The sequence below is a fragment of the Alysiella filiformis genome, from assembly GCF_014054525.1.
Classification (GTDB): Bacteria; Pseudomonadota; Gammaproteobacteria; order Burkholderiales; family Neisseriaceae; genus Simonsiella; species Simonsiella filiformis.
In genome coordinates this window covers 2,016,428-2,073,323 of the sequence record NZ_CP059564.1, presented here as the reverse complement: position 1 = coordinate 2,073,323, position 56,896 = coordinate 2,016,428, and the positions used below count along the sequence as shown (strand labels likewise).

Below are 56,896 nucleotides of genomic sequence, written 5' to 3'. Positions count from 1 at the left end.
TAATTGCCCAACAATTTTGTTTAAAACCGCCAGTTCATCTGCGTTTAAATTCAGGCAACTGCCTAATTGTTCGGGAATGTGCTTTGCCAGTTCTTGCAGGGCGCGACCCTGTTCGGTCAGCGTGATTTTGACGCTGCGTTCATCGTTGGGGCAACGCGTGCGTTCAATTAAGCCTTTGCTTTGTAAGCGTTTAAGCAAAGGTGTGAGTGTGCCACTGTCCAAATGCAGCTTATCGCCAATTTCGCTGACGCTTTGTTTTTCGTGTTCCCACAACACCAACATCACCAAATATTGGGGATAGGTTAAATCCAAATTGTCCAGCAAGGGCGTGTATTGGCGCGTGATTTCTTTGGAAAGCGCGTAAAGGGGAAAACACAGTTGATTGTTTAATTTTAATTGTTCGTACATGGCTTACCTTGGTGTAAAAAATGGTATTGTACACAATTTTTCAGGCAGCCTGAAAACCGATGGGTTAAATAATATCGTCAAATTAAATTGTGTGCAATGTTTTAACGCGCAAAAATCATTAAGCCATTGATTTGCCAGAAAACAAAAATCAAAAAACAGAAAGTTTTTTATCATGATAGAAATCAAAAACCTGACCCACAAAATTGGCGAACAAATCATTTTGAACGATGTGTCGCTCAACATTCCGCAAGGGGGCATTACCGCATTGATTGGCGCGAACGGGGCGGGCAAATCCACATTGTTGTCGTTTATGGCGCGATTGCAGCCTTTGGTTTCAGGCAGCATTGCCTACAATGGGCGCGATTTAGCCAGCACGCCCACCGCCGAAGTCGCCAAAATGCTGTCGATACTCACGCAAGAAAACAGCATACACAGCCGCATTTCCGTGCGCGATTTGCTGATGTTTGGGCGTTACCCTCATCATCAAGGTCGCCCCAGCCAGCACGATAAGGATTTGGTGGAAAAAGCCATTGTGCAATTTCAGCTTGAACCCATTGCCCAGCGTTATTTAACCGAACTGTCGGGCGGACAACGCCAACGCGCTTTGATTGCGATGGTGTTTTGCCAATCCACAGAATATGTGCTTTTAGATGAACCACTTAATAATTTGGATATGTATTATGCGCGAAATTTAATGCAGCTTTTGCGCCACATCACTCATGACCATAATCGCACAACGGTGGTGGTGTTGCACGACATCAACCAAGCCGCCGCCTATGCCGACCACATTGTCGCCATGCAGCAGGGGCAAGTGAAATTTCAAGGCAGCCCCGAAGAAGTGTTTACGGTAGAAAACATCAAGATTTTGTTTGATATGGAAGTGGATGTGTTGGATTACAAAGGCAAAAAATTGATTGTTCATCACGTTTAAAACGCATTTCAGGCAGCCTAAAACGCGCTGTTTTGGCTGCCTAAACGCACATCATTTAATCAAAAACGGCATGCCATAAACCCGATAAGCATAGGCTTGCACGTCCACATCGTTAAATTCAACAAAGCGGCACAACAAGCGAAAATTCGCAATTTGGTGCAAAGGCGTTTTGGAAAATGCCAGCAATTTGATTTTGCCTTTTTCATTTTTGCCATAAATGCGCAAATGGCCACGCCGCACATCAATTTTGCCAAACTCATTGCGCAACAAATATTTACCCGACACGGCAATGTGGTTGCGGTTCAGTTGCACCGCGCCAAAGTCCAAGGTTTCGCCCGAATCATAAAGCTGATTGAGCATGTGCATGCTTTCACGAAACAGGTAATTTTCAATTTCTGCCACCACTTCTTCGTTGCGACTGAAACTGAATGGCAGGCGATATTCGTGCATTTCATCGCGCAAACGCACGCTGGTTTGCCTGCCCACGCGCCAATGCCACAAGCCCAAACTGCGTCTCATCACAAACACTTGCATATAGGGATTAAAAACAAAAACATAGGCTTGACCAAATAAACGTCTGCGTACGATGCCATTGCTGTAAACGTCTATGCGCGAGCGAAAATATTCCACAATAAACAAAATTTGCGCCACCGCCAGCCACGCCAGCAGCAAAAGCTCATTAACCGTTAAGCTGCGTTTTTGCGCCAACAGGTAAAGCCCCAAAGCCGCCAAAACAATCAAAGCCGACCAAAATGCCAAACGCCATTTGGATTTGGGAATTTCAAAACGCTTTTCACCTAATGATTCAAGGATTTGTGCAGAAATCATTGTGTTTGTTGTGCCAAAAATAAACGCTTATTTTAACGCAATTTGGCAATTCAGGCAGCCTGAAAAAGCCATTTGGCGTAAAATAGCGTGTTTTTCAATCATTTGGATTTTGATTATGTCTTATTCCATCAATCAGTTAAAACTCAACACCGCCTTTGCCAATTTGGAAAAAGGCAATTACCAAGCCGCCTTGCCCACCTTGCGCGAATTTGCCGAAAAGGGCGATGTGGATTGCCAATATCAACTTGGTTTCATGTACGAAACAGGTTCTGGCGTGAAACAGGATTCGGCTTTGGCAAAAAAATGGTACGGAAAAGCCGCAGAGCAGGGCGATTGCTCCTGCCAATTTTTGCTTGCCGATTTGCACGATGACGATGAAGAATACGAATTGGCAAAAAAATGGTACGAAAAAGCCGCCGAACAAGGCGACATTGACGCACAAAACAACCTTGCCCGCTTGTATGCCGAAGGCTTGGGGGTGGAACAAGATTACGTTCAGGCAGCCAAATATTGGCAAATGGCAGCCGAGCAAGACGATGATGAAGCCATCTACAATTTGGGCGTGGTGTACGATGACGGTTTGGGCGTGGCGGCAGATTACGTTCAGGCTGCCAAATATTATCGCCGCGCGGCAGAAATGGGCAATGCCGATGCCATGGTCAATTTGGGTTTTTTGTATCAAGGCGGTTTTGGCGTAGAACAAAATGAACCACACGCCAACGAACTGTTTCGTCAAGCCGCCGAGTTGGGCGATGCCACCGCGCAATTCAATTTGGGCATCAATTATGCCGAAGGCGTGGGCGTGGATGTGGATTACGATGAAGCCGAAAAATGGTGGCGGTTGGCAGCCGAGCAAGATTATGCCGAAGCCAAAGCGGCATTGGCAGAATTGCAGAAAATCAGAGCAGAAACAGGCGAATAAGGCATTTCAGGCTGAAACCTTTGCAAAACTCGGTTCGTAGGGGCAAATTGCACATCTGTCCTGTTTAGACTTGCAGAAATTTTTATTTTTATCAATAACGTGAACTCGGGATAAGTCACTGTCAATTTGCCAACAAACCTGCCCTCTCTCCCTATGGGAGAGAGTTGGAGAGAGGGTTTGTTGAGCAGCATACCCTCTCCCCAGCCCTCTCCCATAGGGAGAGGGCGCAAAGTGACTTAAATTTATCAATCACTTTTATCCCGAAATCGCGTTATCAATAAATTGAAAAAAGGGCAGATATGAAATCTGCCCCTACGAATTGAGTTTTGCAAAAGTTTCAGGCTGCCTGAAAATGGATAAAAGGGCGGATTTCGTGTCCGCCCCTTTGGTGTTGAAACCAAAAAACATCAACCGTGCAATTCGCGCACCCGTTCCACTTCTTCCGCGCTGCCCAGCACCACCGCCACGCGCTGATGTAAACCAGTTGGTTGAATTTCAAGCATATTTTTACGCGCATTGGTGATTTTGCCACCTGCTTGTTCCACCACCAAACCCAAAGGATTGGCTTCATACATCAAACGCAATTTGCCTGCTTTGCTTGGGTCGCGTTGGTCTTTCGGATACAAAAACACCCCACCGCGCATCAAAATCCGATGCACTTCCGCCACCATGCTCGCCACCCAACGCATATTGTAATTTTTGCCACGCGCGCCCGTTTCGCCAGCCAACAGCTCGCCAATGTATTGCTGAACAGGCGTTTCCCAATGGCGTTGATTGGACGCATTGATGGCAAATTCGGCTGTTTTTTCAGGGATTTGGGGATTGGTATGCGTTTGAATGAACACGCCTTTGTCGTCCAGCGTAAACACATTCACGCCATTTTTCAGCGTCAAAACCAGCACCGTTTGCACGCCATACAACACATAGCCAGCCGCGACTTGTTGCGAACCTTTTTGCAAGAAATGCTCGGTGTTCAGGCTGCCTGAATCCTTTTTCAAAATGGAAAAAATCGTGCCAATAGAAATGTTTACGTCAATATTGGACGAACCGTCCAAAGGGTCAAACAGCACCAAATATTCGCCCTGCGCGTTGCAAGCGACAAAATCGTCTTCTTCCTCGCTCGCCAAACCTGCCACATTGGGGTTTTGTTTTAATTCATCAATCAAGATTTGGTTGGCAATCACGTCCAATTTTTTTTGCGCCTCGCCCTGAACATTGCCCGTGCCAGCCTCGCCCAATACGCCCGCCAACGCGCCCAAACGCACATTCGCGCTGATTTTCAGGCAGGCAGAAACCACGCTGTTTACCGTATCGCGCAATTCAGGTGCAATTTGGTTTTGTGATTGCAGATATTGTTGAAAAGTTTGCATATTTTTCTCCATATTTTCCATTAAATTCATCAAATTTCCAAAAAAATCAGAACAGTCATGCCGACCGCAGCCAAAAACATCAAAATCATCGCCAACCACGCCACCCAATGATGTGGACTGTCTTCATCATCTAAATTGCCAAATCCAATCAAGGCATTGCCCAAATGCCCCAAAATTTCAAAAACAGTTTCCATATCAAAAATCCTTCATTGTTGTGTTTTCAGGCAGCCTGAAAAGCATTTTGTGATTATGCAAAAGCCAAAAATGCCATTATGCCAAAAGAAACCAGCAACACCACACCCAGAATAATCCAAAATGATAAACTGAGTTCAGAAACATCTGTATCATCTTGATTTTCCGTAGCATAACCGATACCAATATGAAAAATGGCTTCAATCAAGTAAATACCGATTTCCCAAAAAAATGACATTTTTTTCTCCTAAAAAATCATTTAATTTGATAATCCAACACAAATCGTGCTTTGTCATCTTGTGCCAAAATTTCAGTTAATTTTGGCATAATCTGTTTCAGCATTTCAGGCAAAACATAGGGCGGATTGATGATGAACATGCCACTACCGTGCATACCAAAACCGTCAGCGCGTGGCGCATGGACGTGTAATTGCACATCTAAATAATTGTTTGGCGAAATTTTTTTCAATTTTTCAGGCAGGGTGCGACTTTCAGCGCGGCTCAAACAGGGATACCACACGGCATAACAACCCTGTTCAAATTTTTTCAACGCGGCTTGGAGCGTGTCCACCACGCGCATATAGTCTTGTTTTTGTTCATAAGGTGGGTCAATCAACACCACCGCGCGGCGTGTGGCTGGTGGCAACAATGCCAATAAGCCTGCAAAGCCATCTTCTTGTTTTACAATGCATTTTTTGCCCAAATTCAATTCGCGCATGTTGTTGATTAAATGCTGAAAATCGCTTGGGTGCAATTCAAATAAACGCATTTTATCGGCTTCGCGCAATAAACTTTGCGCCCAAAATGGCGAACCTGCGTACAGGTCATTTTCTGCCAAAATATTATCCAAATGCGCCACAAAATTTTGTACGCTTTCAGGCAGCCTGAAAAGGTTTTCGCGCAATTTGGCAATGCCTTCACGGTATTCGCCCACTTTTTGCGCTTCGCTGCCGCGCAAATCGTACACGCCTGCGCCCGAATGGGTGTCTATATACCAATAGGGTTTGTCTTTTTGATTGAAATAATGGAGCGTTAAAAACAAAATAAAGTGTTTTAAAACATCGGCATGATTGCCTGCGTGAAAGGCGTGGCGGTAGCTTAACATGATGGGGTTTCCTGTTTTCAGGCTGCCTGAAAAGTCAAGTATTTAACGTTGTTTGAGTGTATGAACCAAATCTTGCAACAAGGCGATTTCTCGGTCTTTTTGTGCTGTTATTTGTTGAATTTGTTGTTCTTTTTCGGTTAATTTTTCGTTGAGATGGGCGATGGTCAGTTGAAGTTTTTCTATTTCATGTTCCAATTCACTTGCGCCAATATAAGTATTTTGTGAACTGTCTTTATTGATTTGGTAGTGATAAATAATACTTTGTTTATTTTCATGAATGAGATTCATGGTTTTTTCCACATCAAAATTCAACAATTCCACCAAATCCATTTCAAAAATGGCGGCAATTTCATTCAATTTGGGAATGTCCAAACGGCGAATGCCACGCTCAATTTTGGCGTAGCCATATGTGGACATGCCCAATTTTGCCGCCATTTCTTCTTGTGAAAAATCATGGAATTTGCGTAAGGCTCGGACTTTATCGTTCAGTTGCATAATGGGTACTTTTTGGGTGGGTTGCTGGGACAATTTGTTGCTGGTTTGGGTTGGGAAATGGGTTTATATTTCATGTCATTTACATTGATATATAAGTTCTTGATTTTAACATATACTTCCACAGAAAGGAATTTTGATGAAGAAGTTGGAGATGATTATGTTGAGCTGTTTGATTTTGGCAGCCTGTTCCAGTTCTGGCAATCCAGAATTAAAACAAATGTCTCACTCACAGTTGAAAACCAGCATTGTGCAGGGCGTAACCACGAAACAAGATATTCAAGATATGTTTGGTTCGCCAAATGATATTCAATTTCATAATGAAAACAATGTTTCACGCGAATATTGGGAATATCGCTATGATTCGCGCACACCTCATGCAATGAATTACATTCCTTTATTGAGAACTTTAAAACGTGGCGCAGATTTGCGCAAAATCCGTTTAATTGTTTTTTTTGATGAAAATGATAAAGTTAAACGTTATACGTTCCAAGATGCGACAGACGTACGAAAAGAGGGCTGGCTAGGACGATAATCTATTTAAATAAATTTAAACGCCATTTATCCACAAAATAAATGGCGTTTTCCCATTTTCAGGCAGCCTGAAACCAAAAAATCCATGCCAAAATAAGCCAAATCGTGTTAAAATCGCCCATTTCATCATTCCGATTAACCCTTTATCCGAAAGAAAGAAACACATGGCAACGATTGAAAAATTGGAAAACTTGGAACGCAAATTGGTCGTAACCGTTAAATGGGACGACATCAATGCCGAATTTGACAAACGCCTGAAACAAACCGCCAAAAAAGCCAAAATTGACGGTTTCCGCCCTGGACACGCCCCCATCAAAATGGTGGCACAAATGTATGGCGCAAGCATTCAAAATGAAGTGTTGAACGATTTGGCGCAAGCCGAGTTCAACAAAGAAATGATTGCACAACAAGTTCGCATTGCCGATTTGTTGCGCGTTGATGCCGTTGAAGGTCAAGAAAACAACACCGAAACGTTCCAAGCCGCCTTTATTTTTGAAGTGCTGCCTGAAATCAATTTGGCAGATTTGAGCGGCTTGAACATTGAAAAATCGGTTGCCAATGTTAATGATGCCGAAATTGACCAAACCATTGAAATTTTGCGCAAACAACGCACACGCTACAACCGCGTAGAACGCGGCGCACAAAACAATGACCGCGTGATTATTGATTTTGTGGGCAAAATTGACGGTGAATTGTTTGATGGCGGTTCATCTGAAAACTATCCTTTCGTTTTGGGTCAAGGTCAAATGCTGCCTGAATTTGAAGCGGGCATTTTGGGCATGAAAGAAGGCGAAAGCAAAGACGTTTCCGTCAATTTCCCCGAAGATTACCACGGCAAAGAAGTGGCTGGCAAAACCGCCGTGTTCACCATTACCGTACACAATGTTGCCGAAGCCGAATTGCCACAAGTTGATGAAGCCTTTGCCAAAGCATTGGGCATTGCCGATGGCGATGTGAGCAAAATGCGCGAAGAAGTGAAGAAAAACGTGAGCCGCGAAGTAAAACGCCGCACCGATGCCCAAAATGTGGAAGCGGTTATGGCAGCTTTGCGCGATGCACACAGCTTTGATTTGCCACGTTCTTTGGTAAACGAAGAGGCTGCACGTTTGGCAGAAGAAATGAAACAAAATTTCGCACAACAAGGCTTGGACGCAAAAGATTTGAACCTGCCAGTTGAAATGTTTATTGACCGCGCGGAAGAGCGTGTGAAATTGGGCTTGATTTTGCCCGCTTTGGTGGAAGCCAACAAATTGCAACCCACCGAAGAGCAAATCAAAAACATCGTGAACGAATTTGCCGAAAGCTACGAAGACCCACAAGAAGTGGTGGCTTGGTATTATGCCGACCGCGAACGTTTGCAAGGCCCAAGCAATTTGGCTTTGGAAGCGAATGTGGTGGCATTTGTGTTGGGTAAAGCCAAAGTAACCGAAAAAACCTTGAATTTTGATGAAGTAATGGGTGCAGGCATGTAACGTTTGCCCCTGTAAACGCAAACAGCAAGCACAATCAATGTGTTTGCTGTTTTGTATTTTCAGGCTGCCTGAAACGCATTTTTTGCGTATAATGATGATTTTATTTCAGGATTTAAACCATGCTGGACATTCAAAATAATACCCTTATCCCCACCGTAATTGAGCAAAGCGGTCGTGGCGAACGTGCTTTTGACATTTACTCACGTCTGCTCAAAGAGCGCATCATTTTCTTGGTGGGGCCTGTGAACGACCACACCGCCAATTTGGTGGTGGCGCAAATGCTGTTTTTGGAAAGCGAAAATCCCGACAAAGACATTTATTTTTACATCAATTCCCCAGGTGGCAGCGTAACGGCTGGCATGAGCATTTACGATACGATGAAATTCATCAAGCCCGATGTGCAAACCTTGTGTTTGGGTCAAGCGGCGAGCATGGGGGCGTTTTTGTTGTCGGCTGGCACCAAAGGCAAGCGTTTTGCCTTGCCCAATAGCCGCATTATGATTCATCAGCCTTTGATTAGTGGCGGTTTGGGCGGTCAGGCTTCGGACATTGAAATTCACGCGCGTGAGTTGATTAAGTTGAAAGAAAAATTGAATCAATTATTGGCGGAACACACAGGTCAAAAAATTGAACAAATTGAACGCGATACCGACCGTGATAATTTCATGTCGGCACAAGCGGCGGCAGAATACGGTTTGATTGATAAAGTGATTACCTCTCGTGCCGATGCGGTTTGACGTGTTGTAAACATCAAACCCATTTTCAAGCGGTTGTGGGGCGGATTGACCTATCCGCCCTTTTTTCATTTTGAAAAAAATGTTTCAGGCAGCCTGAAAATACCAGTATGCTAAAATCACGCTTATTTTTTGGAAAAAATCATCATGCTCAATTTAGCCGTAGTCGGACACACCAACACGGGTAAAACTTCGCTCATGCGTACTTTATTGCGCGACACCCAGTTTGGCGAAGTGAAAAATGCCGCCGCCACCACGCGCCACGTTGAAATGGCGCAAATTGGCGATTGGCTCAAATTGTACGATACGCCTGGTTTGGAAGACGCAGGTGGCGTATTGGATTGGCTGGAAGAACACACCGCCAACAAATTGGACGGCATTGAACGCATTGGGCAATTTTTGAATAGCCCTGCCGCGCAAAACGAATTTTCGCAAGAAGCCAAAGTGTTGCGCCAACTGCTTGCCAGCGACATGGCATTGTATGTGATAGACGCGCGTGAACCCGTGTTGCCCAAATACAAAGATGAATTGACCGTGTTGTCATGGTGTGCCAAGCCGATTATGCCTGTGTTTAATTTTACGCAAAATGGCGATTTGAGCGCGTGGCAAGCGATGTTGGCGCGGCGTTTATTGCATGTGAGCAGCAGCTTTGATACGGTGGCTTTTGATTTTGAAGGCGAAATGCGTTTGTGGGACAATCTGGCAACCATGTTGCCCCAACGTGCCGATTTGGACGATTTAATGCGAATGCGGCAACAAGAATGGCGCGATTTAGACCGACAAGCACGCGAAATCATCGCCCATTTTTTGTTGGACGTGGCGGCATTCAGGCAGCAATTTGCCGATAAAAATCAATTAGAAAACATTCAGACGCAAATGCAAACTGCCGTGCGTCAATTAGAACGCACCACGCAGCAGCAAATTTTGGCTTTGTATCGCTTTTATCAAAACGAGCTGCATGGCGAAGATTGGGCGTTGCAAGCCTTCCGCCAAGACCCTTTTGACGCAAATCTGCTGAAAGAATATGGCATACGCACCACGCGCGGTGCGGCAACAGGTGCGCTGATTGGTTTGGGTTTGGACGCGCTCACGGCAGGTTTGTCTTTGGGCATGGGGATGCTGTTGGGGGGCGTGATTGGTGGCACGGTGTCCAACTGGCGGACGTTGAGCGACAAAATGTCTGGTGTGAAAACGGTGTTCATTGACGCGGCAACCATTACGGTGCTGGCGGCTCGGGCTTTGGATTTGCTGGCGGTGTTGCAATCGCGTGGGCATGCGGCGCAAGATGAAATGCGGCTTTCAGGCAGCCGTGCGCCGTGGCAAAGCGATAAGCTGCCTGAACCTTTGCAAAAAGCGCGTGTGCGTCAAAAATGGTCGGTGTTGAACGGTACATCAAGCGATGTGGCACAGCATTTGCGCCATGAAAAAGCCCAAATTTTGGTGGAACAATATTTGCGTTAAAAATTTTTCAGGCTGCCTGAAACCTCATTTGCGAAAAATCCGCTTATCCACCCAATAAATCAACACCAAAATCGGCACGCCCATTAAGGCGGTAAACGTGAAAAAGTTGGGGTAGCCCATTTTGTCCACCATTGCGCCCGAATAGCCACCCAAAATTTTAGGCGACAGGGTCATCAACGAAGAGAGCAGGGCGTATTGCACCGCCGTAAATTGAATATTGGTTAGGCTAGACAAAAACACAATAAACACCGCCGTTGCCAAGCCACTTGCGATGTTGTCCAAGCCCACGGCAAAATACAAAAATGCCACGCTGTTGTTGCCCATCGCCATAAACATAAACAGCAAGTTGGTGGCTGATGCGGCAATCGCGCCCAACATCATCATTTTCATCACGGGGAATTTTTGCGCCAAAATGCCGCCTATCAATCCGCCCAAAATGCCCATCACAATGCCAAAGGTTTTCACTGCCAAGGCGATTTGCTCTTTGCTGTAACCCAAATCGGCGTAAAACACATTGGCAATCACGCCTGCCACAATGTCTGAAATGCGATACAAGCCGATGAGTGCCAACAACAAAATCGCTTGTTTGCCGTAACGTTTGAAAAAATCGGCAATCGGCTCAACCCATGTGTGGTAAACCAAATGGTGTGGCACGATTTTGCTGTTGATGAGCAGCCATGCCAAGGCGATTGCGCCACCCAATCCGATGAGCAATTTGCCTGTTTCGCCCCATGCGTTTTCAGGCAGCCATGTTGCGCTCACGCGGTAGCCTGCGATGAATGTTGCCACCAAAATCACAAACATCATCAATAAAATCAGTTGGTTTTTGGGGGATTGATTTTGGGGATTTTTTTCTTGGTAAGCGTTGGGTTCGCGCATCATCAGGGTGGTTGCCACGCCAATGAGCATGAATGCGCTCATTATCCAATAGGTGTTGCGCCATGCTTCGTAAAGATAGTGGCTTTGTGTTGAGCCAAGTTGTGCTGCCAGCCACAAGCTGCCGCCTCCTGCCAAAATCAAGCCCAAACGGTAGCCCACGGTGTAGGTGGATGACATGATGGTTTGCATGGCGGAATCGTTGGGGGCGATTTCAATGCGGTATGCGTCTATGACCACATCTTGCGTGGCAGAGGCAAAACCCAATAACACCGCCGCTGCCGCCATGGTGTTCAGGCTGCCTGAAATTTGGGGATTGACGCTGCCCATTAAAAATATCGCAAACACAATCAAACCCTGTGCCAAAATCAGCCACGCGCGGCGTTTACCCAAAATGCGCGTTAAATGTGGCAAAGCCAAGCTGTCAATCAAAGGCGACCACACGAATTTGAACGAATAACCCAAAGCCGCCCAACTGAATAGGGTAACGGTTTTTCGGGCAATGCCCGCTTCGTTGAGCCACAACGAGAGCGTGGAAAAAATCAGCAAATAGGGCAAACCTGCGGCAAATCCCAAAAACAGTAAGGTAATGGCACGGCGGTCGGAATAAGCCGCAATGGGGTTGGCTGGTTTGGCTTGCATAACACGAAAATTCCCAAAAATAAAGTGGCGATTATAGCAAAAAGGCAGCCTGAAATGGGGTTCAGGCTGCCTGAAAAACAAATGATTTGAAAGAAATTCAGGTGCGGTTTTCGCTTTTATTTGGTTATTTCTTTGACTTGACCTGCGCCATAAACGCCATCGTAGCCAGCGTATTTGCCTTTATTGATTTGCAACATACCGCCGATATTGTTAATCGAGCCATAAAAACCACCTTTGGTATAAACATCAGCCCCTTCTTCGCTGGCAAAAGCGTTGCCATTGATTTTGCCATTTAATTTGTAGCTGGTTTCTTTATCTGCTTGTAAATTCAGATTAACCTGTTTGTTTTTAAAATCAACCTCACCCGAAATGGCATTTTCCAAAGGTGTGTATTCACCATTTTTGCCGATAATGGCATGACCCTGATAAGCATAAGTTTCGTCTTTTCTGGAAATGCTGTATGCGAAAGGGGTTCTGCCATGCACAAATAGGTGGCTGACATTGTTTTCATCAACGTAAACACCGAAACGCATTTTATTGAATACAGGGGTGCCTTTGTCGGCATCTGCCACACCCATGCTGCCTACCCAACCTTTGGCATTTTTGGGAATGTCTTGCTCATCAAATTTTTTGAAAGCCAAATTTTGGCGTTCATCTTCTTCAAATTCCTTTTTCAACAAAGGGATAGAAGTATCATTGATTTTGATGGCATACAATTCAGGCACAGCACTTGGGTTAATGGTTGATGTTACTTTTCCTTTTGCATGGTCAATGCTTAAAATATTGGTATTGATGGGGTTCCGATAATCATCATCATCTTGTTTAGTGGGCAATTCATTACTGTTATCGATAACAAAAAGTTTGTCCAACTCGGTTTTGATGTCTTTTTGTCGGGTGGCTTCTTTATCCAATTCCTTTTTGTATTCGTCCACAGCTTGTTGTTTGGCGTTTGCCAATTCTTGCTGATGTTTGGTTTTGGCTGCTTCCAATTCCTGCTTGGCTTTGTCCAAAGCCTGTTTGGTTTGGGCTAATTCGGTGGACGTTTCAGTTTGCTTGTTTTTTGCCTCATTTAATTGATTTTGGGCTTCGTCCAGTTTGGTTTGTGCCGCTTTCAAGTCATTTTTGGCTTTTTGTAAATCTTGTGCATCGGTATTGGCACTTTGATTTTTCTGGATTTTATCCAACTCATCTTTTGCATTTTGCAAGGCTTGTTGTGCTTTTTCCAATTCGGATTGTTTTTGTTGGATTTCTTGGTCTTTTGCCAATTTGGCTTGGGCTACGGCATCATCTTGCGCTTTTTGAGCGGCATTCAGTTTGTCTTGGGCTGCCTGTAATTCTTTTTGGGCATTGCTTTGGGCATTTTTTAAATCGTTTTGGGCTGTCAATAAATCTTTTCGTGCTTTGTCCAAGTCATTTTGTGCCTGTTTCAATTCATCGGCGGTGGCGGTTTGCGATTGTCGTGCTTTTTGCAAATCATTTTGGGCGGTTTGCAATTTTTGTTCGGCTTCTTTCAAGCGATTTTCGGCTTGGGTTTGTTTGTCTTTGGCTTGATTTGCCAGTTGTTGGGCGATTTCCAGCTCGCTTTTGTTTTTTGACGCGGTATTTTCAATGGTGGGCATACCTGATGAGCTGCTGCCACACGCCACCAGCACCACGCTGCAAATGAGGGTTAAAGTGGTGTTGAATAAAGTGCGATTGTTCATAAGATAAACTCCGTTATGATGTGTTAAAAAATGATAAACGGCATTTTACCAATAACAATAATGATTATCAAATGATATTTGAAGTGCAGCTCAGGCAGCCTGAAAAGCCAATGGGGTGGATAAATACCCACCCCATTGGCTTTTCAGGCTGCCTGAAATATTTTTTAAAGCAAAACCTTATTCCGCTTGAAAAACCGCCGTGTTGGTTTGGGGATTTTCAGGCAGCGTTTCCGCTTTTTCGGCTGCCTGAATTTCCGCTTGCAAGCGTTTTTTCTCATTCAAATATTGATTGATTTGCTGCACCAAATCTTGCGTGCCAGCGTGGGTCAATGCGCTGATTTTGAACAGGCGTGGCGTTTCCATATCAAATTGGAAACGGTCATCAGGGGCAGGGTAATCCCAACCGATTGCCTCCAAAAAGGCGCGTTCACGCTCGGCGGCGGTTTCATCGTTCAACATATCCAATTTGTTCAACACCAGCCAGCGTGGTTTGTCGTACAAATCTTCATCGTATTTACGCAATTCGTGGATAATCGCCAACGCTTCGCCAGCCGTGTCCACCGTTTCATCAAACGGTGCCAAATCCACAACGTGCAACAATAAACCCGTGCGCGACAAATGTTTCAAAAAGCGATGTCCCAAACCTGCGCCTTCTGCCGCGCCTTCAATCAAACCAGGAATGTCTGCCATAACGAAACTGTTGTTTTCGTCCATGCGCACCACGCCCAAATTGGGGTGCAAAGTGGTAAATGGATAATCCGCCACTTTGGGGCGCGCGGCTGAAACAGCACGAATCAGCGTGGATTTACCCGCATTGGGCATACCCAGCAAACCCACGTCTGCCAACACTTTCAGTTCAAGCTGCAAGGTACGCGCTTCGCCATCTTCGCCATTGGTGTATTGTTTGGGGGCGCGATTGACCGATGATTTGAAATGTATGTTGCCCAAACCGCCTTTGCCACCACGCGCCACGCACACACGCTGCCCATGGTGGGTTAAGTCTGCCAAGATTTCATCGGTGTCCACATCGCGGATTAAAGTGCCAACGGGCATACGCAATTCGATGTCGTCTGCGCCTGCGCCGTAGCGGTCGGAGCCGTGTCCTTTTTCGCCATTTTTGGCTTGATAGCGTTTCACAAAGCGGTATTCCACCAGCGTGTTGATGTTTTCATCGGCAACGGCAAACACGCTGCCACCGCGTCCGCCATCGCCACCATCGGGCCCGCCGCGCGGTACGAATTTTTCGCGGCGGAAACTGGCTGCACCGTTGCCGCCTTTGCCGCCAATGACTTCAATTTTGGCTTCGTCTATGAATTTCATGTTTTAAAACTTTCTTTTATCAATAATTGATTTTTCAGGCTGCCTGAAAATTCATTTAAATGGAATGATACTGGGTTTGCCCCACATTTTCTTTTTCAGGCGCAACCATTCGCGTTGGATTTTTTCGCCCAAGCTGCGTTGGCGTTTGATTTCATTGGCTGGCGCATTGCCAAAACGCTCGTTGCCCAATGTGGTACGCAAGGTGCTGTTTGCTTGGTTGAGCTGAAATTCTTGTATGCACAAAGCGGGCGAAATTTGGTAAACGGGCAAATTGGCACGGTGCAAATGCTGGCTGAAAATCAATTCGTCCAGCGCGTCAAACGCTTTTTCAGGCAGCTTGGACACCCAATCCACCAAATCCACAGCAGCTTGGTGCGACACCACATATGCTGCCGTACCGTGGTGTGTGCTTTTTAAACGCAAAAACGCGCGATGGTCGTAATCGGCAAAATCGGTGCGCTCGGTGTGGGTGGGCATGAGAAAGGTTTCCAAACGCAACAGCCATGCTTTATTGTTGCCCAAGTTTGCCAAATAATCTTGGTTCATCAGCCATTTGTGGGCATTTTCGCCCAACACAATGTCGTCTTCAAAAATCGTGATGTGGGGCAAATTGTGTTTCACGCAATATTTCCACAGCAAAAAGTGGCTCATGAAACAGGCTTTTTCCACATCGCGTAAATGTGGCACTTGGGCTAGCTGGGGCAGGTGTTGCGCCATGCATTCTGCCAAATCCGCCACTTGCACCGCGTCAAAAAAGGCAAAATCAATTTTTTGTGATTGAAATTGTTGGTGTATGTGCGCTTGCCGCATGGTGGCGGTGGGGACGTTTATCACAAAATTATTCATGTTTTTCAATTATGGCGATTTTTCAGGCAGCCTGAAATGTTTTTTAAAGCGAAACCCTTGAACATTGGTTTATTTGGCTTACTTTTTTAAAAAGTAAGTCGCCGAAGGCAAAACCCATTTCTTGTAGGACAATAAAAGGCTGCCTGAAAATCAAAATTCGCTATCGGAAATGCTGCCGTTGGGGTTGGTAAAATCAAAGGCTGGGGCGGGTTTCAATGCCGCCAAATTCAGCGCGGCAGGATTGAGCGTGGGGTAGCCACTGAATGTTACCGCATAGCCGCCATTGTTGCTGGCGCGAAGTTGCGCTTGTGCGCCCAAGGGGAACGTGGTTTTTTGCGCGATATGCCCAAACGGAAAGCTGGTGTACACGGGCACATTGGCGGTGCGCGAAATCGTCATTGCCACGCTGTTTAAATCGTAGCTGCTGTCGTAGGTGTCGCGTATGTTGCCCATGCGGAAATCGCCCAAAATAATCGCTTGCTGCTGTTTTAAAATGCCTGCCAAATGCAAGGTTTGCAACATTCTTTCTATGCGATAGGGTTGTTCGGACACATCTTCCAAAAACAAAATGCCACCGTTGATTTTGGGCATATAGGGCGTGCCAACCAGCGATGCGATGACGCTCAAATTGCCGCCCCACAAAATGCCATCTGCATTGCGAACGCGGTTCATTTGGTAGCCACCCACAAACACGGTGCTTTGTTTTTGTGTGGTGGTTTGGATAAAACTGTCCATTGTATAAGTGTCGGGTACGGGTTTGGCAAATTCGCTGTACAACATGGGGCCTGCAAAGCTGGGCATATTGCCTTGTGCCAACAATGCCAGTTGTATGGCGGTTACATCGCTGAATCCAAACAATAAAGTTTGCTGTTCGCGCATTCTTGCGCCCAAGTTTATCCAATCAATGTGTGGCAACAAGCGTGCTGCACCATAACCACCGCGTACGCCCATCAACACTTTGGGGGTGGCAACGCGACCTGTTGCCACATCTTGCAAATCGGCAATGCGTTCGGCATCGCTGCCTGCAAAGCGTTGAAAACGGCGATAGGCTGCCGTGTGGTTGTTAATCACAAAGCCTGCCTGAAACAGTCGGCTCAAACCCGTTTCAATGCGGCTGGGGTCTTCGGCAAATCCCGATGAGGCAAACAGGCGCATGGTGTTTTGTGCGCCGTGGCTTGCGCGAGTGGGGGCGGTTTGGGGTGTGGGAACTGGGGTGGGCATGGTTTGCATTTGCGGTTTGTTGGGGGAAGTTTTGCTGGGGGCATTGCCACCGCCACAGGCTGCCAAAATGCTGCTGCCTGCTGCAATGAGTGTGCTTTGTAACACGCGGCGGCGTGTGAGTAAATGATTCATGTTTTCAAATCCTTATTCTGTTTGATGCAACAATGTGGCAATTTGCGCTTGCCAGTTTTCAGGCAGCCTGAACGCGTTTTCGCGCACCGCGTTTGCCCAAATGGGGGCAGGGAAACAGGCATCGTTGTCAAATCGCGCAATAATGTGCCAATGCAAATGCGGCACCACATTGCCCAAACTTGCCAAATTGATTTTGGCTGGCTGAAACACTTGGCGCATGGCTTGTTCCACACGGTAAACCATATTCATCAGTTCATCGCGCTGTTGTGGGGGCAAATCGGTCATTTCGGCGATGTGTTCGCGCCAAATCACGCGGCAAAAGGCAGGGGCTTTGGGTTCATCGTGCACGGCAATCACGCGCAGATGGTGGTTTTGCCATAAAATCGTTTCGTTGTGGCTTTGGCAAAGTGGGCAAGTCATGATGAGACATTTGTGGGATTAAAACGCGCATTTTACCGCAAAAGCCGCCTAAACGGTTTTCTAATTGTTTGTTTAGCAGTATAATTTTGTTTTAAATGCGTTTCAGGCAGCACAAACGGTATTTTAAACAAGGCGGATTTTTCATAATCCGCCATTTTCTATGCTGAAACAGCCCCTTGTTTTGCCTGCCTGAAAAAATTTTGGAATACCCTTAACGATGAATACAATGAAAAAATTATCCGATAAACAAATGGCCATGTTGCTTGCCATTTTGGTGGCGATTATGCCGTTTTCCATGGACGCTTATTTGCCCTCCTTGCCACACATTGCCCGCGATTTGCACAGCGACATTCATTACATTGAACGCAGTTTGAGCAGCTTTATTTTGGGCATGGCGGTGGGGCAGCTTTTGGGTGGCTCACTTTCCGATATTAAAGGCAGAAAAAACATTGCCCTAACAGGTTTGGCGGTGTACATCATCGCATCGTTTGCGCTGATTTGGGTGCAAACGGGCGAACAGTTGCTTGCCTTACGTTTGGTGCAAGCGGTGGGTTGCGGCATGGCAGGCGTAACCGTGGGCGCGATTATCCGCGACAATTACGAAGGCAAACAAGCCGCACAAATGTTTGCGCTCATTGGCGTGATTATGATGGCAGCCCCTTTGCTTGCGCCCATGGTGGGTTCGGTGTTGCAAACGGTGGGCGGTTGGCGTGCCGTATTTGTGTTTTTGTGTGCTTATGCGGTGTTGGTGCTGGTGTTGTTGCACCGATTTTTGCCCAAACACAAAACCGCCGAGCCGATTCGCCGCGATGTGTTGCGCGTGATTTTTGGGCGATACAAACACATTTTGTCCACCAAACCCGCTTTGGGTTTTTTGTTTTTTCAGGCAGCGTCCTTTTCGTCCATGCTCACTTTTTTGACTGAATCGTCTTTTGTTTACATGGATTTATATGGTTTGAATCACCATCAATATGCGTGGGCGTTTGCGTGCAATATTGTAACCATGGCAATATTTAACCGCATTACCGCATGGCATTTGAAACGCGACAGCAATTCACAAGACATTTTATTGTGGGGCATTGCCATTCAATTTGTTGCCAATTTTGCGTTGTTGTGCAGCGTGTGGGCGAGCGATTTGCCCCCCTTTGCGTGGTTGATGGTGTTGTTGATGTTGTCGGTTGGCACGCAAGGTTTGGTGGCGGCAAACACGCAGGCATTGTTTATGCAGCATTTTAAAGCCGAAGGCGGCAGCGCAAACGCCATTTTATCGGCAGCACAATCGCTGATTGGCGCAACGGTGGGCTTTTTGGTCACTTACTTGCACAACGGCAGCGTGAAAGTGATGGGCAGTGTGATGGTGGCTTGTACGGTGTGTGGCGCGATTTTATTGTGGTATTTTTCGCGTCAAGCGTGGCAGAAATCGCGTTAAATTTGTTAATAAAAGTAATTTAGCGTTATGGGTGCAGCGCAAACAAATCGGTTTAAGATATAGTTGCGTTTTCCGTTTTCAGGCAGCCTGAAAACATTTTTCTCACATTTTGTTTATCAAATAAGGAATGTTCCCATGAAATTATTGAAATCAGCCACCATTTTGGCAACCGCAGCGGCTTTGGGTTTGAGCGGTTGTGTTACCAATGCGCAAGGCGAACGCCAGTTGAGCAAAACCGCCACTTACGGCACTTTGGGTGCGGTAACGTGTGGCATCATTGGTGCCATCAGCCATGGCAAACAAGGTGCGCGTAATTCTGCCGCCGCGTGTGGCGTAGTGGCAGCAGGCGTGGGCGCATACATGGACGTGCAAGAAGCCAAATTGCGCGAACAGTTGGCAAACACAGGTGTGGAAGTGAAACGTGAAGGCGACCAAATCAAATTGACCATGCCCGAAAATGTAACCTTTGCCACAGGTCGTTACGATTTGTCTGCCCAAGCGCAAAATGCCTTGAATGGCGCAGCGCAAACATTGGCAATGTACAACGACACCACCTTAACCATCGTGGGACACACCGACAACACAGGCTCTGACGCGATTAACAACCCATTGTCGCAAAATCGTGCCAATTCCGTTGCCAACTATTTGAATGGCAAAGGCGTGGCAATGAACCGCATGTCGGTTGTGGGTCGTGGTTCAACACAGCCAATCGCCACCAACAACACGCCAGAAGGTCGCGCTCAAAACCGCCGCGTGGAAATTTTAATCAATCCAAAAGCCGCTTAATTTTTATTGCTTAATGGGATTCAGGCAGCCTGAAAAACACACACGTTTTCAGGCTGCCTGTTTTTGCGTTTGCGAAAATCAATTGCGATTTTTTTCATGTATCCTTATACTTCGTTCACAAACCATTAACACAACTTTACCAACATGAAATTCTTTACGGAGTAACAAGCATGAATCATCAGCATGAGCCAGATACGCATGACGTACTGGCAAACACGCAAAAGCCGATTACCGATTTTCGCGGTTTGATTTTAACGCTCATTTCCGCATTGGTCAGCTATGGCGTGTACAGCATTTTGCCTTATGAAGACATGGCAAATCGCGGTTTGGCGATTTTGCTGTTTGTGGCAATTTTGTGGTTTACCGAAGCCGTACACATTACCGTTACCGCCCTGATGGTGCCATTGTTGGCGGTGATGTTCAAAATTCCCGACATGGGAACCAAAGCAGCATTATCCAGCTTTGCCGACCCCATTATTTATGTGTTTTTTGGCGGTTTTGCCTTGGCAGCCGCATTGAACATTCAAAAATTGGACAGAAAAATCGCCATGTGGGTCATCTCGCTTTCGGGGGGCAATATGTTTGTGGCGGTTATGTTGCTGTTTGGCGTAACCACCGCCTTATCCATGTGGATAAGCAACACCGCCACCACCGCCATGATGTTGCCTTTGGCAATGGGCTTGATGTCGCACTTGGATAAAGAAAAAGACCGCAAAACTTATGTGTTTGTTTTATTGGGGATTGCTTATTGTGCCAGCATTGGTGGTTTGGGTACGATTGTGGGTTCGCCCCCCAATGGCATTGCGGCAAAAGCCTTGAATTTGGACTTTTCAGGCTGGATGAAATACGGTTTGCCCATGATGTTGGTGTTGTTGCCTTTGATGTTGATTTCTTTGTTTGTGGTGCTCAAACCCAATTTCAAAGAACGCGTTAATCGCACCCAAGAAGAAAACATTCCTTGGAATTTGCACCGCGTGATTACCGTGGTGATTTTCGTTACCACCGCGATTGCGTGGATAATGGGCGACAAAATCCAAAAAGCCACAGGCATCACTTCCATTGACAGCTTTATTGCGATTGCGGCAGCCGTAGCCGTGGTGGTGTTTGGCACCGTGCGTTGGAAAGATGTGGCAGAAAGCACCGATTGGGGTGTATTGATGTTGTTTGGTGGCGGCATTGCGTTGAGCAATTTAATGCAAAAATCGGGCGCGTCTGCCGCTTTGGGCAATGAAGTGGCTGCCACATTTGGTTCGGCACACCCCTTGTTGGTGATTGTGGTGGTGGCAACGTTCATCATTTTCTTGACCGAATTCACCAGCAACACCGCATCGGCGGCTTTGCTTGTGCCTGTGTTTGCCACCATTGCGGCACAACTGAATATGCCCCAAGAGGTTTTGGTGATGGTCATTGGTATTGGTGCATCGTGTGCTTTTATGCTGCCTGTGGCAACACCACCCAACGCCATTGTGTTTGGCACGGGTTTGGTCAAGCAAAAAGACATGATGTATGTGGGCTTTGTGTTGAACATTTTGTGCATTATTGCCGTGAGCGCGTGGGCTTATTGGTTTTTGATGTGAAAATGAATTGACGCGAAAAAGCTGCCTGAAAACCCATTCGCAAAGGTTTTCAGGCAGCTTTTTACTGTTCCAGAAAAATGGGTTTTGCCTTCGGCGACTTACTTTTTAAAAAAGTAAGCCAAATAAACAAATGTTCAACGGTTTCGCTTTAAAAAACGTTTCAGGCAGCCTGAAACTTTTGCAAAACCTACTTTTAAACTGATGTAGAGGCGGATTTCATATCCGCCTCTTTTCAATTTATGTAAAAATAGGACGAATGTAGGGTGCAACTTGTTGCACTATTTTCCTGATAAAATATGGACTTGGTGCAACAAGTTGCACCCTACATGGTGTCCCAAAAATAAAAATTTCTGCAATTCTAAACAGGGCAGATATGAAATCTGTCCCTACAAACCGAGTTTGGCAAAAGTTTCAGCCTGAAAATACTAACCCATTGAATAAAATAAAATTAGTCATTGTTTTTTGGTTTGTTTGGCTTACTTTTTTAAAAAGTAAGTCGCCCGCGCAGAGATTAGGAGTGCAAATCCCAACAGGAAAAGCTGCCTGAAACGCATTCGCAAAACGTTTCAGGCAGCTTTTTTCAATTTAAGCGATTACACCACGCCTTGTGCCAACATCGCGTCTGCCACTTTTTTGAAACCAGCGATGTTTGCGCCATTCACATAGTTCACAAAATCGCCTTCTTTGCCATTGGCAACGCAGTTTTCGTGAATGTTTTGCATGATGCCAAACAAACGCGCATCCACTTCTTCGCGTGTCCAAGACAAACGAATCGCGTTTTGGCTCATTTCCAAGCCAGAAGTTGCCACGCCACCTGCATTTGCCGCTTTACCTGGGGCGTACAAGATTTTCGCTTTCACAAATTCATCTACCGCGCCCAAAGTGGAAGGCATGTTCGCGCCTTCTGATACACAGAAACAGCCGTTTTTCAACAATTCTTTCGCGTCATTTTCGTCCAACTCGTTTTGCGTTGCGCTGGGGAATGCCACATCGCACGCCACGCCCCAAGGTTTTTTGCCTTCAAAGTATTGCAAACCTTGCTCTTTGGCGTACACCGACACGCGCTCGCGGCGCACTTCTTTCAATTCAATCAATGCCGCCAGTTGCGCTTCGGTCATGCCGCTATCGGGGAACAACACAAAGCCGTTGGAGTCGGAAACGGTCAGCACTTTCGCGCCCAGTTGAATGGCTTTTTCGGCGGTGTATTGTGCCACGTTGCCGCTGCCTGAAATCACCACACGTTTGCCAGCCATGCTGTCGCCGCGTGTTTTCAGCATATTGTCGGCAAAATAAACCGCGCCATAACCCGTGGCTTCGGGGCGAATCAGGCTGCCACCATACACCAAGCCTTTGCCTGTCAAAACGGAAGTAACTTCATTGCTCAATTTTTTGTATTGACCATACAAGAAACCGATTTCACGACCGCCCACACCAATGTCGCCAGCAGGAACGTCTGTGTCGGCACCGATGTGGCGATACAGTTCGCTCATAAACGCTTGGCAGAAACGCATCACTTCGCCATCGGATTTGCCTTTGGGGTCAAAGTCTGAACCGCCTTTGCCGCCGCCCATGGGCAGGGTGGTCAAAGCATTTTTAAACACTTGTTCAAACGCCAAAAATTTCAACACGCCCAAGTTTACAGTGGGGTGGAAACGCAAACCGCCTTTATAAGGACCAATCGCGCTGTTCATTTGCACGCGGTAGCCACGGTTTACTTGCACTTGACCTTTGTCGTCCACCCAAGACACGCGGAACATAATCACGCGCTCGGGTTCAACAATGCGCTCCAACAAGCCCATTTGGGTGTATTTGGGGTTTTTTGCCAAGAAAGGTTGCAGGCTGCCAAATACTTCTTCCACCGCTTGCAAAAATTCAGGCTGGTTGGGGTCGCGTTGTTTCATTTGTTGGAATAAAGCGTTCAAATCGCTCATGGTTTTGCTCCTAAAATTAAAGTGAAGTGTGAAAAGGAATTTGTAGTTTTATTACAGAAAAATCTGCTCAACTTCAATGTTTGCGTAGTTTAACAATGTTTTTGTAATTTGTGTAGTAGTTGTTGGGGTGTTGTGAAAATAAATAATGATTATTGCGTAGTATCATTACAAAAATGATATATTTTGAAAATTGAAAAAAATTTTGAGCATGAAAAATCATTAAAATAAGTAAAATTTGCATTTTTATGGCGTGATAATGGGGTGGAAATGGTGTTTTTGTTTGGGTATTTTTGCATTTTTTTGATTTAAAGCAGAAAATGAATGTATTTTTGTATTTTAATTACATTGTAGTCGGTCAATGAAAAGGCAGCCTTGAAACTAATTTCAGGCTGCCTGTTTTGACTTGGATTTTAACCCGTGTTGCGTAAACCTTGCGCCACACCGTTGATGGTTTGGTGTACCATGCGTAAAGTGTGTTGATTATCAGGCTCTTGGCGCAATTTTTGCAACAATGCCACTTGCAAACCACCCAGCGCGTTTAAATAGGGAATCCGCAATGCCAAGCTGCGTGCCAAGGGGCGATTGTCCATCAGCAATTCTTCGGCTTGCAGCAGGGTAAGCAGGGCTTGGCGGCTGCGTTGGTATTCGGCTTTGATGGTGGCGAAAATGGCTGCGCCGTGTTCGGGGTCTTGGCTCAATGCGGCGTAGTGTTCTGCCAAGGTCAAATCGGTTTTTGCCATCACTTGCTCCATATTGGACAAAATGGTGCGGAAAAAATGATTGTGTTGGGCGTGTTCTTGCAGCTTTTTCAGGCTGCCTGAATCGCGTTGGCACAATTCTTCCACCGCGCTGCCAAAGCCATACCAAGCGGGCAACATCAAGCGGTTTTGCATCCACGAAAACACCCATGGAATGGCGCGTAAATCTTGAATCCGCGCCAACGTTTTGCGACTGGCGGGGCGGCTGCCCAAGTTCAGGCTGGCGATTTGTTCAATGGGGCTGGTTTGCAGGAAATAGTCAATGAAACCTTGTCGCGTAATCAGGGCGCGATAGTGCTGGAATGAGCTTTCAGACAGCGCGTTCATCAAATCCACATCGGGGTCTTGCGTGTCGGGCAACAGCGTGGCTTCCAAAGTGGCGGCAACCAATGTTTCCAAATTACGCGCGGCATTGCTGGGGTCGGCATATTTGGAATTGATGACTTCGCCTTGTTCGGTAATGCGGATTTGTCCTGCCACGCTGCCTGCGGGTTGCGCCAAAATCGCTTGATAAGAAGGCCCCCCGCCGCGACCCACGCTGCCACCGCGTCCGTGAAACAGGCGAATGCGGACATTGTGTTTTTTGAACACTTCCACCAAACCAATTTCGGCTTGATACAAGCCCCAAGTGCTGCTGATGTAGCCGCCATCTTTGTTGCTGTCGGAATAGCCGAGCATGATTTCTTGAATGTTGTCGCGGCTGGCAATCAGGGCGCGATACCAATCCAAGCCAAACATGGTTTCCATAATCGGGCAAGCGTTTGCCAAAGCCTCAATCGTTTCAAACAATGGTACGATGTTGATGCGCGATTGAACCGCACCGTTTTGACTGGTCAGCAAACCCGTTTCTTTTAAAATCAATGCCAAAGCGAGCAAATCGCTGGGCTTTTCGCAGTTGGAGATGATGCTTTGTGAAATGGCATCTTCGCCAAATTGTTGTTTAATCAAATTTGCCTCGCGGAAAATCGCCAATTCGTAACAAGTCGCCTCGCTGTATTGGGCAAAGGGGCTGAATAGTGGGCGTGGGTTGTTCAATTCGCGCAATAAAACGGTTTGTTTTTCGTTTTCAGGCAGCCTGAAATAATCTTCCAAGCCTGCTTTGGCAAACAATTCGGCAACCACATCGCTGTGTTTGTCGGCGTGTTGGCGCAAATCAAGCGGCATCAAATGAAAGCCACACACCGACACAATGCGAATAAAATCGGCAATGCGCCCATTTGCCAACACCGCGCTGCCATTGTCGCGCAAGGAATGTTGCAACAAACGCAAATCGTGCAAAAATTCCGCCACGCTGGTGTAGGGCTTGCCCACGCCAAATTTGCATCCCAAAGGCACGCCCAATTCATGCGCCTTGCCCACCATGCGCGACAAAATGTAGGCAATGGCGCGGCGATAGGGTTCTTCTTGACGCGCCACATCGGTATCGGGCGATTTGGCTGAAAGCACCAACACCCCATCGCTCACATTCACGCGGCGCACCGACAGGGGCAATTCTTGGTACAAGGCTTCCAATTCTTTGCGGTAGTGGTGGAATGCGGCATCGGCGTGGCGTGTAAAGGCTTCGCGCAAAGTTTCAGCCGAAACAAAGGGGTTGCCATCGCGGTCGCCACCAATCCAGCCACCAATTTTCAAAATGTCGGGAATGTGGATTTCGGGGAAGGCTGCCTGAAACTGCTTTTCCAAGCGGCGATACAATTTGGGAATGGCTTGAAAAAAACTCATGGGGAAAATGTTGACGCCATTGTTGATTTCGCTTTTGACGCTGATTTTGAAATGGCGCGTTTCGCTGGTTTGCCAAAGTGTGAGCAAAACAATGTCCATTTCGCGTTGCAATTCTGCCAATTCTTCTGCGCTGTGGCATTGGGCGCGGCGCGGCAACAGGGCGCGGATTTTGCGATGTGAAATGAGCGTGGCTTGACGTTGCACTTCGGTGGGGTGGGCGGTTAATACGGCATTGACTTGCGTGGCGTTTAAGGCTGCCTGAATGCGGTCGCTGTTGATGTCATTGCGTTTGAATTTTTTGACGGTTTCAGCCACATCGCCATTGTGTGGGGCATCGCCAGCCCATTCGTGTGCCAAGCGGCGGCGTTCGTGATGCACGTCTTCGGCGATATTGAGCATTTGTGCAAACATGCCCACGGCGGTAATCAGGTTTTCGGTTTGTTCAAGGCTGAGCGTGGGCAACAATGTGGTAACCACTTGGCTGGCATCTTGGGCTTTTGCCAAAATTTTGACGGCATTAACCACAATTTCATCGGCATGATTTTCCAACACGGCATAAAGTGATTGGGTCATGAATTGCACATCGGCAGCCAAATCCACGTCTTTTTCGGTCAGTAAATTGAATTGCATGGCGATACTCCGTTTAACCATTTTTAACAAAAAATTAACACAGAGATTGTATGCCATGTTGCATAAAAATACCACCACAACAAAAAAGCCGAGTTTGATGTGGCAGGTATTTTTAATTTTATCAGTCGTTTGAATACAAAAAGGGCAGATGTGAAATCTGCCCCTACATCAGTTTGAAAATGAGTTTGCCAAGGTTTCAGGCTGCCTGATTGATGATGAATTATGCGGCAATGTGAATGGCAATTTGTGCCACATCGTTTGCGCTATTGGGCAATGCCAAAGTACGCGCGTTTTTCGCCCATTTCAGGCAGCTTGGACGTGTGAGTCCCGCCAAAATTTCAGCCAATTTATCGGCAGTTAATTGCGATTGCGGCAAGAGCAAACCCGCTTCGGCAGAAACCATAAATCGCGCATTGGCGGTTTGGTGGTCGTCCACCGCGTGGGGGTAGGGAACAAGCAATGCGCCCACGCCAGCCGCCGTGAGTTCAGCAATCGTCAATGCGCCAGCGCGGCAAATCACCAAATCGGCGTGTTCGTATGCCGATTTCATGTCGTCCACAAATTCCATGCACTTGGCAGACACACCAGCCGCTTCATAAGCGCGTTGCAAAGCAGGCAATTTGCCTTTGCCCGATTGGTGTGTGATGTTGGGACGTGCGTGTTCGGGCAATTTGGCAAGGGCTTGTGGCACCAAATCGTTCAAAATTTGTGCGCCCAAGCTGCCGCCCACCACCAAAATATTCAGGCTGCCTGAACGGTTGGCAAAACGTTGCTCTGGCGCAGGCAAACGCGCAATATCGGCACGAACAGGATTGCCCACCAAACCATTGGGGTAATCGGCAAACGCATTGGGAAACGCATACAACACACGCGCCGCCCATTTTGCCAGCACTTTATTGGACAAACCCGCCACCGCATTTTGTTCGTGAATCACAATCGGTTTATCCAACATTTTGGCAGCAATGCCCCCTGGAAAGGTAACAAATCCACCAAAGCCAATCACGGCATCAACCCGATGTTTGATGATGATGTTTTTGGCAGCCTGAATCGCCTTAATCAGCATAAAAGGCAAAGCCAATTTGCGTGCCAAACCATTGCCACGCACGCCTTTCATGGCGATTGTTTCCAGCGTAATGCCATGTTGGGGAACAAGGCGTTCTTCCATGCTGTTTTGGCTGCCCAGCCACACCACTTGGTGTCCCTGTTCTTTCAAAGATTGCGCCACCGCCAATGCAGGGAAAATGTGTCCGCCAGTGCCACCAGCCATCAGTAAAAAGGTTTTTTGATTCATGATTTTCGCGTTCGTGTAATGGGTTTAGGTTGAGCCGATTTGGGTTCAGTAGGGTTTTCAGGCTGCGTTTCGTTGTCGGCAGCGTCTGGGTCGGGTTCTTTGGGGTCGCGTGGGTCGGCAACGTCAAAGCCACGAATTTTGCGGCGGTTTTCATAATCCACGCGCAGCAGCATGGTTAGGGCGATTATCATGATGATGAGCGATGAGCCACCATATGAAATCAAGGGTAAAGTCAAACCTTTGTTGGGCAACAGGCTGATGTTTACACCGATATTGATGAAACTTTGTACGCCTATCCACACACCTATGCCAATGGCGATGAATGAGCTGTAATGCAATTCCAAATCGCGGGCTTGTTTGCCAATGGAAAAGGCGCGAAACACAATCCAGCAATAACACAAAATCAATGCGGTTAGGGTAATCAAACCCAATTCTTCGGTAATCACGGCGGCGATGAAGTCGGTGTGCGCTTCGGGCAAAAAGCCGCGTTTAAACAAACCATTGCCCAAGCCTTCGCCAAACCAACCACCGCGTTCAATGGACATGAGCGAACCCATGCTTTGATAACCTGTGCCTGTGGGGTCTTTCCAAGGTTGCCACATCACGGCAATGCGGCGCATGCGAAATTCGGACGTTACCACCACCATAGACACAATCGCTGCCGCCACGCCCACCACAAACACAAACCATTTTCCAGGTAGGTTTGCCAAAAACAGCAAAGCCAAAGCAATGGCAAACACCACGGCTGCCGAACCCAAATCGCGCGTCATCAAAATGAAACCCACGCCCAAGCCCAAAGGCAGGGCAATCCATTTCACGCGCTTGAAATCGCGCAACACGTCCAGTCGGCGTTTGAAAAAGCTTGCCATATACATAATCGTAACCAGCTTAAACGCTTCACTGGGCTGGAATTTTATCCCCCCTGGTAGGGGCAGCCACCGCCGTGCGCCGTTCACTTCTTCGCCTGCAATGCCCACAATCAACAGCACCACCAGCGTCAGTGGCAACAGGAAAAACGTCCAGCGTTGCCAACGCCACATGGGAACACGCATCAAAATCGCCGCTAAAAACAAACCAAATCCCGCAAATTGCACCTGTTTGATGAAAAAAACGTTGCGATTGTCAAAATTGGACAAGCCTGCCTGTGCCACCGATGCGGAATACACCATGATTAAACCAAATGCCAATAAACACAACAACACCCACAACAGGGTTTTGTCGTGGTTGCCTTGTGTGCTTAAATCGCGGTCTAGTAGTTTGGATTGATTGATTTTTTTAAGTAAATTCATTTTGTTGGGATTGTGAAATTCGGGCAGCCAAATTGGCGCAAAAGGGGGTATTTTAGCGGAAAATTGCCCCCAGTTTAAGCTGCTGGGGCAAATTTATTTTTGGGCTGGTGTTTTGCGTTAAAATGCGCTTATTTTATCCACAAACGGACGCAAAATCATGCAAAAACACGATTTTTTGATTTGGGCAAGAAATGCCATGCACACCGAAATGCAGGCCATTGATGAAGTGGCACAATCTTTGGGCGACAGTTTTATTCAGGCTGCCGACAGCATTTTGCGTTGTGCGGGGCGCGTGATTGTGATGGGCATGGGCAAATCGGGGCATATTGGGCATAAAATTGCGGCAACGCTGGCTTCCACAGGCACGGCAGCGTTTTTTGTCCACCCTGCGGAGGCGGCGCATGGCGATTTGGGCATGATTGTTGATGGCGATGTGGTGCTGGCTTTGTCCAATTCGGGCGAAAGCGATGAAATTTTGGCGATTATTCCTGCGCTCAAACGCAAAAACATCACGTTGATTTGCATTACTGCCAAGGCGCAATCCAATATGGCGCGGTTTGCCGATATTCACATTCAGGCTGCGGTGTCGCAAGAGGCGTGTCCTTTGGGGCTTGCGCCCACGTCCAGCACCACGGCGGTGTTGGCTTTGGGCGATGCGTTGGCGATTGCGCTGCTTAAAGCGCGTCAGTTTACCCGCGAAGATTTTGCGTTCAGCCACCCAGCAGGCAGCTTGGGGCGCAAATTGCTGCTCACGGTGGGCGACATCATGCACACGGGCGATAAATTGCCTGCTGTGCCTGAACACACGCCACTCAAAAACGCGGTGGTTGCGATGAGCGAAAAAGGTTTGGGCATGATTGCGGTGTGCGATGTTGCAGGCTGCCTGAAAGGGATTTTGACCGATGGCGATTTGCGCCGCCTGTTTGAAACGCGCGACCATTTTGCCGATTTAACCGTAAACGATGTGATGAAAACCCAGCCCACCACCATTACCGCCAACAAACTTGCCAGCGAAGCCTTGAAATTGATGCAACAAAAACGCATTAGCGGATTGCTGGTTTGCGAAAAAAATCAACTGATTGGCGCATTGAACATGAACGATTTATTGCAAGCGCGGATTGTGTAAAACGCATTCAGGCTGCCTGAAAAAAGCTAACCCAATTTTACGCAAATTAAAATGTGTGCCATTTGCCTTGTTTTGCCAATGAAAAAAAATTTTCTGATGATTAAGATATTGTTTTTGCAATAAATGAAAATAACGCAATTTCTGTGCCAAATTCTGCTACAATGACAATATTTACTTTTCAGGCAGCCTGAATCATGTTTCCCCATTATCCTGAAAGCGTGTTGCAACGCGCTCAACACACCAAATTGCTGATTATGGACGTGGACGGCGTTTTAACCACAGGGCAGTTGTTTATTGCCAGCACGGGCGAAATCATCAAACCGTTTCACACTTTGGACGGACACGGCATCAAAATGTTGCAACAAACAGGCGTGCAAACCGCCATCATCACCGCGCGAAACGACCCCGCAGTCGCCACTCGCGCGGAACAACTGGGCATCACGCATTATTTTAAGGGCGTACACGACAAAAAATTGGCTTACGAACAGTTGTGCGAAATCGCCCAAGTTGCTGAAAATGAATGCGCTTTTGTGGGCGATGATGTGATTGATTTGCCCGTGATGGTGCGTTGCGGCTTGCCCATTGCGGTGCAAAACGCGCATTTTACCGTGCAGCAACGCGCCGCCTACATCACGCAAAAATCGGGCGGCATGGGCGCGGTGCGCGAAGTAACCGATTTGATTATGATGGCGCAAAACACGTTTCAGGCAGCCTTAAACGGATATGTGTCATGAATCGTTTTCGCAATTTGTTGTTTCCTTTGGCTTTGGCATTGATTTTGGGCGGATTGTCGGCGTGGCTGGAACGTGTGAGCGAAGTGTCGGTGGAAGAAGTGAAACTCGACCCCACCAAACCGCAATACAGTTTACAAACCTTGCACGGCAAACGCTTTGATGAACAAGGCTGGCTGAAAGAGCAAATCACCGCCGATTCAGCATGGCAGTTGCCCGACCAAAAAGAGGTTTTTTTGGACAATGCCCAACTCAAAATCCACGAAAAAGGCACAGAACAATACACCGTGGCAAGCCACCAAGCGCGTTATCATTTGGACAACAAAACCGCCATTTTGCAAAACGAAGTGGTGCTGACCGCGCCCGAATCCGCCAGCCGTCCTGCCGCACAAGTGAAAACCGACCATTTGCTTGTTCACACCCAAGCCCAAACCGCACAAACCGATGCGCCTGTTGAATTTACCTACGGCAAATCGCACGGCAGCGCAAACGGCTTGTTTTACGACCACAAAAGCGGCAAACTGGATTTGCCCAGCAACGTGAAAGCCATCATTTATGATTTTAAACACAAAAATTAAACCCATTTTGGGGATTATTTTGCTTGCAGGCAGCCTGAACGCCCACGCTTTGGAAAGCGACCGCAATCAACCCATTGCCATTGAAGCCGACCAAGGCTCGCTTGACCAAAAAAACCAAGTTACCACCTTTTCAGGCAATGTGATTATCAAACAAGGCAGCCTGAACATTCGTGCCGCCAATGTGCGCGTGAGCCAAGACAAAAGCGGCAACCAAACCATGAATGCCGAAGGCAACCCCGTTAAATTCGGGCAACAGCTTGAAAACAAAGGCTATGTAGAAGGTCAAGGCACAAGGGTGGAATATGCGTCTGCCACAGGTTTGGTCAAACTGTCGGGCAACGCCAAAGTGCAACGCGGTGGCGATGTGGCGGTGGGCGATGTGATTACCTACAATATGCGTACCGAAGTGTACACCGTGTTGGGGGGCAATGTTACGGGTGCGAAAAAAGGCGGTCGTGTGAGCGTCATCATTCAGCCCACCACCGTCAATAAAAACAAAAAATAATTTCAGGCAGCCTGAAAATGAAATCATCACATTTACACGTTAAAGGTTTACAAAAAACCTTTAAAAAACGCCAAGTTGTCAAAAATTTTTCTTTGGATATTTTGAGTGGCGAAGTCATTGGTTTGCTCGGGCCCAACGGTGCGGGCAAAACCACCAGTTTTTACATGATAGTCGGCTTAATCGCCGCCGATAATGGCACGATTACGCTGGACGGCAAAGAATTGCGCCACAGCCCCATACACGAACGCGCCCAAGCAGGCATAGGTTATTTGCCACAAGAAGCGTCCATTTTTCGCAAAATGACGGTGGAAGACAACATTCGCGCCATTTTGGAAATCCGTTTGCGCGACAAAAATGAAATTGAACAACAACTGAACAAATTGTTGGACGATTTGAACATTGGGCGATTGCGCCACAGTCCTGCGCCTGCCCTGTCGGGGGGCGAACGCCGCCGCGTGGAAATTGCGCGTGTGTTGGCGATGCAGCCGCGCTTTATTTTGCTGGACGAACCATTTGCAGGCGTGGACCCGATTGCCGTGATTGACATTCAAAAAATCATTGAATTTTTGAAACAACGCGGCATAGGCGTGTTGATTACCGACCACAATGTGCGCGAAACCCTGCGTATTTGCGACCGCGCCTACATCATCAGCGATGGCACGGTGTTGGCATCGGGCAAACCCGATGAGTTGGTCAATGACGAACAAGTGCGTAAAGTGTATTTGGGCGATAATTTTACTTATTGATTGATAAAGAAAAATGTTTTTCAGGCAGCTTTTGAAAAGGGCAAACACATTTGGGCTGCCTGAAACACATTCCCTCCCCCGTTTGACGGGGGAGGGTTAGGGTGGGGGGGCTCGCCAATGTTCTAACCCCCACCCCAGCCCTCCCCCCTTCAAAGGGGGAGGGGGCAGATTTCAGCCCGTATTTCATTTTTCAGCCCGTATTTCATTTTGTTGTCCATTGAAAGGCAGCCTGAAAACAGGTTAAAGTTATGACTTCCAATCATCTTCAACTCAAACTGCGACAAACCCAGCAATTAAGCCAAAACTTGCAATATTCCCTGCGCGTGCTGCAAATGTCAGGTCAGGAAATTGAGCGAGAGGTGGAAGATTGGCTTGCCGACAACCCTCTGCTGGAACGCGCGCCCCTGCCTGAAAGTCCGCTTGAACCCAATCGTTTATCGGCAGCCATTTCGCAAACCCACCGTCATTTGGGCGGCGATGATGCCGAAAATGCGTGGGAAAATTTGGCAGCAGAAGAAAATTTGTATCACTATTTGCACGCCCAAGTTTGCGAACACCCACTTACCGAATTGGAAGCGGCTCATGTTCATGTTTTGATTGATTTTTTGGACGAGCATGGCTATTTAACCGAAAGCGTGGAAGACATCATAGACCACACCCCTTTGGAATGGCAGCTTTGTGAAGAAGACATTGAAATTGCAATAGAAAATTTGCAAAATTTTGAACCAGCAGGCATCGCCACCGCCAATTTGAATCAATCGCTGTTGCACCAATTATCGCGTTTGCCAGCAAGCCATGTGCGCCGTTGTGCCGCCATGATTGTGAAAGACCATTTGGACGAATTGCGCCCCAGTCAAAAACAAAACATCAATTTTTTAAGCAAAAAGCTGCCTGAATACCCAGCCGAAACCATTCAGGCAGCCTTGGAAATGATTGCCGATTTAAACCCTTATCCTGCTTATGGTTTTGCCAGCGATGAGCCAACGTCCTACATTCAGCCCGAAGTGAGCGTAAAGGAAACCGCACAAGGCTGGGTGGTGCAAAGCAACGACCACGTTTTTCCGCGCGTGCAAATCAACACTGAATTGGCAGACGCGCTCAACGAAGCCGAAGAAATTGACCCCATTTGGAAAGAAAAAAACGCCGAAGCCAAACAAAAAGTGGATATGCTCAATCAACGCAAATCCACCGTGATTCGCATAGCCGAATACATTGTTGAAAGACAACAGGATTTTTTTGAATTTGGCGAAATGGGCTTGGTGCCAATGTTGCTCAAAGAATGCGCCCAATATTTGGATTTGGCAGAAAGCACGATTTCTCGCGCGGTCAATCAGAAATATTTGGCGTGTCCGCGTGGCATTTTTCCCTTGCGCTACTTTTTCAGCCAAACGGCGGTTACGGGCGAAGACGATGAGGGCATCAGCCAAAATGTGATTAAGGCTTTGCTGGTGCAAATCATCAATGCTGAAAACAAGCAAAAACCGTATAGCGACAATGAGTTAATGAATTTGCTCAAACAACAAGGCATCAGCATTTCGCGCCGCACGGTGGCAAAATACCGCGATTTGCTCGGCATTGCGGCTGCGAGCGGACGACAAGAATGTTGAGTTTATTCTTTTTTAAAACAAGGGTTTCAGGTTTTCAGGCAGCCTGAACGCTTGCGATTGCTGTTTTTTTGGTATAGACTGAAATTCATGCTACTTTCTGCTGTTTAAATGTTGATTTTAAACGGTTTTTCTGTGTCGCTCATTTTTAGGAGTTGGTATCATGAATCTGCACATTACGGGTTTGCACATTGAAGTAACGAATGCCATGCGTGAATACGTTGAAAAGAAAATGTCGCGCATCAATCGCCACAGCGATGGCTTGATTAGTGTCAATATCACGCTTTCTGCCGAAAAAACGCAGCACAAAGCCGCCGCACAAGCACATTTGGCGGGCAAAGATTTGCACGTTGAAGCCATTGAAAGTGAAATGTATGCCGCCATTGATGTGTTGATGGACAAACTTGACCGCGCCATTTTGCAACACAAGGAAAAAGCCAATCGCCATTAAAATTTTACCCCTTAAATGGAAAATGGGCTGCCTGAATCGTTTTCAGGCAGCTTTTTTTGTTAAAATCGGTTAAAATAATGCTTTTTCAGGCAGCTTTATTGCACATTTATGCCACACACACAGTTACTCACTTTATTGGCAGACGCGCAACCTCATCACATTACCGAATTGGCGCGTGTCAGCCAGCGTTTGCCGCAGCAGCTCAATGCCTTGTGGCAACAGCAACCCGACCACATTCGCGGTTTGCTCCGCCAGCAAGATGGTTTGTGGCGATTGGTGCGTCCTTTGGCGTTGGTTCCCGAATCGCATCGTTGTGCCGATTTTCATTTGCGGATTTACCCTGAAACCACGTCCAGCAACGATGAATTGATGAATATGGCAAAACAAGGGCGCAGCATACACAAGCGCGTTGCCTTGGCGTATCAGCAAAGCAAAGGGCGCGGCAGACAAGGCAGGGTGTGGGAACACCGCTTGGGCGAGTGCCTGATGTTCAGCGTGGGTTGGACTTTTGCTCAATCACAACAGGAACTTGGGGCTTTGTCTTTGCTGGTGGCTTTGGCGTGTCAGCGTGTGTTGGTGCGCCATCATTGCCCTGTGAAAATCAAATGGTCTAACGATTTGATGTTGGGTTTGGATAAATTGGGCGGCATTTTGGTGGAATCGGTGCGCTTAAACGGTCAAACCCATGTGATTATGGGCATAGGCATCAATTTTGTTTTGCCCAAAAATGTGGAAAATGCCGCCTCGCTGCACACCGCCCAATGCAAAAGCACCGCCGCGCAAATTTTGGACGACATTTTGCACGAATTGAATCTCATGCTGCCTGAATTTGAAACGGCAGGTTTTGCCCCGTTTCGCGCTGAATACGAAGCCGTCCACCGCGACCACAATCAGGAAGTGGTGTTGTTGCAAAATGGCGCGGTGTTGCACGAAGGCAAAGTGGTGGGCATTGCGCCAAACGGTGCATTGCAATTACAAAATGAATCGGGCAATAGGGTAACGGTTTTCAGTGGCGAAGTCAGTTTGCGCCGCCCCGAACAAATCGCACAACAAAATGCCCAGCACATTCAGGCAGCCCAAATGGCGCAAAAAGCCTATTTGCTGTTGGACGGTGGCAACAGTCGCCTAAAATGGGCGTGGGTGCAAAATGGCAAAATTGTGCATACCAACCACGCGCCCTATCGTGATTTGGGCATTTTGGCAGATGAGTGGGCAAAATACGGACAAAACGTGTCGCGCATTGTGGGGTCGGCGGTGTGCGGTTTGGCGAAACAGGCTTTGGTGGCAAACAGGCTGCCTGAAAAGCGCATAGAATGGTTGTCATCAATGAAACGCGCTTTGGGGGTGTACAATCACTACCAAAATCCAGCTCAACACGGTGCCGACCGTTGGTTCAATGCCTTGGGCAGCCGCTTGTTTAGCCAAAATGCGTGTGTGGTGGTCAGTTGCGGTACGGCGGTTACGGTTGATGCGATGACAGCCGATGGGCATTATTTGGGTGGGACAATCATGCCAGGGTTTCACTTGATGAAAGAGTCGCTTGCCATCAAAACCGCCAATTTAAATCAACCACTTGGCAAATTGTTCCCCTTTCCCACCACCACCGCCAATGCCATAGCAGGCGGCATGATGGACGCGGTGTGTGGCTCTGTGATGTTGATGCACAGCCGTTTGCAAGCGCGATGTTCAGGCAGCCCAACCGATGTCATCATCACAGGTGGCGGCGCAGCAAAAGTTGCCAATGCGCTGCCCGAAACTTTTCTTTTAGACAATACCGTCAAAATTGTAGATAATTTGGTTATTTACGGCTTGCTCGCCTACATAGAGCAAGCACCATCAAGTATTTTGAATACAGAAAGACAATGACAACATGAAATGGCTTTTTATTACCTTGATTGGTTTGAATTTAATTGTGTTTGCAGGCATGATTGCAGGCAAAATGTGGAAAGAATACAAACCCGCACCTGCCGTTGCCACAGCGCAGCAACCCACACAAATCATCATTCACGCCAATGATTTAAGTGGCAACGGTGCAGCAGCCCTTGCCGCAAGTGGCGTGGTATTGGGCAAAGGCGCAGGTGGCAATACAAGCCCCAATGTCATCAAACAGCCCCCAGTTGTGAAACCCGAACCACCCAAGCCACAGCCACCACTTGTTAAAGATAAGGGTGGCAATGGCAACACGCACAAATTGGAAGCATTGGAAAAACCACAAGCCAGCTACAAAAATTGCTCCGCGCGTGTGAGTTTGCCCGAAGACGATTACCATCGCATTAAAGGTTTGCTGGGCAAATATCCCCATGCAGCAAGCCGTCAAGTGGTTGAAAACACAGGAGATGAAGGTGGACAAAGCACATCGCGCATGAATGTGTTGTTCATGTCGGTGAGCGACCAAGAGGCTGGGGCGATTCAAGCTGTGGTGGGGCGTTATGGTCAATTACACCGCGCACCGTGCAATAAATAAAATCCCAAAAAACAAAAACAAGCTGCCTGAAAAGTTTTCAGGCAGCTTTTGGCTTTTTCAAGGTTTAAACGCGAATTTGCCCATCGCCCAACACAATCCATTTTTGCGAAGTCAAACCGTGCAAACCCACAGGGCCACGCACATGAATTTTGTCGGTGGAAATGCCGATTTCCGCACCCAAGCCATATTCAAAACCATCGGCAAAGCGCGTGGAGACATTGACCATTACACTTGCGCTGTCCACTTGGCGCAAAAAGCGGTTTGCCAGCGTGTAGTTTTCGGTAACAATGCTGTCGGTGTGGTGGCTACCGTATTGATTGATATGGGAAATTGCCTCGTCCTCATTGTCCACCATTTTGATGGACAAAATGGGTGCAAGGTATTCGGTTGCCCAATCTTCATCGCTGGCAGCCTGAATGTGGGGCAGGATTGCGCGTGTTTTCAGGCAGCCACGCAATTCAACCGATTTTGTGGCATACAAATCAGCCAGTTGTGGCAAAATTTCCGCCGCACGGCTGGTGTGAATCAACAACGTTTCCATTGTGTTGCAAGTGCCGTAGCGCGAAGTTTTGGCATTGAAAGCAATGTTTAAAGCCTTTGTTTTATCAGCAAATTCATCAATATAAACGTGGCAGATGCCGTCCAAATGCTTAATCACAGGCACACGCGATTCTTGGCTGATGCGCGACACCAAACTTTTGCCACCGCGCGGAATAATCACATCAATCAAATCAACGGCTTGTAGCATATCGCCAACGTGCTGGCGGTCGGTGCTTGCCACAAAACACACCGCGTTTTCAGGCAGCCCAGTTTCGTGCAAAGCCTGTTGAATCAATTTTGCCAAAGCCATATTGCTGTGAAACGCCTCGCTGCCGCCGCGCAAAATGCAAGCATTGCCCGATTTCAGGCACAAAGCCGCCGCGTCCACCGTAACATTGGGGCGCGATTCGTAAATCATGCCAATCACGCCAAGCGGTACGCGCATTTTGCCAATGCGTAAACCATTGGGGCGCAAACGAAATTCGTCCATTTCCCCAATCGGGTCGGGCAGCGCGATGATTTGGTGCAAGCCCTCGCACATCGCGGCAAGGCTTTTTTCGTTGAGCTGCAAACGGTCAAGCATGGCATTGTCCAAACCTTTGGCTTGGGCATTTTGCATATCTTGTTGATTGGCTTGTAAAATGGCATTTTGGTTTGCCAGAATCAAATCCGCCAAACGCTGTAATGCCGCATTTTTATCGTGGCTGCTGGCTTGTGCCAGTTGGTAAAATGCAACACGCGCACATTGTGCTTTATTTTCAATATATTGTTGTGAATCGGACATGATGGTTTTCCTTTAAAACGGCTTTTCAGGCAGCCTGAAAACCCATTTTGACGCAAGAAATGCAAAAATTGACAAAATAATACAAAGCCTTAAACATGGCGCATGAATTATAGCAGAAATCAAGGATATGTAACTCTATTACATGGTTTTTTTCTGATTGTTAAGAAATGTTTGTTTTTTTGAATTTGTTGGCAAAATCAGCTAGAATGGCAAACCATCAGATTTTTACAAAGATTAGGGATACATGATAATGAAAAATCAATGGATTTATCTGCCTGTTTTTATAGGGACATTTTTTATTGGTGCGTGTACGCCCAATCCCGAAAAAAACGATTCCAGCAATGTGCCATTCCCGCAATCCACCATTGGCGCATCGGTAAGCAGTATTGAAACCAACCCCTTTTTCCAAGGCATGTACAAATCCATGGAAAACGTGGGCAAAGAGCAAAGCAACCTCACGCTGCTGCTGGACAGTGCCGCCAACCAACAAGACAAACAAAACACCCAATTAGACGGCATGATTGAACGCGGTGCAAAAGCCTTGGTTGTGAATTTGGCAGACGTGGGCTTTGGCGCAGAAATGGTCAAAAAATATTGCGACAAGAAAATCCCTGTGGTTTACATCAACCGCAGCCCAAATGAAAAAAGTTTGGCAGCTTGCGACACGGCTTATTTTGTGGACGGTGATGCCGCCCAAGCTGGCGTGTTGCAAGGCTTGCAAGTATTAAAAGCATGGCAAGCCAACCCACAGTGGGACAAAAACAAAGACGGCAAAATCCAATATGCCATGATTGAAGGCATTCCCAATCACGCAGGTGCCATGGCGCGTACCAAATGGTCGGTCGGCACCATGGAAAATTACCCCAGCTTGGGTGTGCCTGTGCAAAAAGTTTTGCAAGATTACGGTATGTTCCAAGCGCAAGCCACCAAAGAATTGATGACCAAATGGGTGGCGCAGCCTGAATTTGCCAATGTGGAAGTGATTTTGGCAAACAACGATACCATGGCTTTGGGCGCGGTGGAGATTTTGCAACAAAACAATCAAAAAATCCCCGTGTTTGGCATTGATGGTTCAAAAGCGGCTTTGGAGGCATTCAATTCAGGCAGCATGGCAGGCACGGTGTTCAACGATTTTGATGCACAATCGCGCACCGCAGTACGCATGGCAGCCAATTTGGCGGCAGGTAAACCCGTTTTAGAAGGTGTACCCTATGAAATGGAATACAAAGTTGTGAAAGTGCCCTATCAAGACATTCACAGCGACAACATCAAAGATTTTATGGCAATTCAATAATCAGCAAATTTTTGATTTGATTAAGGTTAAAGTAAATGAAGACAAAAAATTCTGCTACGGGCTTAAAAAAATATCGCGGTTTGCTGATATTGATTGGTCTGTTTTTGCTTTTAACGGTGGGCATGTTGATTGCCAACTTTATTTCAACACGCTATTTCACGCAACAATCGCAAGTAACCAGCTTGGCAACCCAACAGGGCGTATTCATTCAACAAATGTCCAAAAACTTGATGGACGTGGATTTGTATATCCAACAACAAATTCACGAAGAAGAGCATGAACACGCCAACCAATCGGCTGCACAACAGCATGAAGCAGGCGTGATTGAATTGAGTGAGTTACCCCAAGATGGTTTAAACCGCATCAGCGAAATCAAAACCTTGAAAGACAATTTTGAGCAGTCGTTGCAAGCCTTTGAAAAAGGTGGTGAATTTCAAGGTGTGCAAGTGCCTGCCTTATCGGGCAAAGCCAAACAACACGCCGAGCGCATTCGCGAAATTTGGAATCCTTACTTGGGTTTGATTGACAATTTTATTGAAGACACGCAAAGCAATAAAATTTCAGCAAAAACCAGTACTTATTTAGTGGATTATACCCGTTTGTACAACCAAACGCTGCTGAATGAAAGCCAAGCCATGACCAATATTTTGAACGCACACGTTGTGTACCGTTCGGATATTGTGCAAATGATTACGTTGGCGGCATTGATTGGCGCGTTTTTGCTGTTTGGTTTGATTGTGTTTGGTTCGTTTGGTCAATTACTTAAAGGCGATGCCTTGCTGGAACGCGCCAACCAAGAGATGGGCGAAATCATGTCGTCGGTGCGCGAAGGTTTGTTCTTGATTGACAAAGAATTTGTCATCGGTAACGAATATTCCGCCAACTTGGAAGAGTTGATTGGCAGCAAAAATTTGGGTGGCAAGAGCTTTTTGGACGTAGCCGAAAGCCTGCTGCCTGAAAGCGAAATTGAAACGCTGCAAGTGTTTGTGGAACAGCTTTACAGCGAATGGGTAATGGAAGATTTGATTGAAGACTTGAATCCATTGCACCGTATTGTGGTTACGCAAAGCAACGGTCAGCCGCGTTATTTGGATTTCCGCTTTTTCCGCGTAACCCAAAATGAAAAAATTGAACGCGTCTTGGTGAACGTGGTGGACAGCACGCAAGCGGTGTTGCTGCAAGCGAGCTTGGAAGCGCAACAAGAGCAAGAAAAACGCGAAATGGAAATGCTCAATACCATTTTGAATACCGATGCGGGCATTTTGGCGGGCTTTATTCAAGTTACCAAACAGCGTTTAACCGAAATCAACGAAAGCCTGAAATCGGAAGAAACGGGGCAAATGGAATTGCGCGCAAAAGTGAATTTCATCGGTCGTGCGATTCACGGTATCAAGGGCGAATCGTCTTCTTTGCGTTTGCGCCGTATGGTGGACATTTGCGAAAATGTGGAAGACAATTTGGGCGTTTTACGCAATCAATCCAGCCTGAATGGTCAGGACTTTTTGGGTTTGGTGGTGTTGCTGGAAGATTTGTATCGCCTAACCGATATTTTGGACAATTATAGCCAACGCATGAATGGTGGCTCGGGCGAAAGCGTGAAAAATGCCGTGCAGCAGCCTGAAAAAGGCAGTTCAGGCAGCCAAAATCCGATGCAAGCGCGTTTGGCGCATTTGCAAAAATTTGTGCAAGACATTGCCAAGCGCGAACACAAACAAGCCAATTTAACCGTGCAAGGTTTTGAAAAAGCCCAGTTTGACAACGCCAAATGGCAGCCGATTCAAGACATTTTGGTGCAAATTTTACGCAATTCGGTGGTGCATGGTATTGAGCCACAAAATGTGCGTCAAGCGCGACAAAAATCTGCCATTGGTGAATTGAAATTGTCGTTTAGCGAAGACAAAAACTTCTATCATTTGACTGCCGAAGACGATGGCAATGGCATCAATTTTGACGCAATTCGCGCCAAGGCTGTGGAGCAGGGACAATACAGCCCAGCACAAGTTGCCCAGTTGAGCCGCAATCAATTATTGGCTTTGATGATGAGCGATGGTTTTTCCACGCTTGACCACGCTTCGGAAGACGCTGGCAAGGGCGTGGGCATGGGCATCATCAAAGAGTCGGTCAAACAAATGGGTGGAAAAATGAATGTGGCAAGCGCGTTTGAGCAATACACGCGGTTTACATTCTCTTTCCCCAAGAAATAAGTTAAAATAATCGGTGCGGTCGCAGATTGTGTGTGCTGCACCGATTAAAATACCAGAGGAAAGAAAGCAAAATGTATAAGTTAATGATTGTTGATGATTCAAACGTCATCAGAAATCGCATTGAACGCGGTATGAGACAGTTACAAATGGAAGTTGTGGCAAGCGCGGCAAATGGTGAAGAAGCCATCGTTCAGTTTCAGCAGCATCGCCCCCAGTTTATTACCATGGATTTGACCATGCCTTATATGGACGGCTTGGAGTGTATTCAAAAGTTGAAAACCTTGGATTCTAATGTGAATATTTTGGTGGTGTCGGCATTGTCTGACCGCAAAACGGGTTTACGCGCTTTACAATATGGGGCGCGTGGTTTTATTTGTAAGCCATTTACCGATGAGCAACTGACTTCTGCTTTGGGCAAAATGGTGGAAAATTATCGCAAAATTCAATAAAAAATACCAAAAAGGCTGCCTGAAATGGTTTTCAGGCAGCCTTTTTTGTGTGCCACGTTATCGTGTTTCCAAACGCAACAATTTGATGCACAAGCCAAAACCAATCAAGCCTTCCACCAAATGCAACACGCTGGATATGCCGTGCCATTTGCCAAAGCTGCCGCCCAGCCATGTTACCAAAATGTGGGTGTCGCCTGCTTTTAATGCGGCAATAATGGGCGCGAACACAAATTCATTGATTGCCAATAATGCAATCAGCAGGGCTATCCATTTGCGGGTGTGTCCACCCGATGAGTGGTTGTCCCAACTGTGGTAGCCGCCTGTGCTGCGGCACACCAAAAACGCCAATGCCCATGCCAGCAAACCCAAACCATTGGAAACGTGAAACAGCATTCCCGCAATTTTGCCAGCCGATTGATTTTCCAAAACATTAAATAAAATGGGGGCAACCACATAGCCAAAGCCAATTTGCATACCCAGCCACAGGCTGATGAGTAGGGCGGTCAGGCGTTTCATAAATTTTCCTTGTTCAAATGAAAAAAACAGGCGTTATTTTAACCAAAATTGGGGGGGCAGGCAGCTTTTTTGTGTTTCAGGCAGCCTGAAATCGCCATTTATCGCGCCCCAAATCCCGTTAAAATAATCCGAATGGTTTTGAATGCGATGAGCAAATCCAGCGAAAACGAAAAATGTTTGATGTAGTAAAAATCGTGTTCAATTTTGATTTGGGTTTCATCGGTGTTGCTGGCATAGCCGTGGGTAACTTGCGCCCAGCCTGAAAGCCCTGGCTTGACGATGTGGCGGTAATTGTAAAACGGTATGCTTTGTTCAAATTTTTCCACAAACACTTTTTGTTCGGGGCGTGGACCAATTAAGCTCATGTCGCCTTTTAAGATATTGAAAAATTGGGGTAATTCGTCCAATCGCGTTTTGCGGATAAATTGTCCCACGCGCGTGATGCGTTGGTCGCCAATTTGCGCCAATTGCGCTCCGTTTGCTTCGGAATTGGCATACATGCTGCGAAATTTGTAAATGCGAAATTCGCGTCCGCCTTGCCCCACGCGATTTTGTGTGAACAGCACTTTGCCGCGACTGTCGGCAAACACCACGATGGCGGTTAAAAACATGATGGGCAGAGCAAAGGGCAACATCAACAACACGACCACAATGTCCAAAAAACGCTTGATTATCATGTAGGCGGCAGGCGGCAACAACGAACCCAAATCGTTTTCATACATGTGGCGGATTTTGACGCGCCCTGTAAGTGATTCTTCTATTTGGCGAATGTTGTAAACGGGTATGCCGCGCAAGGTGCAATCTGCCAAAAATTTTTGCCAAGTGGGGGTTAAATCGCTGCTGTGCAAATCGGCAACCACCGCTTGAATGTTTTGGTGGGGCAACATGGCGGTGGGCAGACGCACCCATTCGGCGTGGGGCAGTTGGTCGGCTTGGCTGGCGCGACCGAGCGGAATGTATGCCATGCGCGGTGTGTGGCGGTTGCGGCGGACAAAATCGCCCACAAAAAATACCGTTGCCAACAAACCATGCGCCAGCACAAAGCTGTTGGAAAAAGTGATAAAAACCAGTGCATTAACGGCAAATACGCTGCTGTATCCAATGCCCACCGCAGGCAAAATGTGCAGCCAGCTTTGTTTACCAGGGAAATAGAGCAATTTATTGATGGACACAGCGGTGAGCGCGTAGGCGGTTAGGCTGATTAACGCGCTGTTAATCACTTTGGGATTGAAGGGGTGTATGTCTTTCACGCACAAATACAAAAAAACGATGATGAGCGTGAGCAAAATGCCATTTAATAAACGAAAAAGCAGGGAAGGGGTCGGTTTCATGTTTCAGGCAGCCTGAAAAACGGTAAAAGCAAGCGATTAAGATTGTGAATACAGGTTCTTATTTTCTAATCAATGAATAAAGCCATTTGAGCCAAGCGTGTGGCAGCAGGCGCGGCACACTTCGCAAAACGAAACAGTATAGCGCAGATAAACCATTTTGAATACGCAAATGCCGTTTCAGGCAGCACAACTGCCATTCGCTGCACACATATTGCCAGCCGCGCCGCCTTTGCAACATGGCATTGCCCGTTCGTGCCAAAATCAGCGTTTCGGGCAAATTGGCTGCCTGAAAACCGTGCGCCAACATACGCAACCACAAATTGTAATCTTCCATAAAAACATGATGTTGATAAGCACCCACCGCCAACACCGCCGATTTGCGATAAGCCATGCTCATGTGGTTAAACGGATTGCGTTTTTTCGCAAATTCAACAATTTGCGCGTGATTTTGCGGCACCATGCGCGTGGCGTGCGGCTGTTCAGGCAGCACATCAAATTCCGCGATTTGCGTACCAAAAAAAGCCACTTTGGGGTGCTGTTGCCAAAAAGCGCATTGTTGTTCAAAACGTTGGGGCAGGGCGATGTCATCGCTGTCCATGCGGAAAATGTGTTCGTGAGAACAATGATTTATGCCAAAATTCAAAGCCTTACCCAAACCCACATTTTCGGGCAGCCGCACGATTTTGATGTTTAAGGCAGCCTGAAAATCGCTGACCACCGCCACCAATTCAGGCGGAATTTCGCCATCAAACACCACCACCATTTCATCGGCAAGCCGCGTTTGCGCTTGCAGGCTGTTCAAACATTCACGCAAAAATTCAGGCTTTTCAGCATGATAAAGCGACATCAATACAGAAAATTTCATAAATCAGGCTCATATTCCAAAAAACGCGCCATGTTTTCAGGCGACACTTTTCGCGCAAACCACGCCCCTTCACGTTGTGCCGCCCACAATTCGTCCAGCGACAAAAAATCAGGGTGATTGGCGTGGTTTTGAAAACGCACAAAACGGTGATTGTCATTGATGAGATTGAATTTTTCAGGCAAATTTTGCACGATGTATTGAAAAAAATGCTCATCTGGCACCAATTTTTTTTCAAAATATGCCGCCACATCGCCCAAACTTTCGCCAAACAAAGTTTGCAAAGCCATGCGGTCGGCAGAAAACCATTGGCTACCCGAAAAACAATTTTGCGAACTGGGCAACAGTTTGTCTGCCCATTTCATCAATTTTGTCAATGCTTTACCGATTAAATGGCGTTGCCAAAGCGTATCGGCATGGGGCGCATTAAAGCGCGTGCGATAACGCAAATTGGGCGTATTTTTGCATTGTAAAAACAAAGTGTTGTCGCCCCATTTTTGGAATTGTTCAGTTAAAAAATCGGGCGATACCAAAGGCACACAATGACCGCTCATCAAATGAAAATAACGGTTTTCAGGCTGCGACAAGGCTGCCTGAAACAAATTCAGCGTTGCCAAAATCATGCTGAATCCACCCCAATTTACCGCTATCCGATTGTTCAATATGTGGATATTTTTGTAGCCGCGCAAAATGTCCAAAGGTTTACTGGGCGATTTGCCATCTAAATGAATGTAATAATGATTTTTTGGGTGGCGCATTGCCAAAGTGATGACATGGCGCGGCGCATCGTGGCACAAAATAAGATAAGCATGACTCATGATTTTAAACTTTTTTAAGCAATTTTTTCATCAATACCCCGCCAAAATAGCCAAATTGCCAGCCATAATCGCGCCCAAAATTGTGTCGCATTTGGGCGCGATAAGTTTGTACGTCTTGCAAATAAGCCCAATCGCGCGTTTTCAAAAAGCGTTTGATGCTTTCGGCAACAATTAAACGCCAATTTTTGTATTGTAAAACAGTTAGTTCCGTTTTAAATTCGGGGTAGCGTGTTTCGGCAGCCATCGCCTTTTCCACGCCATAAAAAATGTCGCGCAAATGACGGTGCGACAGGCTCGCCACAATGCTGTTGTCGCGCTGGCGGTAGCCAATCAGGTTTTCAGGCAGCCTGAAAATATGCTGTGCCGCCAAATACAAATAAGGGACGGTCATCATGTCTTCAAACAATTTACTGTATTCAAATATTTGATTTTCAAATAACTTTTTGTGATAACAACGCGACCAAACATACCAGCGATTTTCTTCAAACGCGCGTAAACGGTGGGCTGCGAGGGGCAAATTTTCGGTTTGTGGAAAATAATCGGCATACAAGCCCTTGTTTTCCCAATGATGATTGCGGAATTTGACCGCGTCAAATTCAATGATGTCGGGCGCGTGTTGGCCTATGGCGGCGATGATTTTGTCCAATGCCTGATTGATGAAAATGTCATCGCTGTCCAAAAACAGCCAATAATCGCCTGTGGCTTGTGCCATGCCAGCGTTGCGGGCGGCGGATAAGCCTGCGTTTTCTTGTGTGATGATGTGGTGGCGAATGGTGCTGTACCATTTTTCTGCGATGAATTGTTCAATTTTTTCAAGTGTTTGGTCGGTTGAACCATCATTGACAATCAGCACTTGCAAACGCGCGTGGTCGGTGGCTGAAATGTTGTCCAAGATGGATTGCAGGGCTGGCTGAACATGGTCTTGCACGTTATAGCAGGGGACGATAAGGCTGATTGTGGGTTTCATGGGCATTCAATCGTTTGGGTGGTGATGTTCATTTTTTCCATTAAATCATAAAGATATTGGAAATTGGGATTGTGAAAAAGCGGTAACTTGGGGCGATGTGCCACAATTTGAACGCGCGGAAAATTGACCACATTCAGCGCGGCGGTGCTGGCAATGTGGTGGATTTGGTATTGGGTTTGTGGGTGATTTTGGATTTGTTGCAGCAAATAATCTTCAAAAATCAAAGGTGTATCAATATATTGGGCGGGGATTGGATAATCTTCGCGTGGGTGGGGAAAATAATGTGCTGCTTGGCTGATTTTCAGTATTTGCTTAAATACATCAATATTTTGCTGTGGATTGTCAAACAAAGGTTGCCCCAGCACGATTTTTTGGACATTTTGTCCATTTTGGCTGCCTGAAACGGGTTTTTCGGCAACATTGTCCCATAAATTCAATGTTTTGGTTTTTGGGCTGATGTTGTTTTGATTGGGATAAAGCGTGTGGTGTTGTGCCGACAGTTGGCGCAAATCTTCGGTTTGGTAGCGTATGCCTTGTAATTGTCGGATTATTTTGGCTTTTTTGCCGTAATTTTGATTGCGATACAAAATGCTATTGGGGTATAAATTGGCGGTGCCATCGTCAAAGGTTTCCAATTGGACAAAATTCAGGTGGCTTAATGGAAATTGGACATTGGGGTTGTCTATGCTGGCGGCAAAAATGGTATGGTATTGTTTTTGCAAATTTTTGCTTAATGAAAATAAGGAGATTTCACGCGCCCAAGCATTGCGTGGCACGCGCACAAATTGGGCAAAATCGCACAATTTGGCGGTTTGGTGGTAATAGTGGCGGAATTTGGCATTGTCGGATTCGGCATAGCAAATCATCAATAAATCAGCAGGATAGTGTGAATTTTGCCGAATGAGTGCTTGGGCAATCAGGGCTTGTAGGGGGGTGAGGCAAATAAACAGGTTTTTCATTTTTCAGGCTGCCTGAAAAGTTAAGAAGAAAATGGATTGAGCAAGTTTAAATCATGGATATTTTGAAAATCTTGCGTATTTCTTGTAACCAAAATAAGCTGATGTGCCATTGCGGTTGCGGCAATCAAGGCATCGTGTTCAGGTTTGGGATTGGGAACGTGTAAATCCGCGCAAATGCTGGCAATCTGCCAATCAATCATCAAAACGCGCCCCGAAAAACTCGGCTTGACCACATTTTCAAACCATTTTGTCAAATGCTGACCTTGCACGGGGTCGCGTAGGGTTTTGAGTCGCCCCCAACGTTCCAACTCAATCATCACAATAATGCTGGTATGAAGTTGGTGGGGCTGTGTGCTTTTCAACCATTCCACAACACCATGATTTGCTTTTTGATTTTGCGAAATTCAGAAATCACATTGGTATCCAATAAATACATCAATCCATGCCCTCGTTCATGCGTAAGCTGCTTTGGCGTATGAAATTTTCTTCTTCAATATCAGCCACTTCATCAGGATAATCCATTGCCATCAGCATTTCATAGCTGGATTGTGCTGGCACGATGTTTGCCACAATTTGCCCTTTGTGGGTAAATTGCACGGTTCTGCCCTGTTGAATTTGCAAAATTTGTTGGACGATATGGGGTGGCAATAAACTCAATTCCACTAACATAAATGATTTTCCTTTAAGGTTTTCAGGCTGCCTGAATCGGTTTGGGGTCGCGAACGAAGTGGTACAAAATCGGCAAAATCGCCAAATTGCCGATTATCGTGGCGTAGGGAATGTGTGTCAAACCGCCCCGCGCCAATGCCCACAATGCCAGCACATAAACAAGGGCAGAAAACACGGAAATGGGCGCGATGATTTTATTTTTTCCATGATAAAACAGGTAATTAACCAAAATGTAATACGGCAGCACGCAAGCAAATCCCAATAAAAATAAGCTCAAATAAGGTTGCACGCCCACATATTCTTGCCCCAAAAACCACAAAAACCACGTTTCAGGCAGCATTTTCGCCAAAAATGCGGGAATCGGCACGAAAATCAGGCTGAAACACGCCAATTTGCGCGTTTTGGCGGCATTCAGGCTGCCTGATTTGAGTGCAGCGTAAAAATGCGGCACGGTGGCTTTGTTCAATGCCATCAAGATGATGCTCAATGTGCTTGCTAATTGCAGGGCGGCTGCATAAATGCCTAATTCATAAGTAGAAAAATTTTGATAAATGATGATGCGGTCAAGTTGCCCTTTGGCAAAACCGCTTGTGTGGTGCAAAATGAGCGGCAAACCAAAGGCGTAAACATAGGCTTGCGACAAGCGAAAACGTTGGCGCGTCAAGCGAATGGGGCTGTCGTGGCGCGTGAAATAAAAGGCGATGAGGGCAATGGTTAAATTGGCGGCTAAAATCGCCAAAAATCGCCATAAAATCGGTGTATGGTCGCTTATTTCCAGCAAAATCACGGTCAATAAGCTGCTGAATATGCCGCTTGCGATTTGAATGATGGCGTAGTGCCACGCGCGTTGTTGGCATTGTCGCCACGCCAGTTGGCTTGCCAAAATGCTTTGGCTGGCGGTGGCGAGCAACACAATCGCCAGCAGCCATGATTGCATAATCCAAGAAAAAATCAATAAAATCAATGTGAAAAATGCGGTGTGGGCATAGCCTGCCATCAGCAAATTGCCCAAATTGCGTTTGCCGTAAAAATGATAATAGCGCGTTAAAGCCCCATCTTGGCTGAAACCCAGCACAATGGCTGCCAGCGCAAACAGGGTTTGGTAGTAGGACAATTCGCCAAAACCCGCCGCGCCCAATTTGCGCGTGAGATAGGGCATGAGCAAAAATGGCATGATTTTGGCAAACAATTCGCCACATAAATAAATCATGCTGTCTTTCAAAATTTTCATGTTCAGGCTGCCTGAAATGCGTCAAAATACGCATTTTAGGGCTTTTCAGGCTGTCTGAATACGGTTTTGGAGTAAAGAAAGATGAATCAAATTCGTGTGAAAATGTGTGGCATTACCCGTGCGGAAGATGCCGTGTGTGCCGCACAGTTGGGTGTGGACGCAATCGGTTTGGTGTTTTTTTCAGGCAGCAAACGCTGCGTGAATATTGAACAAGCCATTGAAATTGTAAAACATTTACCACCATTTGTGAGTGTGGTGGCATTGTTTGTGAACGAAAGCGCGGCAAAAATACGCGAAATTTTGGCGCAAGTGCCGATTGATGTGCTGCAATTTCATGGCGATGAAACGCCCGAATTTTGCCAACAATTTCAACGCCCTTATTTGAAAGCCGTGCGCGTGAAAAGCGTGGACGACATTCAGGCAGCGTGGCGCGATTATGCTGCGGCAAAAGCGGTGCTGTTTGACGCCTTTGTGGAAGGCGTGTATGGCGGTACAGGGCATTGTTTTGATTGGACAATGCTGCCTGAAAATCCACAAGGGCATTGGATTTTATCGGGCGGACTCAACCCCGATAATGTCGCCCAAGCCTTGCAAATCACAGGCGCAACCACCGTTGATGTGTCAAGCGGTGTGGAAAGCGCGGCTGGCATCAAATCGCATGAAAAAATGGCGCAATTTATGCGCCAAATTCGCGGTTTTCAGGCTGTCTCACATTTTTGATTTGCCCCGAATCTATCCCCTCCCCCTATGAAGGGGGAGGGCTGGGGTGGGGGTTAGAAACCCAATGAGCTACCCCCACCCTAACCCTCCCCCGCCAGCAGGGGAGGGAACAGGTTTCAGGCAATCCAACGATTTCTGTCGTGTACAGTGAGACAGCCTGAAAGATTATTGCACACAATCCCACGAAGTTGCCGTGTTTGCCGCCACATCGCGCGTTAAAGTTTTGCCAATCAAATCATCAAAATACTTGGGCGGCAAACCAAATCCAGGGCGAACGCTGCGAATGCACGTTTCATCAATCACATCGCCCGCTTTCAGGTCTTTAACAAAATACAGCGAACGGCGAAATTGCGCATTGCCTTGTTCGCTGGATTTGAGCGCGTAATTCACTTGCCCCAAAGCCTGCCAAGCCGTTTTGGTATCACGACAAAGATTTTGCAAATCAATGGGTTCCAGCGAAAAACTGTCGTCCGCGCCACCGCCATTTCTGTCTAGCGTAAAATGTTTTTCAATCACACACGCGCCCAATGCCACGCTGACGATGGCGGTGGTGTTGTCCAAAGTGTGGTCGGACAAACCCACCAAGGTGCCAAAACGTTGCGCCATATCGGGCAAGGTGCGCAAGTTGTAATCTTGGGCAGGGGCAGGGTAGCCACTCACGCAATGCAAAACCACCAATTCTTTGCAACCATTTGATTTTGCTGTGTCAATCGCTTCGGCAATTTCGTCTGCGTCTGCCATGCCTGTGGAAATAATCATCGGCTTGCCCGTTTGCGCCACATATTGAATCAATGGCAAATCAATCACTTCAAACGAGGCAATTTTGTAAGCAGGCGCATTCAAACTTTCCAGCAAATCCACCGCCGAAAAATCAAAAGGCGAGCTGAAAATCGTGATGTCTTGTTCTTTTGCAAATTCAAACAATGGCTTATGCCAATCCCAAGGCATATGCGCTTTTTGGTACAAATCGTGCAAAGATTGCCCATGCCACAATCCACCCTGAATCATGAAATCGGGGGCGCGGCTGTTGAGCGTAATGGTGTCGGCGGTGTAGGTTTGGATTTTGACCGCGTCTGCACCGCATTGTTTGGCTTGTGCGATGATTTTAAAGGCATTATCCAAGCTGCCGTTGTGGTTGGCAGACATTTCTGCGATGATGTAAGGCGCATGGTCGTTGCCAATGGCGCGGTGGTTGATGTGTATGGTTTGCATATTTCTGTTTTTCAATTAAAAAGCGGATTTTAGCAGTTTCAGGCTGCCTGAAATCATTTTTGTTTCAATAAATCAATGAGATTTTGCATATTTTGCAATTCGCGTGCTTGTTGTTGCAGCAGTTGTTCTTGGTATTGTATTTTTAATTGCAATTTTTCTATTTCATTAACGATATCTTGTGGGGCGTGATAAAAATTGCTGTGTTGGTTATTGTTATTATTTCCTTTAATAATCAAGCAATTTCCATTTTGGTCATTTGGTAATAAATCATGTGGACTAACATCAAAAATCGCAGCCAATTCATTTAAACGTTCCGTGTTAATGCTGCTTTTACCGCGTTCCATTTTGGAATAACCATTCACAGAAATATTCAGTTTTTCAGCCACATCTTTTTGCGACCAGTTTTTTTCCAAACGCAAATTTTTGATAATTTCATGTGATTTCAGCATATTAAACTTTCAGTGGATAAGATTAAACATCTGGTTTGTTCCAGTAAATTAAATAGATAAATATAATTTATTTATCCAAGAGTCAGCTTGGGAATTTATTTTAACTCAAAAATGCCTTTTCAGTTTAATTTTAACCATTGGAGCAATGAATATGAGCAATCATGACCCACGCAAAGCATATGAAAAATATTTGGGCGACACCGTCAATTATGAAACGCAAGAATTTGACACGAATAAAGCCAAACAAAAGGCTTTGAATGAAAAAGACAAATTGAATATTTTGTTGATTGGCGCAACTGGTGTGGGTAAAAGCACTTTGCTGAATGCGGTTTTTGGCGATGATGTTGCCAAAGCAGGCGTAGGCGAACCCATGACGCAAGAATTGAAAAAATACCACATTCCCAGCAAAGGCTTAACATTGTGGGACACCAAAGGCATTGAAGCAAAAGATTATCAAGGCACTTTGGGGCAACTGAAAACCGACATTCAGGCTGCCATTGATGAAGCCTTAAATTCCGACAATCCTGAACTTAATTTGCCCCATGTTGCGTGGTTGTGCATTAAAGAAACCAGTTCGCGTGTGGAAGAGCGCGATATTGAATTATTGGAATTGATGCGCGATAACCGCATTCCAACAGTTGTGGTGTTTACCAATACGCAACATGAAAATACGGAAGCATTTTTTCAGGCAGCCACAAACGTGATTGACGAAAAAATGGGGGCATTTGTACAGAACCGTTATGTTCGTGTGAATTCGTGTGTTTATTCGGTTATGGGTATATCTGTGCCAACTTCGGGCTTGAAAGATTTATTGGATAAAACTTTTCAATGTTTACCAGAAGTTAAAAGCAATTCACAACATCATGTCAATAATTACCGCGAGGCATTATTGAAAGCACAAATGATTGACTATGAAAAAAAGTTATGCGCCATGATTGATGGCGCAACCCAAAAAGTCAATTATGCAACGGCAGCAGCAGGTGCGGCAGGCGCAATTCCCATTCCATTTTCAGATATGTTTGCGATTACTGCCGTTCAAACCACCATGATTTATCAAATCAATGCTGAATTTGAGGTAGATAAAGAATTAAATTCAATTACATCAACTTTAATGGGTATTTTGGGAACAACAGGTTTGGCGCAAGTTGGTAGAACTGTGGTTGGCTCTTTATTGAAATTTATTCCAGGTGCAGGCTCTGTAGCTGGTGCAGCCATTTCAGGTACGGTCGCGGCAGGCATTACCAAATCCATTGGCGAAGCCTACATTCAAGTTTTGAAATCATATTACAATATGGAAACTGGCAAGGTGGATATTCCACCACATATGACGGGTTTCTTGGATATGTTCAAAACCGTTTATGAACAGAAAAAAGCGTTGAATAAATAACATGACAGGCAGTCCTGAAAATGCTTTTCAGGCTGCCTTTTCTTTTTTTAAAATAAATAATCATTTGATGATAAAGCAAATGAGATGAACCCCTTTGATTCAGGCTGCCTGAAAAAGCCCAATTTTTTATGCAAACGCAAACTCGCGCCATTGTGCGGCAACACGCGCCCAAGAATTTCACTCGCCCCCAGTTCGCCAAACGCCCATGCCAATGCCAAATGCCCCATTTGTGTGCCATGCCCACGCGGACAATCGGGCGCAGTGTAAAATCCCCATTCCCAACAATCTGTTTTTTCAGGAATTTGGGTAAAACTGATGTAGCCTTGTGGCATTTGATTGACCGTGTAAATCAACATTTTGAAATTGGGCTTGCTTAATTGTTTTGTAAACCAATTTTGATGATTTTCCCAAATCAATTCATCTTGTTGCAACATGAATTGGCGTATGCTGATGTGGTTGCGCCAGTCAAAAATCATTTTCATATCATCATGTTGTGCGGGGCGGATTTGTGTGTGGTCGGTTTGATGAGTGATGTTCATGATTTGATTGATGACACGCGCCACGCCTTTGCCATCGCACAGCTTTTTGGCATTTTCTGCCATTTGCGACAGGTTTTCAGGCTGGCTGAAAGTCGCCAAAGCCTTTTGCCATTTTGCTGAACCGATTTCTGCCACATCAAATGCCAATGCTGCGCCAACTGATTGTAATTGTTGGGCAATAGGGCGTTGATTATCAGCCAAAACCAGTAAAATGGTGGGCAAACCCAAACAACAACGTTCCCAAGATGTGCTGCCTGCCGCGCCAATCGCCCAATCCGACTGCGCCATCAATTCAGCCATATTGTTTGCACTAACAATCACTTGGCAGGGGAAAGGCGCATTTTGGGCAAAATGATGAATGCTGGCAATATGCGGTGCGCTCGCGCCCATGACCACGGTTAAATCAAGTGTATTTTTGCCATTTTCTGCCAAATTTTGCAAGATTTTGGGTGTGATGTTGTCTTTGTCCACACCGCCCAAATTCAGCAAAACCTTTTGCAGGCTGCCTGAAAATGCTTTTTTTGCTGATATTTCAGGCATTTTGTTGCGCCAAAATGCAAATTCTGGGCGCAACAAAGCATAGCGCGTACCCGCCAAAATGCGACAATCGGGCGGCAACAAATCGGCATAATCTTGGGCGCGGTGTCCCCAATTTTGGTCAATTAAAACATCGGCTTGGTGTGAACGGTCGTGCAAATCGTCTATCACGGCGATTTTGGCTGGGCAAATTTTTTGCGCGAGATTTTGCCATGTCGCGTCCAGCGCGTAGTGGTCGCAAATAATCCAATCGGGTTGAAAATCAATCAGATGGGATTGGCAATCGGCAAAATCTTGCGCTTGTGTTGTACCCAGCCACGCGGCGTGTTTCAGGCTGCCTGAAAACCCATGTTTTCCTTCCCCTGCTTGCGAGGGAGGATTAGGTTGGGGGCAAGGCAACAAAATACATTCAAATTCTTGTTTTTCAATCAAATCTGCCAAATGCCCCACATGGGCGCGAGTGATGAATTTTGCCGTATGCCCTTGTTCGTGCAAGGCATTTGCCAAAGTCAGGCAACGCATAATGTGTCCGCTCCCGATTTCTAGGGAAGCGTCTGCTCGGAAAAGGAATTTCATTTTTTCTTTTTCTTAAAATAACTTAATTGCTTTTGTGCTTTATTTAATCGCGTTTCTCTAAAATGATTTAAGCGCGTTTTCATTTCAGTCATGATTTGTTCTGTTGAATGATTCCCCGCTGCTACATTGAATGTAATGAGTGGAAATCCCCATTTTTTATTTAAAAGTATCAATTTTCTTTTGATACCCGATGTGCGTGCCAAAAAAATGCTTTCATCATACACATCAATACAAATGAATTTTTGCCTTTGTATCGCGATGGTGCTGATAAAGGCGATGTCTTGCCATTGAATTAGCCCCCATGTATTACTGTGGTCAATGATGCCCTGTGCATTGATTTCCAATATGGGGCGATTGCGCTGTAACAGTTTGATGAACCCCATTATGCTGCACAAAGCAAAAAATGCGCTACCTCCCACCCCAATCATGACCTTTTCCATATCGTTTTTATTTAAACTGTCTGTGATAATGACAACGCCAATAAGCACAAAAGCCATCGCCCCTAATATCGAGAAAGCCAATTTGGTTTTTGAAGGATAAATGTAAATGGTTTCACTCATTTTGTTTTCCTTTTCAGGCAGCCTGAAAAATTTTCGCCAATAATGCTGCGCGTTCCCAATCATCAGGCGTATCAATATCTTGTACGCGATAACGCGGCAATTTCACACCCACGCTTTTGCTGTTGAAAATCGGTTTTTGGGCGAGCCATGCGGCGGTCGTTCCCCAATAAAATTGCCCTGCGTCATGCCAAGCCCTTGTCAAATCTTGCGAACGCATGGCAAACATTTCGGGCTGAAACATCGCCACTTCGCCATTTTCAGCCAGCCGCAAAGCGCGTTGAATGGGAAAAGTGTAATCGGTTATGGAAAAGGCAAAATCCGCGTTCGTTTCACGCAATTTTATTGCGCCATTTTGCAAATCGGCTGCCTGAACAAAAGGCGCGGTGGCATACAAACAACACGCCATTTCGCCTTGCCAATTTTCATTTTTTATCATCAACTCAATGGCATGAGCAATCACTTCGCCTGTGGTGGCAAAATCGTCCGACAATTCGGCTGGGCGGATAAATGGGATTTCTGCGCCATATTGTTGCGCGATTTGGGCGATTTCATCGTCATCGGTGGAAACGATAATCCGTTCAAAACAGCCCGATTGTTGTGCTGCCAAAATGCTGTGGGCAATCATGGGTTTGCCATTGAATGATTTGATGTTTTTGCGTGGAATGCGTTTGCTGCCACCGCGCGCGGGAATGATGCACAAAGTCATGTTCAGGCTGCCTGAAAAAAATCCAAAGTGTGATGATACCGTGAAAATCTATTGACGTGAATTTATGTTAAAATTTAAGCAATTTTTGGGGTTTTCAGGCAGCCTGAAAGCCCACAAACCCATTTTAGGAAAAAACATGACTGATTTTAAAGAACAACTCAAATCGGGCTTGCAAGCCATGAATTTGGAATTGGACACCACCAAGCAGTTGTTGTTGCTGGAATATGTGTCGCTGCTGAAAAAATGGAACAGCACCTACAACCTAACCGCCTTGCGCGATGAACGCAAAATGATTAGCCATCATCTGCTGGATAGCCTTACGCTGCTGCCCTATGTGGCAAACGCGCAAACCTTGATGGA

56 protein-coding genes (2 of these 56 cut by a window edge) are annotated in these 56,896 nt (G+C 46.4%); 24 read left to right on the top strand and 32 right to left on the bottom strand.

The features are described 5' to 3' along the window. Positions 1-408: the 5' portion of a MarR family winged helix-turn-helix transcriptional regulator gene (locus tag H3L97_RS10195; protein WP_097113384.1), read on the bottom strand. It extends 18 nt beyond the left edge of the window; 408 of the gene's 426 nt are visible here — the first part of the coding sequence; the start codon lies at positions 406-408; the stop codon falls past the left edge of the window. Between the two features lie 172 nt (positions 409-580). On the opposite strand from H3L97_RS10195, the gene H3L97_RS10190 reads away from it, so the two are divergent. Continuing rightward, positions 581-1,339 (top strand): iron ABC transporter ATP-binding protein, encoded by a 759-nt coding sequence (locus H3L97_RS10190; RefSeq protein ID WP_097113385.1) that lies wholly within the window; start codon positions 581-583, stop codon positions 1,337-1,339. Positions 1,340-1,390: 51 nt separating this feature from the next. On the opposite strand, the gene H3L97_RS10185 is transcribed toward H3L97_RS10190, so the two are convergent. Further along, positions 1,391-2,167 carry a DUF6585 family protein gene (locus H3L97_RS10185; protein WP_097113386.1) on the bottom strand — a complete coding sequence of 259 codons (777 nt, stop codon included), beginning with the start codon at positions 2,165-2,167 and terminating at the stop codon, positions 1,391-1,393. A gap of 115 nt (positions 2,168-2,282) precedes the next feature. Here H3L97_RS10185 and H3L97_RS10180 point away from each other — a divergent pair, with 115 nt between their 5' ends. Further along, on the top strand, positions 2,283-3,089 hold the full coding sequence (locus H3L97_RS10180) for a tetratricopeptide repeat protein (protein WP_097113505.1): 807 nt from the start codon (positions 2,283-2,285) through the stop codon (positions 3,087-3,089). Between the two features lie 407 nt (positions 3,090-3,496). Here the strand turns inward: H3L97_RS10180 and H3L97_RS10175 are convergent, their stop codons facing one another. From H3L97_RS10175 to H3L97_RS10155, 5 genes are read right to left on the bottom strand one after another with little or no spacing between them, the layout of a single operon-like run. After that, positions 3,497-4,459 carry a class 1 fructose-bisphosphatase gene (locus H3L97_RS10175; RefSeq protein ID WP_097113506.1) on the bottom strand — a complete coding sequence of 321 codons (963 nt, stop codon included), beginning with the start codon at positions 4,457-4,459 and terminating at the stop codon, positions 3,497-3,499. Positions 4,460-4,488: 29 nt separating this feature from the next. Beyond that, a complete protein-coding gene (locus H3L97_RS10170) occupies positions 4,489-4,653 on the bottom strand; it encodes a hypothetical protein (RefSeq protein WP_179655763.1) in 165 nt (54 codons plus the stop codon). Positions 4,654-4,706: 53 nt separating this feature from the next. Beyond that, positions 4,707-4,889 carry a hypothetical protein gene (locus H3L97_RS10165; protein WP_097113387.1) on the bottom strand — a complete coding sequence of 61 codons (183 nt, stop codon included), beginning with the start codon at positions 4,887-4,889 and terminating at the stop codon, positions 4,707-4,709. A 17-nt stretch (positions 4,890-4,906) separates the two neighbouring features. Then, positions 4,907-5,755 (bottom strand): 23S rRNA (adenine(2030)-N(6))-methyltransferase RlmJ, encoded by an 849-nt coding sequence (locus tag H3L97_RS10160; protein ID WP_097113388.1) that lies wholly within the window; start codon positions 5,753-5,755, stop codon positions 4,907-4,909. A gap of 42 nt (positions 5,756-5,797) precedes the next feature. Next, positions 5,798-6,283 carry a helix-turn-helix domain-containing protein gene (locus H3L97_RS10155; protein WP_097113389.1) on the bottom strand — a complete coding sequence of 162 codons (486 nt, stop codon included), beginning with the start codon at positions 6,281-6,283 and terminating at the stop codon, positions 5,798-5,800. A gap of 103 nt (positions 6,284-6,386) precedes the next feature. Between H3L97_RS10155 and H3L97_RS10150 the strand changes: the two genes are divergently transcribed. The 4 genes from H3L97_RS10150 to H3L97_RS10135 all read left to right on the top strand — a co-directional run bounded on the left by H3L97_RS10150 (position 6,387) and on the right by H3L97_RS10135 (position 10,448). Beyond that, positions 6,387-6,782: a hypothetical protein gene (locus tag H3L97_RS10150; protein ID WP_143269088.1), complete on the top strand. Its 396-nt coding sequence runs from the start codon at positions 6,387-6,389 to the stop codon at positions 6,780-6,782. Positions 6,783-6,945: 163 nt separating this feature from the next. Continuing rightward, complete coding sequence (gene tig / locus H3L97_RS10145; protein WP_097113391.1) at positions 6,946-8,253, top strand: trigger factor; 1,308 nt, start codon at positions 6,946-6,948, stop codon at positions 8,251-8,253. A gap of 119 nt (positions 8,254-8,372) precedes the next feature. After that, positions 8,373-8,990: an ATP-dependent Clp endopeptidase proteolytic subunit ClpP gene (clpP, locus tag H3L97_RS10140; protein WP_097113392.1), complete on the top strand. Its 618-nt coding sequence runs from the start codon at positions 8,373-8,375 to the stop codon at positions 8,988-8,990. A 144-nt stretch (positions 8,991-9,134) separates the two neighbouring features. Continuing rightward, the gene (locus tag H3L97_RS10135; protein ID WP_097113393.1) at positions 9,135-10,448 is read left to right on the top strand and encodes a GTPase/DUF3482 domain-containing protein; all 1,314 of its coding nucleotides are present in this window, start codon (positions 9,135-9,137) and stop codon (positions 10,446-10,448) included. Positions 10,449-10,472: 24 nt separating this feature from the next. On the opposite strand, the gene H3L97_RS10130 is transcribed toward H3L97_RS10135, so the two are convergent. From H3L97_RS10130 to H3L97_RS10105, 6 genes are all read right to left on the bottom strand, one after another. Further along, a complete protein-coding gene (locus H3L97_RS10130; protein ID WP_097113394.1) occupies positions 10,473-11,966 on the bottom strand; it encodes an AmpG family muropeptide MFS transporter in 1,494 nt (497 codons plus the stop codon). Positions 11,967-12,082: 116 nt separating this feature from the next. After that, the gene (locus tag H3L97_RS10125) at positions 12,083-13,669 is read right to left on the bottom strand and encodes a hypothetical protein (protein ID WP_097113395.1); all 1,587 of its coding nucleotides are present in this window, start codon (positions 13,667-13,669) and stop codon (positions 12,083-12,085) included. 177 nt (positions 13,670-13,846) lie between these two features. Then, complete coding sequence (obgE, locus tag H3L97_RS10120; RefSeq protein WP_097113396.1) at positions 13,847-14,989, bottom strand: GTPase ObgE; 1,143 nt, start codon at positions 14,987-14,989, stop codon at positions 13,847-13,849. A 51-nt stretch (positions 14,990-15,040) separates the two neighbouring features. Then, positions 15,041-15,835, bottom strand: a complete 795-nt coding sequence (locus H3L97_RS10115) for a glycosyltransferase family 25 protein (RefSeq protein WP_097113397.1) — start codon at positions 15,833-15,835, stop codon at positions 15,041-15,043. A 150-nt stretch (positions 15,836-15,985) separates the two neighbouring features. Then, positions 15,986-17,188, bottom strand: a complete 1,203-nt coding sequence (locus tag H3L97_RS10110) for an LD-carboxypeptidase (protein WP_097113398.1) — start codon at positions 17,186-17,188, stop codon at positions 15,986-15,988. A 12-nt stretch (positions 17,189-17,200) separates the two neighbouring features. Beyond that, the gene (locus tag H3L97_RS10105) at positions 17,201-17,608 is read right to left on the bottom strand and encodes an HIT family protein (RefSeq protein WP_097113399.1); all 408 of its coding nucleotides are present in this window, start codon (positions 17,606-17,608) and stop codon (positions 17,201-17,203) included. Positions 17,609-17,825: 217 nt separating this feature from the next. Between H3L97_RS10105 and H3L97_RS10100 the strand changes: the two genes are divergently transcribed. From H3L97_RS10100 to H3L97_RS10090, 3 genes are all read left to right on the top strand, one after another. Continuing rightward, entirely contained in the window at positions 17,826-19,037 is a 1,212-nt protein-coding gene (locus H3L97_RS10100) for a multidrug effflux MFS transporter (RefSeq protein ID WP_097113400.1), read from the top strand. Between the two features lie 135 nt (positions 19,038-19,172). Next, a complete protein-coding gene (locus tag H3L97_RS10095; protein ID WP_097113401.1) occupies positions 19,173-19,823 on the top strand; it encodes a YiaD family glycine zipper/OmpA-like lipoprotein in 651 nt (216 codons plus the stop codon). 170 nt (positions 19,824-19,993) lie between these two features. Then, complete coding sequence (locus tag H3L97_RS10090; RefSeq protein ID WP_097113402.1) at positions 19,994-21,400, top strand: SLC13 family permease; 1,407 nt, start codon at positions 19,994-19,996, stop codon at positions 21,398-21,400. A gap of 593 nt (positions 21,401-21,993) precedes the next feature. Here H3L97_RS10090 and gdhA read toward each other — a convergent pair. From gdhA to ftsW, 4 genes are all read right to left on the bottom strand, one after another. After that, positions 21,994-23,331: an NADP-specific glutamate dehydrogenase gene (gene gdhA / locus H3L97_RS10085; RefSeq protein WP_097113403.1), complete on the bottom strand. Its 1,338-nt coding sequence runs from the start codon at positions 23,329-23,331 to the stop codon at positions 21,994-21,996. Between the two features lie 410 nt (positions 23,332-23,741). Continuing rightward, positions 23,742-26,441 carry a phosphoenolpyruvate carboxylase gene (ppc, locus tag H3L97_RS10080; RefSeq protein ID WP_097113404.1) on the bottom strand — a complete coding sequence of 900 codons (2,700 nt, stop codon included), beginning with the start codon at positions 26,439-26,441 and terminating at the stop codon, positions 23,742-23,744. Between the two features lie 220 nt (positions 26,442-26,661). Next, positions 26,662-27,732 (bottom strand): undecaprenyldiphospho-muramoylpentapeptide beta-N-acetylglucosaminyltransferase, encoded by a 1,071-nt coding sequence (murG, locus tag H3L97_RS10075; RefSeq protein ID WP_097113405.1) that lies wholly within the window; start codon positions 27,730-27,732, stop codon positions 26,662-26,664. After that, positions 27,729-29,021 carry a putative lipid II flippase FtsW gene (gene ftsW / locus H3L97_RS10070; protein ID WP_097113406.1) on the bottom strand — a complete coding sequence of 431 codons (1,293 nt, stop codon included), beginning with the start codon at positions 29,019-29,021 and terminating at the stop codon, positions 27,729-27,731. Before ftsW ends, murG begins: the two co-directional genes overlap by 4 nt. Before the next feature lie 157 nt (positions 29,022-29,178). On the opposite strand from ftsW, the gene H3L97_RS10065 reads away from it, so the two are divergent. From H3L97_RS10065 to H3L97_RS10025, 9 genes are all read left to right on the top strand, one after another. Next, the gene (locus H3L97_RS10065; protein ID WP_097113407.1) at positions 29,179-30,147 is read left to right on the top strand and encodes a KpsF/GutQ family sugar-phosphate isomerase; all 969 of its coding nucleotides are present in this window, start codon (positions 29,179-29,181) and stop codon (positions 30,145-30,147) included. Positions 30,148-30,341: 194 nt separating this feature from the next. Then, positions 30,342-30,881 carry a KdsC family phosphatase gene (locus H3L97_RS10060; RefSeq protein ID WP_097113408.1) on the top strand — a complete coding sequence of 180 codons (540 nt, stop codon included), beginning with the start codon at positions 30,342-30,344 and terminating at the stop codon, positions 30,879-30,881. Further along, positions 30,878-31,456 carry an LPS export ABC transporter periplasmic protein LptC gene (gene lptC / locus H3L97_RS10055; protein ID WP_097113410.1) on the top strand — a complete coding sequence of 193 codons (579 nt, stop codon included), beginning with the start codon at positions 30,878-30,880 and terminating at the stop codon, positions 31,454-31,456. Before H3L97_RS10060 ends, lptC begins: the two co-directional genes overlap by 4 nt. Further along, a complete protein-coding gene (gene lptA, locus H3L97_RS10050) occupies positions 31,434-31,961 on the top strand; it encodes a lipopolysaccharide transport periplasmic protein LptA (RefSeq protein ID WP_097113411.1) in 528 nt (175 codons plus the stop codon). Before lptC ends, lptA begins: the two co-directional genes overlap by 23 nt. A gap of 17 nt (positions 31,962-31,978) precedes the next feature. After that, positions 31,979-32,707, top strand: coding sequence for an LPS export ABC transporter ATP-binding protein (gene lptB / locus H3L97_RS10045; RefSeq protein ID WP_097113412.1), 729 nt, complete (start codon positions 31,979-31,981; stop codon positions 32,705-32,707). 248 nt (positions 32,708-32,955) lie between these two features. Next, positions 32,956-34,314 (top strand): RNA polymerase factor sigma-54, encoded by a 1,359-nt coding sequence (gene rpoN / locus H3L97_RS10040; protein WP_097113413.1) that lies wholly within the window; start codon positions 32,956-32,958, stop codon positions 34,312-34,314. Between the two features lie 160 nt (positions 34,315-34,474). After that, positions 34,475-34,762 carry a ribosome hibernation-promoting factor, HPF/YfiA family gene (gene hpf / locus H3L97_RS10035; protein WP_097113414.1) on the top strand — a complete coding sequence of 96 codons (288 nt, stop codon included), beginning with the start codon at positions 34,475-34,477 and terminating at the stop codon, positions 34,760-34,762. A gap of 108 nt (positions 34,763-34,870) precedes the next feature. Next, entirely contained in the window at positions 34,871-36,628 is a 1,758-nt protein-coding gene (locus tag H3L97_RS10030; RefSeq protein ID WP_097113415.1) for a biotin--[acetyl-CoA-carboxylase] ligase, read from the top strand. A 4-nt stretch (positions 36,629-36,632) separates the two neighbouring features. Further along, the gene (locus tag H3L97_RS10025; protein ID WP_097113416.1) at positions 36,633-37,226 is read left to right on the top strand and encodes a cell division protein; all 594 of its coding nucleotides are present in this window, start codon (positions 36,633-36,635) and stop codon (positions 37,224-37,226) included. Positions 37,227-37,290: 64 nt separating this feature from the next. Here the strand turns inward: H3L97_RS10025 and H3L97_RS10020 are convergent, their stop codons facing one another. Further along, positions 37,291-38,550, bottom strand: coding sequence for a glutamate-5-semialdehyde dehydrogenase (locus tag H3L97_RS10020; RefSeq protein WP_097113418.1), 1,260 nt, complete (start codon positions 38,548-38,550; stop codon positions 37,291-37,293). 250 nt (positions 38,551-38,800) lie between these two features. On the opposite strand from H3L97_RS10020, the gene H3L97_RS10015 reads away from it, so the two are divergent. The 3 genes from H3L97_RS10015 to H3L97_RS10005 all read left to right on the top strand — a co-directional run bounded on the left by H3L97_RS10015 (position 38,801) and on the right by H3L97_RS10005 (position 42,497). Further along, positions 38,801-39,844 (top strand): galactose ABC transporter substrate-binding protein, encoded by a 1,044-nt coding sequence (locus tag H3L97_RS10015; protein WP_097113419.1) that lies wholly within the window; start codon positions 38,801-38,803, stop codon positions 39,842-39,844. Between the two features lie 35 nt (positions 39,845-39,879). Then, a complete protein-coding gene (locus H3L97_RS10010) occupies positions 39,880-42,048 on the top strand; it encodes an ATP-binding protein (protein WP_097113420.1) in 2,169 nt (722 codons plus the stop codon). A 71-nt stretch (positions 42,049-42,119) separates the two neighbouring features. Beyond that, positions 42,120-42,497 (top strand): response regulator, encoded by a 378-nt coding sequence (locus H3L97_RS10005; protein WP_218839666.1) that lies wholly within the window; start codon positions 42,120-42,122, stop codon positions 42,495-42,497. A 57-nt stretch (positions 42,498-42,554) separates the two neighbouring features. On the opposite strand, the gene H3L97_RS10000 is transcribed toward H3L97_RS10005, so the two are convergent. The 9 genes from H3L97_RS10000 to H3L97_RS09960 all read right to left on the bottom strand — a co-directional run bounded on the left by H3L97_RS10000 (position 42,555) and on the right by H3L97_RS09960 (position 49,850). Beyond that, the gene (locus H3L97_RS10000) at positions 42,555-43,013 is read right to left on the bottom strand and encodes a DUF4149 domain-containing protein (RefSeq protein ID WP_097113423.1); all 459 of its coding nucleotides are present in this window, start codon (positions 43,011-43,013) and stop codon (positions 42,555-42,557) included. A 98-nt stretch (positions 43,014-43,111) separates the two neighbouring features. Further along, entirely contained in the window at positions 43,112-44,344 is a 1,233-nt protein-coding gene (locus H3L97_RS09995; RefSeq protein WP_097113424.1) for a sugar transferase, read from the bottom strand. Positions 44,345-44,402: 58 nt separating this feature from the next. Next, positions 44,403-45,209 (bottom strand): glycosyltransferase, encoded by an 807-nt coding sequence (locus tag H3L97_RS09990; RefSeq protein ID WP_097113426.1) that lies wholly within the window; start codon positions 45,207-45,209, stop codon positions 44,403-44,405. Next, positions 45,206-46,024 carry a beta-1,6-N-acetylglucosaminyltransferase gene (locus H3L97_RS09985; protein ID WP_097113427.1) on the bottom strand — a complete coding sequence of 273 codons (819 nt, stop codon included), beginning with the start codon at positions 46,022-46,024 and terminating at the stop codon, positions 45,206-45,208. Before H3L97_RS09985 ends, H3L97_RS09990 begins: the two co-directional genes overlap by 4 nt. 4 nt (positions 46,025-46,028) lie before the next feature. Continuing rightward, on the bottom strand, positions 46,029-46,991 hold the full coding sequence (locus tag H3L97_RS09980) for a glycosyltransferase family 2 protein (RefSeq protein ID WP_097113507.1): 963 nt from the start codon (positions 46,989-46,991) through the stop codon (positions 46,029-46,031). After that, positions 46,988-47,950 (bottom strand): glycosyltransferase family 52, encoded by a 963-nt coding sequence (locus H3L97_RS09975; RefSeq protein WP_097113429.1) that lies wholly within the window; start codon positions 47,948-47,950, stop codon positions 46,988-46,990. Before H3L97_RS09975 ends, H3L97_RS09980 begins: the two co-directional genes overlap by 4 nt. Before the next feature lie 20 nt (positions 47,951-47,970). After that, complete coding sequence (locus H3L97_RS09970; protein ID WP_224446353.1) at positions 47,971-48,321, bottom strand: PIN domain-containing protein; 351 nt, start codon at positions 48,319-48,321, stop codon at positions 47,971-47,973. 64 nt (positions 48,322-48,385) lie between these two features. Next, on the bottom strand, positions 48,386-48,619 hold the full coding sequence (locus tag H3L97_RS09965) for a hypothetical protein (RefSeq protein ID WP_097113431.1): 234 nt from the start codon (positions 48,617-48,619) through the stop codon (positions 48,386-48,388). Positions 48,620-48,641: 22 nt separating this feature from the next. Beyond that, positions 48,642-49,850, bottom strand: coding sequence for an oligosaccharide flippase family protein (locus H3L97_RS09960; RefSeq protein ID WP_097113434.1), 1,209 nt, complete (start codon positions 49,848-49,850; stop codon positions 48,642-48,644). An 81-nt stretch (positions 49,851-49,931) separates the two neighbouring features. Here H3L97_RS09960 and H3L97_RS09955 point away from each other — a divergent pair, with 81 nt between their 5' ends. Further along, complete coding sequence (locus tag H3L97_RS09955; RefSeq protein WP_097113435.1) at positions 49,932-50,570, top strand: phosphoribosylanthranilate isomerase; 639 nt, start codon at positions 49,932-49,934, stop codon at positions 50,568-50,570. Positions 50,571-50,735: 165 nt separating this feature from the next. Here the strand turns inward: H3L97_RS09955 and pseI are convergent, their stop codons facing one another. Both pseI and H3L97_RS09945 read right to left on the bottom strand, forming a co-directional pair. Further along, a complete protein-coding gene (gene pseI / locus H3L97_RS09950) occupies positions 50,736-51,782 on the bottom strand; it encodes a pseudaminic acid synthase (protein WP_097113437.1) in 1,047 nt (348 codons plus the stop codon). A 53-nt stretch (positions 51,783-51,835) separates the two neighbouring features. Further along, the gene (locus H3L97_RS09945) at positions 51,836-52,201 is read right to left on the bottom strand and encodes a helix-turn-helix domain-containing protein (protein ID WP_244958350.1); all 366 of its coding nucleotides are present in this window, start codon (positions 52,199-52,201) and stop codon (positions 51,836-51,838) included. Between the two features lie 181 nt (positions 52,202-52,382). On the opposite strand from H3L97_RS09945, the gene H3L97_RS09940 reads away from it, so the two are divergent. Continuing rightward, positions 52,383-53,618 carry a GTPase gene (locus H3L97_RS09940; protein ID WP_097113438.1) on the top strand — a complete coding sequence of 412 codons (1,236 nt, stop codon included), beginning with the start codon at positions 52,383-52,385 and terminating at the stop codon, positions 53,616-53,618. A gap of 47 nt (positions 53,619-53,665) precedes the next feature. Here the strand turns inward: H3L97_RS09940 and pseG are convergent, their stop codons facing one another. From pseG to pseF, 3 genes are read right to left on the bottom strand one after another with little or no spacing between them, the layout of a single operon-like run. Beyond that, entirely contained in the window at positions 53,666-55,270 is a 1,605-nt protein-coding gene (gene pseG / locus H3L97_RS09935) for a UDP-2,4-diacetamido-2,4,6-trideoxy-beta-L-altropyranose hydrolase (protein ID WP_097113439.1), read from the bottom strand. Beyond that, positions 55,267-55,830: an STM3941 family protein gene (locus H3L97_RS09930; RefSeq protein ID WP_097113440.1), complete on the bottom strand. Its 564-nt coding sequence runs from the start codon at positions 55,828-55,830 to the stop codon at positions 55,267-55,269. The genes pseG and H3L97_RS09930 overlap by 4 nt, the downstream gene beginning before the upstream one ends. Before the next feature lie 13 nt (positions 55,831-55,843). After that, positions 55,844-56,536 carry a pseudaminic acid cytidylyltransferase gene (pseF, locus tag H3L97_RS09925; protein ID WP_097113442.1) on the bottom strand — a complete coding sequence of 231 codons (693 nt, stop codon included), beginning with the start codon at positions 56,534-56,536 and terminating at the stop codon, positions 55,844-55,846. Between the two features lie 136 nt (positions 56,537-56,672). Between pseF and rsmG the strand changes: the two genes are divergently transcribed. Then, positions 56,673-56,896: the 5' portion of a 16S rRNA (guanine(527)-N(7))-methyltransferase RsmG gene (rsmG, locus tag H3L97_RS09920; RefSeq protein ID WP_097113509.1), read on the top strand. It continues 412 nt past the right edge of the window; only the first 224 of its 636 coding nucleotides appear in the window; the start codon lies at positions 56,673-56,675; its stop codon lies off the right edge, out of view.

What these genes read in the sequence shown, in the direction of transcription:
- H3L97_RS10010 (WP_097113420.1), top strand. Translation starts at nt 39,880, where the DNA reads ATGAAGACAAAAAATTCTGCTACGGGCTTAAAAAAATATCGCGGTTTG.
- H3L97_RS10125 (WP_097113395.1), bottom strand. Translation starts at nt 13,669, where the DNA reads ATGAACAATCGCACTTTATTCAACACCACTTTAACCCTCATTTGCAGC.
- H3L97_RS10105 (WP_097113399.1), bottom strand. Translation starts at nt 17,608, where the DNA reads ATGACTTGCCCACTTTGCCAAAGCCACAACGAAACGATTTTATGGCAA.
- obgE (WP_097113396.1), bottom strand. Translation starts at nt 14,989, where the DNA reads ATGAAATTCATAGACGAAGCCAAAATTGAAGTCATTGGCGGCAAAGGC.
- H3L97_RS10000 (WP_097113423.1), bottom strand. Translation starts at nt 43,013, where the DNA reads ATGAAACGCCTGACCGCCCTACTCATCAGCCTGTGGCTGGGTATGCAA.
- lptC (WP_097113410.1), top strand. Translation starts at nt 30,878, where the DNA reads ATGAATCGTTTTCGCAATTTGTTGTTTCCTTTGGCTTTGGCATTGATT.
- ftsW (WP_097113406.1), bottom strand. Translation starts at nt 29,021, where the DNA reads ATGAATTTACTTAAAAAAATCAATCAATCCAAACTACTAGACCGCGAT.
- rpoN (WP_097113413.1), top strand. Translation starts at nt 32,956, where the DNA reads ATGACTTCCAATCATCTTCAACTCAAACTGCGACAAACCCAGCAATTA.
- H3L97_RS10130 (WP_097113394.1), bottom strand. Translation starts at nt 11,966, where the DNA reads ATGCAAGCCAAACCAGCCAACCCCATTGCGGCTTATTCCGACCGCCGT.
- H3L97_RS10100 (WP_097113400.1), top strand. Translation starts at nt 17,826, where the DNA reads ATGAATACAATGAAAAAATTATCCGATAAACAAATGGCCATGTTGCTT.
- lptA (WP_097113411.1), top strand. Translation starts at nt 31,434, where the DNA reads ATGATTTTAAACACAAAAATTAAACCCATTTTGGGGATTATTTTGCTT.
- murG (WP_097113405.1), bottom strand. Translation starts at nt 27,732, where the DNA reads ATGAATCAAAAAACCTTTTTACTGATGGCTGGTGGCACTGGCGGACAC.
- H3L97_RS09980 (WP_097113507.1), bottom strand. Translation starts at nt 46,991, where the DNA reads ATGAAACCCACAATCAGCCTTATCGTCCCCTGCTATAACGTGCAAGAC.
- gdhA (WP_097113403.1), bottom strand. Translation starts at nt 23,331, where the DNA reads ATGAGCGATTTGAACGCTTTATTCCAACAAATGAAACAACGCGACCCC.
- H3L97_RS10175 (WP_097113506.1), bottom strand. Translation starts at nt 4,459, where the DNA reads ATGCAAACTTTTCAACAATATCTGCAATCACAAAACCAAATTGCACCT.
- H3L97_RS10165 (WP_097113387.1), bottom strand. Translation starts at nt 4,889, where the DNA reads ATGTCATTTTTTTGGGAAATCGGTATTTACTTGATTGAAGCCATTTTT.
- H3L97_RS09975 (WP_097113429.1), bottom strand. Translation starts at nt 47,950, where the DNA reads ATGAAAAACCTGTTTATTTGCCTCACCCCCCTACAAGCCCTGATTGCC.
- H3L97_RS10005 (WP_218839666.1), top strand. Translation starts at nt 42,120, where the DNA reads ATGTATAAGTTAATGATTGTTGATGATTCAAACGTCATCAGAAATCGC.
- H3L97_RS10030 (WP_097113415.1), top strand. Translation starts at nt 34,871, where the DNA reads ATGCCACACACACAGTTACTCACTTTATTGGCAGACGCGCAACCTCAT.
- H3L97_RS09940 (WP_097113438.1), top strand. Translation starts at nt 52,383, where the DNA reads ATGAGCAATCATGACCCACGCAAAGCATATGAAAAATATTTGGGCGAC.
- H3L97_RS09985 (WP_097113427.1), bottom strand. Translation starts at nt 46,024, where the DNA reads ATGAGTCATGCTTATCTTATTTTGTGCCACGATGCGCCGCGCCATGTC.
- H3L97_RS10170 (WP_179655763.1), bottom strand. Translation starts at nt 4,653, where the DNA reads ATGGAAACTGTTTTTGAAATTTTGGGGCATTTGGGCAATGCCTTGATT.
- clpP (WP_097113392.1), top strand. Translation starts at nt 8,373, where the DNA reads ATGCTGGACATTCAAAATAATACCCTTATCCCCACCGTAATTGAGCAA.
- H3L97_RS10110 (WP_097113398.1), bottom strand. Translation starts at nt 17,188, where the DNA reads ATGAATCATTTACTCACACGCCGCCGCGTGTTACAAAGCACACTCATT.
- H3L97_RS10025 (WP_097113416.1), top strand. Translation starts at nt 36,633, where the DNA reads ATGAAATGGCTTTTTATTACCTTGATTGGTTTGAATTTAATTGTGTTT.
- H3L97_RS09990 (WP_097113426.1), bottom strand. Translation starts at nt 45,209, where the DNA reads ATGAAATTTTCTGTATTGATGTCGCTTTATCATGCTGAAAAGCCTGAA.
- H3L97_RS10185 (WP_097113386.1), bottom strand. Translation starts at nt 2,167, where the DNA reads ATGATTTCTGCACAAATCCTTGAATCATTAGGTGAAAAGCGTTTTGAA.
- H3L97_RS09995 (WP_097113424.1), bottom strand. Translation starts at nt 44,344, where the DNA reads ATGAAACCGACCCCTTCCCTGCTTTTTCGTTTATTAAATGGCATTTTG.
- tig (WP_097113391.1), top strand. Translation starts at nt 6,946, where the DNA reads ATGGCAACGATTGAAAAATTGGAAAACTTGGAACGCAAATTGGTCGTA.
- H3L97_RS10150 (WP_143269088.1), top strand. Translation starts at nt 6,387, where the DNA reads ATGAAGAAGTTGGAGATGATTATGTTGAGCTGTTTGATTTTGGCAGCC.
- H3L97_RS10090 (WP_097113402.1), top strand. Translation starts at nt 19,994, where the DNA reads ATGAATCATCAGCATGAGCCAGATACGCATGACGTACTGGCAAACACG.
- H3L97_RS10190 (WP_097113385.1), top strand. Translation starts at nt 581, where the DNA reads ATGATAGAAATCAAAAACCTGACCCACAAAATTGGCGAACAAATCATT.
- H3L97_RS10135 (WP_097113393.1), top strand. Translation starts at nt 9,135, where the DNA reads ATGCTCAATTTAGCCGTAGTCGGACACACCAACACGGGTAAAACTTCG.
- pseF (WP_097113442.1), bottom strand. Translation starts at nt 56,536, where the DNA reads ATGACTTTGTGCATCATTCCCGCGCGCGGTGGCAGCAAACGCATTCCA.
- pseG (WP_097113439.1), bottom strand. Translation starts at nt 55,270, where the DNA reads ATGAAATTCCTTTTCCGAGCAGACGCTTCCCTAGAAATCGGGAGCGGA.
- lptB (WP_097113412.1), top strand. Translation starts at nt 31,979, where the DNA reads ATGAAATCATCACATTTACACGTTAAAGGTTTACAAAAAACCTTTAAA.
- H3L97_RS09930 (WP_097113440.1), bottom strand. Translation starts at nt 55,830, where the DNA reads ATGAGTGAAACCATTTACATTTATCCTTCAAAAACCAAATTGGCTTTC.
- H3L97_RS10065 (WP_097113407.1), top strand. Translation starts at nt 29,179, where the DNA reads ATGCAAAAACACGATTTTTTGATTTGGGCAAGAAATGCCATGCACACC.
- H3L97_RS10060 (WP_097113408.1), top strand. Translation starts at nt 30,342, where the DNA reads ATGTTTCCCCATTATCCTGAAAGCGTGTTGCAACGCGCTCAACACACC.
- ppc (WP_097113404.1), bottom strand. Translation starts at nt 26,441, where the DNA reads ATGCAATTCAATTTACTGACCGAAAAAGACGTGGATTTGGCTGCCGAT.
- pseI (WP_097113437.1), bottom strand. Translation starts at nt 51,782, where the DNA reads ATGCAAACCATACACATCAACCACCGCGCCATTGGCAACGACCATGCG.
- H3L97_RS09960 (WP_097113434.1), bottom strand. Translation starts at nt 49,850, where the DNA reads ATGAAAATTTTGAAAGACAGCATGATTTATTTATGTGGCGAATTGTTT.
- H3L97_RS09955 (WP_097113435.1), top strand. Translation starts at nt 49,932, where the DNA reads ATGAATCAAATTCGTGTGAAAATGTGTGGCATTACCCGTGCGGAAGAT.
- H3L97_RS10020 (WP_097113418.1), bottom strand. Translation starts at nt 38,550, where the DNA reads ATGTCCGATTCACAACAATATATTGAAAATAAAGCACAATGTGCGCGT.
- H3L97_RS09965 (WP_097113431.1), bottom strand. Translation starts at nt 48,619, where the DNA reads ATGTTAGTGGAATTGAGTTTATTGCCACCCCATATCGTCCAACAAATT.
- hpf (WP_097113414.1), top strand. Translation starts at nt 34,475, where the DNA reads ATGAATCTGCACATTACGGGTTTGCACATTGAAGTAACGAATGCCATG.
- H3L97_RS10095 (WP_097113401.1), top strand. Translation starts at nt 19,173, where the DNA reads ATGAAATTATTGAAATCAGCCACCATTTTGGCAACCGCAGCGGCTTTG.
- H3L97_RS10180 (WP_097113505.1), top strand. Translation starts at nt 2,283, where the DNA reads ATGTCTTATTCCATCAATCAGTTAAAACTCAACACCGCCTTTGCCAAT.
- H3L97_RS10115 (WP_097113397.1), bottom strand. Translation starts at nt 15,835, where the DNA reads ATGAATAATTTTGTGATAAACGTCCCCACCGCCACCATGCGGCAAGCG.
- H3L97_RS10015 (WP_097113419.1), top strand. Translation starts at nt 38,801, where the DNA reads ATGAAAAATCAATGGATTTATCTGCCTGTTTTTATAGGGACATTTTTT.
- H3L97_RS10160 (WP_097113388.1), bottom strand. Translation starts at nt 5,755, where the DNA reads ATGTTAAGCTACCGCCACGCCTTTCACGCAGGCAATCATGCCGATGTT.